Consider the following 57,671-nt stretch of genomic DNA (forward strand, 5'->3'; position numbering starts at 1 on the left):
GCTGATGCCAGTGTTGAGCCGATGGTCGACCAGATTCAGTATTACATCGGTTTTACGGAACCGAAAATCACCGACTATTGCAAGCAGCATGATATGCTGGTCGAAGCTTATTCGCCACTCGCAACTGGCGGTGTGCTGAATAATGATGCGCTCGAAACGATGGCGAAGAAGTACAACGTCAGTGTCGCCCAATTAGCGTTGCGGTTCGTTCTTCAAAATGGTGTTTTGCCATTGCCAAAGGCCGTCAACCCAGCTCATATTGCTGACAATGCTAAACTGGACTTTGAAATCAGTGCTGACGATATGAAGACATTAAATGCCATGCCGGATGCCGCACCAAGTCATTTCCATAATCCAACTCAGGGATAATAAGGTTATAATAAACATGTGGGACCTATCACCCACAAAGCAAAGTGCTGCAGCAATGCGTAGAATCCAAAAGGCACCTGATCCATTACGATCAGGTGCCTCTTTTTGTACAATTGAAAAAAATCTTAATTATGGCATAATGGATTTGTAAGAGCTTACACAAAACAGGAAGAGAGATTGACTTATGCGTATAAAACTAATTGCGGCCGATGTGGACGGGACCTTTTTTGACGATGACCACCACTATAATGTCGCCCGTTTCAATCAACAGCTCGACTGGCTGCACCGGCACCAGATTCATTTTGCGATCGCCAGCGGCAACCAGATCGGCCATTTACAGGATATTTTTGCCGGGAAATCGGACATTTCGACGTTTATTGCTGAAAACGGCTGCCTGATTCGAACACATGGCAAGACGATTTTTGAGGCTAAGGTGCCCCGTGACACATGGGTGAAAGTATTGGACTTTGTTACAAATGAATATCCAGAAGCATCCTTTGGCCTTTCAGCGGCGGAGGGGAGTTATCTGCGGCAGGATGATCCGATGCTGAATGATCCGCAGACAAAGTATTTTTATGGCAATCTGCATGTTGTCAAAGATCTCCGTGATTTTCAAGAAGGCGTCTATAAACTCAATATGCGTTGGGATGGCGTCGATACGAAACAGATTGCTCAGGAAATCAATGCCCATTTTCCGGATGTCAAGGCAACTCCCAGCGGTTTTGGCGCAATCGATATTATTCCAGCAAACATCAATAAAGGACTGGGCCTATCCAAGCTGGAGGAACATTGGCATTTAACCGCCGCCGAAATTATGGCGTTCGGCGATAATCTCAATGACCGGCAGATGCTGCAGCGGGCTAAATATGGTTATGTGATGAAAAACGGGGTAGCTCGTTTCCCGCACGATCACTTTGAAGTTACTCGCTTTGACAATAATCATGAAGGTGTGTTGGACACGATTGATGAGAAAATTATCAAGGCTTGATAAAGGGGGCGTGTGACAAAGCGATTTTTGGAACACGTTTATGAAAATAAGTTTGGATTTAAAAAGGGGCGCTGACTAATGTCACGCCCCTTTTGTCGTTTACTGATGCAAGGCTGATTTGATTGCGGCTTTGATGATTTCGCCCAATTCAACTGGATCGATCGATTCGCCGGATTCAAATGATTTGGCGACGGTATAACCGATTCCTTCTGTGATTGCAACGGCGACACCGGTATTTAATGCGGCCCCGGCGACTGAACCAAGACCAGGAATGAACTTCAATAGTTCACCGGCTAACGAACTGCCGAAGCTGGATGCAAAGGTCGTTGTGACGATTCCTTTTAAAACACCGTTCGCAATGTCTTTGTCGTAGGCTTTGTAAATAGCGGCAATCATTGTGATCTGGATTGGTGCCAATAAAACGCTGTCTGCAAACGGAATCGGTGTTAAAGCTACGCCGCCAGCGGCAACTGTGGCCGTATGAATTGCTGTTTCTGCATCTGGATCAATATCCATCATCATGTACCCCTCCATAAAAACGTTTTCTTAGGATAAGTTACCACTTTTAGGGCGCCGTTCCTAATGCAAAATGCATTAAAAAAGGCCCTTGAAATAGCTCAAGGACCAACTGTAAATCTTATTTTCTAATCATTTTCAACGTCGATATCACGGTCAATCGTCAGGTCATCGAAATCGAGGTAAACGCCGATGCAGACGGATAGAAAAATGACCGTTGCCAACCAGCCGGTCAGCGAACCAACCACAAAATCATGGGTGAATGTATGCCGGACTACCCAAGTGGCCACTCCGACCAGACAAAAGTCGAGCACATAATTGATGCCTTTTTTCGGCAGTGAATTTTGGACCATGAAAAGGTTCGCGACACGGCTCGTCAAACGTCCGCCGTTCGTTCGAATGATTCGCAACGGCCGTTCGAGCGGAATTTTGATGGCCAGCAGCCCGAACGCAGCTGTCGCCGCTGCGGCGATTGTCCGGCCCCAGCTGGCCACATGCCGCACGAGGGCATTATATAAAGTTCCTGACAAGCCTAACGCTGCAAGATAGGGAATCGTAAATAAAAAGACGAAGACCCAAAAAGCTTTCCGTTTCGACACACGCTCATCTCCCGATTCTAGTTAAATTCATTATAACGGTTCGCCTAGATTGGGGCAACTAGTTCAGCGGCAGCCAGTGGATCACATCCGGCAGCTGTTTTTTCCAGAGCGTCCAGTTGTGCGAGCCCTGATCGTCCCGCCAGGTGAAACGTTCACCAAGCCGTTTTTCAAGCACCGGCTTCAGTTTCAAGGCCTGTTTGCGCAAATAATCATGGTCGGCGGTGGCCAGATAAACATCGAGGTCGAGGACCTTATTTTTGGCCAGCCACGGGATGGCAAGCGGCCCTTTTTTTAGGTCACGCCCAGCAAAGAGCGTCTTAAAGTCAGGCAGGGCGACATTTGGAGCAGTTTTCAAGGCTTTCAAATCAAGCACCGGCGATAAAGCAGCGACAGCGGCAAATCGATTGGGCTGATTGAACGCCCATTTCAGGGCCCCATAACCACCCATCGAATCACCGGCGACAAAGTTATTTTTCCGATCGTGGGCTAATGGAAAGAGGGCACGGGCCGTCTGAAAAATCTCGGTGGTCAGATAATCCCAGTAGGGCGCACCGGGCCGATTGATGTAGAAGCTGCGGTCGGCATCAGGCATGACGACGGCCAGACCGGCCTGATCAGCCAGCGTCTCGATTTCGGTATTGCGGAGCCAGCTCGTTTCATCGCCGCCCAGCCCATGCAGCAGCCATAGCGTCGGGAAGTGCGGTTTCTTTTGCGGAATGGTCTTCAAATGGGGCAGAAGCAAGTTCAAATGCATATTTTTCTGAAGGACATTGCTGTAAAAATCGATTTGATGAAGTGACATCGAAAGACTCCTTTCTTGCAATCGGCATACTCGTTTTGATTCCTCATGGTATAGTTATCTCATAGACTTAAAGGAGATGGGCAAATTGACGACCGGACGTTTGCAGGCGTTCAGCGATGGTGTGTTTGCCATTCTGATTACGATTCTAGTCCTGGATTTCAAAATTCCGACGTACACGGCAGGACATCTACTGCCCGCTGTGCTGAAACAGTGGCCGATTCTAGCCGCTTACTTGGTGTCGTATTTTTACGTCGGCACCTTGTGGCTGTTTCACCATGATTATTTCAAAACGATTGCATTGATCAATCGGGATTTGAATGTTTTAAACTTAATTTTACTTTTCAGTGTGACTTTGCTGGCCTACCCAACCTCTTTGGTGGCGACGACGCTGCAGTCGGGCAACCTAACCGATATCAGAACGGCGCTGGTCATGTATGACCTCGTCGGGGCCTTCATCTCGCTGACCTTTGTGTGGCTGTACAATTATATGTGCAAGCACCCCGAACTGAAAGCCAAAAATGTGACCGACCAGTTTTACCAGCAGATTAAACATGACCCGTACCGGAGTGTGTCGATTTATGTTGTCGCACTCGTGGTCACCTTTTTCTCGGTGGTCGTAGGCGGCATCCTGCTGCTGGCCGGTATCTGGTTCCACTATCGGGCTTACCGTCACATGAATCAGTTATTGGAAAGCGAAAAGAAAAAGACCGTCTTAGATTAGGTCTTTTTCCATTGCATAATGGGGAATACCGGCGTCCATAAAAGTGTCTTCGGACAGAACGTGATACCCTAATTTTTCATAGAAACCGCGTGCTTGCGCCTGCGCCCCTAACTGTAACGAGGTAATATGGTGCGAACGGGCGGCTTTTTCGATAAATTCAAGGAGTTCCTGACCGAGGCCAAGGTGGCGTTTGGATTTAATGACCGCCACTCGCTGAATGTGCCAGCCGTTTTTTGCAACTGGTAAAACGCGAGCAGTCGCAACTGGCCGGCCATTATCGGCATAACCGACGAAATAACGGGCCTTGTCCTCATCGGCGTCGATCTCAAGCGTCGTCGGAACGTGCTGTTCATTGACGAAGACGGCTTCACGAATGGCCAGCGATTCATGGTAGAGCGGCGAATTGATTCCTAAAGATGTCTTAATCTGCATTGTCTGAACCTTCTTTCAAACGTAAACTTAGTTTTAGTATAGAATAAAAAAGGGAGGTGGGCCACACGTTCAAGAAATTACAGAAAGCACGGGTCCTGTATTGGTCGTTAGAAATTCTAGTCGTTTTCACTGCTATCTGGGTCCTATCCAAAATCAACTTTATTTTTGCACCGATTGGCACCTTTATTACTGTTTTATTCGGGCCGATTCTGGTGGCCGGCTTTTTATTTTATTTGTTCAATCCATTAATCGTTTTTCTGGGCAAACACTTTAAAATCAGCCGAGGTTGGGCGATTGGCTTGATTTTCCTACTCTTTTTCGGCGGATTGATTGCGATTTTAGCATGGGTAATCCCGAATTTGATTTCACAGCTGACGCAGCTGATTGTCAATCTGCCTGATTTTGTGGCCTGGCTGCAGACGATGATCGGCAAATTGAATAACCGGTATCCATGGTTCGAACAGATCAATTTTCAGAAATACTTGAAGCAGATGAATCTGCAGCCCAGCAAGATTATCGGTAATTTATGGAATAATTTATCCGGCAACATTCCGGCGGTAATCGGTTCGGTGACTGGGACCGTTGCGAGTGCGGTGGTTGTTCCAATCATGCTGTTTTATATGTTAAAAGACGGCAATCGGATCATTCCGGATGTGCAGAAGTTTTTCCCGCAGAAATACCGGACGGATGTGGCCGATTTGCTCGATAAAATGAGCGATACGATTTCATCGTACATTGCGGGGCAGGCAATTGAGTGTTTGTTTGTCGGGTGTATGATGTTTGTCGGTTATATGATTATCGGGATGCCGTATGCGTTCCTGTTCGGATTTGTATCCGGTGTGGCAACGATGATTCCGTACATTGGCTCGTTTCTGGGCTTTTTGCCGGCGTTTATTGTGGCACTGACAATTTCGGTGCCGAAAGCCATTTTTGCGATTGTCGTCGTGGTCATCGTTCAGCAATTAGACGGTAATCTGGTTTATCCGAACGTCATCGGCCGGACGCTCAATATTCATCCGTTGACAATCGTGATTCTTTTGACGGTTGCGGGCAATGCGTGGGGGCTGTTCGGCGTCATTCTGGCAATCCCAGTTTATGCCGTTTTGAAAACGGTGGTTAGCTATCTTTATGATATTTATCAATTGCGGCAGCATGCCCGTAATGGCACACCACTCAAATCGTCGCACTTGACACCGCCCGATGATAAATTAGATCACCAGGGGAAGGAGTCGTAACCATGCCTTTCTTTGTGAGCGTTTGTCTGGGATTTGTGGTACTGACGCTGTTCGATACTTGGAAGCTGCCGGCGATGACCGGTTTGCTGACAAACGTTATTTTATTTGTGGTTTTCTACCTCTTGTTGGGTGGCACGACTGTCGCAGCCAGCTGGCGGGCTCACGTGATTTTAATGGCTTTCTTCTATATTATTCTGTTAATTGTGGTCAGTTTGAGCCGTTTGCGGCGGCGTAAGTAATTTTTAATGCTTGTCACTCGGCGGCGGGATTGCTATAATGAGTTTTACGATGAACTGCGTCTGCGGTTCATTTTATTTTATTGTGAAAGTGAGTTGATTGAGAGATGAAGCCTGACCCTGAAAGTGCGTTATGGGGACAGTTGATTTTGATTGTTATTTTAACGTTGGTGAATGCCTTCTTTGCGGCGGCGGAAATTGCGGTGGTGTCCTTGAATCGGACTCAGACCGAAGCCCAAGCCAAAGAGGGCAATAAAAAAGCACAGCGTTTGATGAAAATATTGGGCAATTCGAGTCATTTCTTAGCCACAATCCAAGTGGCGATTACGTTTGCCGGATTCTTATCATCGGCGAGTGCTGCGACAACTTTGGCAGGGTATTTGGAACCCTTATTCGGCAATGCAAGTTGGGGCCATGAAGCTGCTGTAGTCATCATCACGTTGATTTTATCGTATTTTTCCTTGGTTTTTGGAGAATTATACCCCAAGCAAGTTGCTCTCCAGAAAACGGAAGCCGTCGCTAAAGCGACTGTGGTTCCCGTTCAATGGGTGGGCGTTGTGTTACGTCCTTTTGTATGGCTCCTTTCAGTATCGACTAACTTTTTAATGAAGATCACGCCAATCAAATTCACTGAACAAAAGCCGGCGATGACTCGTGATGAAATGATTACAGTCATTGAATCCGGCAAAGATGCCGGTGTCTTAGACAAGGATGAATACGAAATGTTTGAGGGAATCATTACCCTCAATAAAAAAATGGCCCGTGAAGTCATGGTGCCACGTACAGATGCGTTTATGGTCGACCTGAATACAGATGATTCAACGAATATCGATACGATTTTAGGCCAGCGGTTCTCACGTATCCCGGTTTATAAAGGCGACAAAGACCAAGTCGTCGGCATTGTCCATATCCGCAATTTGCTTAAAAAAGCTCGTGAAACCGGCTTTGATAATCTGCATCTGGCCGATGTCATGCAGGAGCCGATGTTTGTGCCGGAAACGATTTACATCGATGACCTCCTGCTGGAAATGCGGAAATCGCAGCAGCAGATGGCAATCCTGCTGGATGAATACGGTGGGATTGTCGGACTGGCCACTATTGAAGACTTGGTCGAAGAAATTGTCGGTGAAATCGATGATGAAACCGACCAGGCCGAAACGCTGGTTCAGACGGTCGCTCACAATGAATATTTAGTCGCCGGCCATATGCCGCTCGACGAATTCAATGAGCAGTTCCACACCGATTTGCAGGCTGATGAAGTCGATACGATTGCCGGTTATATGCTGGCCAAACTGAGTGTGATTCCGTCGAATGGACAGCATTTGGAAGTCAAACTCGATAACGGCATTTGCCTGACGACCGGTCAGATGGCGGGTTCGCGACTGGTTAATTTGACCGTTCACCTGCCAGAAGCAGCGCCGGTTTCGGAAGCAACGACTGCCAATGAGTCCGAAGAGGTTCATGTTTAGGTGCGGTTATGCTAAAATAATGCTAGCGAATCACCAGAAGACAGAGGTTGAGCGCCGTTACTCAGCCTCTTTTTTAGTTTTGAAATGAAAGAGGAAGTTAAATGAAGCCAACTGAATTAAAAGATGCCGTCGATAAACGCCGCACCTTTGCGATTATTTCACATCCGGATGCTGGGAAAACAACAATCACGGAGCAAATGCTGCTTTATGGGGGCGTGATTCGAGAAGCCGGAACTGTTAAAGGAAAGAAATCAGGCCATTTTGCCAAATCAGACTGGATGGAAATCGAAAAGAAACGTGGGATTTCCGTGACCAGTTCGGTAATGCAGTTCGATTTCGAAGGCAAACGGGTCAACATTTTGGATACACCTGGGCATGAGGATTTCTCCGAAGATACTTACCGGACGCTGATGGCCGTCGATGCGGCTGTCATGGTCATCGATTCGGCCAAGGGAATTGAGGAGCAGACTAAGAAATTGTTCAAGGTCTGCAAGATGCGTGGCATCCCGATCTTCACCTTTATGAATAAACTGGATCGTGATGGGCGTGAACCCCTAGATTTGATTACGGAACTGGAAGAATTGCTGAATATCGAAGGCTACCCGATGAATTGGCCGATTGGCATGGGGAAGGGTCTGAAGGGACTCTATGATATTGCCAATCAGCGTGTCGAACTTTACCATCCATACAATGGCAAGACCTACTTGCCGCTGAATCCGGAAACGGGTGAAGTTGAAGGTGACAATCCATTGGCGGATGACTCGATTTACCAGCAGACGCTGGATGATGTCCAATTGTTAATGGAGGCCGGCAACAAGTTCGATCCTGAAAAGATTGCGCATGGAGACCAGACGCCGATTTTCTTCGGCAGTGCGTTGACCAACTTTGGGGTCAAAACGTTCTTGCAATCCTTCCTGAAGATGGCACCGGCACCGGAAGCACACAAAAATGAAGTCGATGATCATGAAATCGAACCGACAAACCCAGAATTTTCCGGTTTTGTCTTCAAGATTCAGGCCAATATGAACCCGAACCATCGGGACCGAATTGCTTTTGTCCGAATCTGTTCCGGCGAATTCGACAAAGGGATGGACGTCACCTTGCATCGCACCGGCAAACAGATGCGGCTCAATAATTCGACTGAGTTCATGGCCGACAGCCGTGAACAGGTTTCGACTGCTGTGGCCGGCGATATCATCGGGCTGTACGATACTGGGAATTTCCAAATCGGCGACTCGATTTACAGTGGCAAGCAGGATGCCGAATTACCACCCTTACCGCAGTTTACGCCTGAAGTTTTTGTTCGGGTGTCACCGAAAAACGTGATGAAGCAGAAGTCGTATCACAAGGGTATCCAGCAGCTGGTCCAAGAAGGGGCCGTTCAGCTGTATACGATGTATAACAGCGGCGATTACGTCTTAGGGGCCGTCGGACAATTGCAGTTCGAAGTCTTCCAGTTCCGGATGCTCAATGAATACAATTCCGAAGTTGTCATGACGCCGATTGGCCACCGTGTCGCTCGCTGGGTCGATCCTGAGCAGCTCGATCCGAATATGTCGAGTTCTCGGAATCTGCTGGTGAAGGATATTCATGGCGATCCGATGTTCTTATTTGAAAATGATTTTGCTTTGCGGTGGTTCACTGGCAAGTATCCCGATGTGAAACTGACTGCGAAACTTTAATGACAGTGCTACAAAAAAAGTCCTGCTGAAATAAAAATTTCAGCAGGACTTTTTGCGTAATTATTTAAACAAGCGGCGGCAATTCAACCAGGCAGTGTATAAACGTGTTTGAAGCTGCGGTTGGCTGTGGTTAAGTAGTCTTAATCCTCACCTGCAATTGCTCACGCTTTATGATTTGAGATATTTTCGTTCGACCCAGATGTGGTCGCCTAATTGGGCCCAAATACTGTTGTTGTCGAGCTGGACGATTTGATGAATCCGTAAGGGTCGGGGCAGATCTTGTGCTGGGAGAACGTCGCCGTAAGGAGCTGACCACAACGTTGGCTGATTCGCGACCCAATTCGTGAACGTCGACCGTTTTTGTCGTTTTTTAACTTGGTAATGGGGTTCCGGCAGTCGCGGCTGTGTGGGCGCAGTACGGTAGCTCTGGGTGTCGGCCGATTCGATCCACATGCTGCCCAGGTCGAACCAGAGCCGGTGGTCGAACCGGCAGCTGTGATAAACCCGCCATAATGTGCCGGCGTAGACTTTGGTCGGCAGTTTTGTTTCGGGCTGGCCAGGCTGGCGGAAAACAGGACTCGTTTTACGGATTTTGACCTGATAATCGTGGACGACCTGTTCATCCGGACCGATTTGATAATAAAAGGTAATCGGCTGAACGAAATCGCTGAAGTAACCGTTGGCCGGCCGAGTGACCCGGATTTCCTGATCGGCATACTGTTTCAGCGGATTGACCTGAAAGGCATCGCCGAAGTCGCCGAATAAGTATTGCGGCTGGTCAAGGAGGTTCCCATTCTGATCACGATGGGACAGGATGACCGGTGCCGCTGGTAAACGTGTATAGAAAAGGTAGATATCCTGTGGCTGATCAGCGGAAAGCGGTTTTTCTTTTAAAGTTTTGACCCAGACGTAGTGGGCGAGTTCCGGGATTGTCAGCTCAGCGCCGGCAAACACATGCTGGGTCTGAGGGGCGGCAATCGCAGCTCCGGAACGGGCGTCAAGCAGATGGAGGGTGAAAGCAGCCGTTTGCGGAACTGGCATCATCATTGTCGGTTGCGGCGCGGCAATGGTTGTTTCGGCCGTTTTCTGAGCCTGGATACGGCGTTTTTTAAATATTTTCCAGAAATTCATCTTATTCATTCCTTTAAGGGGTTCATTAGCCTCTATTTTAGCGCAAAATAAAAAAACGCGGCGAATGTTTTTGGGCATTCACCGTATTATTTTATTGCATGGTTTCAGGAACACTAATTTCAATTTCAGCTAATTTATTCCCCTGGATCACATTCATCTCTGTGTCCTTAGGAATCTTGAGCGCTCTGAGGACACCCTTGATTTCCTGGGGACGGATATTGCGTTGATCATTTTTGAGTAGAATTTCATCGTGCGTCGCCGCCCGTGTATAAACAACGGTCGTCGAGCCGAGGGAATAAACTTTGACATAGTTTGCATCGGTGTTGGTCAACTGCTGGTTCACTAAACGTGAATAACTGTTGGTAATATCGAATAGATGCATTTCTTTTCACCTCTCTCAAAAGCCCCTCCATTTATCTACTTACAGTATACGTTTCTTTTTATGAAAAGGCTACCAAAACGCGTGAGAAAACGAAAAAAGATGCTTTTTACTAACCGAATTTTAATTTTAGGGGCCCGACAGAAAAGACAGTTTCTTTTGTTCCGTCTGCCCAGTTTGCGGCTTGAACCGACACAAAAAACGCCATGCATTTCTGCATGGCGTTATATTTAGAAATTACTTATCGGTTTTCTTAGCTGAAGCAGCTGGCTTTTCAGCCTTCGGTGCTTCAGGTGCGGTAATCGTGATTTTGCCATCGGTAATCCGGGCTTCGAGCTTCTTGGCCTTCGGATGATCGAGGTAGTAATCAGCAACACGGTCTTCAATCTGTTCCTGAATGACACGGCGTAATGGCCGAGCGCCCATCGCAGGGTTGTAGCCGAGTTCGACTAACTTCTCCTTAACGGGTTCAGTGACATGAATCGTCAAGTTCTGATCCTTGATCGTTGCGTTGACATCGTCCAGCATCAAGCTGACGATCTTCATCAAGCTGTCCTTGGAAAGGGACTTGAATTCAATAATGTCATCGAAACGGTTCAGGAATTCAGGCTTGAAGTAATTCTGCAGCTGGTTGAGAACGGAATGCGACTTGCCAGAAGCAGTTGCACCGAATCCAACGTTGGCTTCAGAATCGCCTTGGCCGGCATTGGAAGTCATGATGATGATCGTATCCTTGAAGCTGACAGTCCGGCCTTGCGAGTCGGTCAGACGGCCATCATCGAGAATCTGCAGGAACATGTTCATGACATCAGGATGGGCCTTTTCAATTTCATCCAAGAGGATCAGGCTATAAGGATGCCGACGGACTTGTTCAGTCAATTGGCCGGCTTCTTCATAACCGACATAGCCAGGCGGCGACCCGATCAGTTTCGAGACGCTGAACTTTTCCATGTACTCAGACATATCAAACCGAATCATCGAGTCTTCGCTGCCAAACAGTTGTTTAGCGAGCTGCTTGGCCAGTTCAGTTTTCCCGACACCAGTTGGTCCGACAAACAGGAATGAACCAATCGGACGACCGGACTTGTTGAAGCCGATCCGATTCCGGCGAATCGAACGAGCCACTTTATCAACGGCTTCATTTTGACCGATGACGTGTTTTTCAAGGTCAGGGGCTAAATTCTTAAGCTGCTGCTGTTCGTTGGCCTTCATATCGCCGACAGGGATGCCCGTCTTTTCCTCAACGATTTTTTCCATATCGCCTTCGGTAACGGTCGGTGTTTCTTCATCAGCTTTTTGCTGATCAGACGACTTCATACCTTTCAGCTTGTTGACCTGGTCACGGTAGTAGGCTGCTTTTTCATAGTCTTCCTGCTTCAAAGCATCCTGCTTCTGTTTTTCGCCGTCTTCGATCTTGCTATCAAGGGTAGCTGGGTCGATGGCAGTAATCGTCAAGTTCTTGCGGGAACCAGCTTCATCGAGCAAATCGATGGCTTTATCCGGTAAATAACGATCCTGGATATAACGAGCTGAGAGGTTTGCGGCTGCATCAATGGCTTCTGGCGTGTACTTGACATGATGATAGTCTTCATACTTCTTTTCGATACCCTTCAAAATCTGAATGGTTTCGTCGACAGAAGGTTCATTGACCATAATCGGCTGTAAACGACGAGCTAACGCAGCATCCTTTTCAATCTCACGATATTCTTTTGAAGTCGTGGCACCAACCAGTTGGAGTTCGCCACGAGCGAGGGCCGGCTTCAAAACGTTACCGGCGTCCATACCGCCTTCAGCATTGCCGGCGCCCACGATTTCGTGGATTTCATCAATGAAGAGGATAATGTTTTTATTTTGTTTTAATTCATCAATCAATTGCTGCATCCGTTGTTCGAACTGGCCACGAATGCCGGTTCCTTGAACGAGGGAAACAACGTCTAAACGAATGACCTGACGGTTTTGCAGTTTAGCGGGCACATCGCCGTTTGCGATTTTCTGCGCCAAACCTTCAACGACCGCCGTCTTTCCGACACCAGCTTCACCAATCAGAACAGGATTGTTCTTGGTGCGCCGGTTCAGAATTTCGATGACCCGTTTGATTTCTTTATCACGTCCGATGACAGGATCGAGCTTGCCTTGTTTTGCCAAGTCAGTCATGTTGACACCGTATTGGCTCAACAAACTGCCGCCTTGGTTGCCATTCGGTCCGCGACCGCCACCATTGCCACCAGCTTGAGTCTGGGGACCCTGACTGAAGTTCTGCTGACCTTCAGGGGAGCCACCTTGACCCATTGCTCGGAAGATATCATCCAAACTCCCAAAGCCGAATGGATCATTCGGTGTCCCAGCATCACGCGGTGTTTGACCACCGTTATTCTGCTGCTGGTTCTTCAAGAGTTGGTAGCAATCTTGACATAAATCAATTTCCTGGCGCTTTCCATCGACATTCGTGTACAGATGGATTGTTGCCGGGTTCTTATGACAGTTTTGGCATAACATAGACTTACGTCACAACCTTCCATTAAAGATTAACTAAAATTACTGTGCAAAGAAGGTCAGAATTGTTTGACCAATGTTGACCTTAGCTTGTATTATACAACATCCATTTCGGAATGCAAGCGGGTTTGACAAGTTTTTGACTTTTTTTGACCATTGACTTGCACAGTCTTTTTAATTGGCTACAATGTTAGCATAAGTCCAAATGGGAAAAGAGGCAAAAATTTTGACCAGAGATTTTAAACAAGAGATGGATGACCTCCGGCATGGAAAAATAGATGAAATTAAAGTCGGGCACGATGAATTTATGGATTTTCAAAAAGTGTGGGTCAATTATGACCAACGCAAAGAAATCGTTGGTACGGCGCGCCGTAATGGAACCGTTATCTATCATTACGCTGAAAACGGAAACGTGTAAGCGATGCCTCCTAGTGAGGACGTGAAGAAAGCGGATTGATTTTAGTTGTTAAATGAAAAAAATAATGTTAATCTGTAAAGGTACAAGATTTCAATTAAAATTTAGTTACTTTCTACTAAAAGAGAGCAACCCTAATTAAAGGAGCATGATTTATAATGGAAAAACGCGATTTTCATATTGTAGCAGAAACAGGTATCCACGCACGTCCCGCAACACTCTTGGTTCAAACAGCCAGCAAGTATAACTCAGACATCAACTTGGAATACAAGGGCAAGTCAGTTAACTTGAAGTCCATCATGGGTGTTATGTCACTCGGTGTTGGCCAAGGTGCCGATGTTACTGTTACGGCTGACGGTGCTGATGAAGCAGATGCTATCAACGCAATTGCTGACACAATGAAAAAGGAAGGTTTAACTGAATAATGTCAAAAGAGCTGAAAGGAATTGCTGCCAGTAACGGGATTGCCGTTGCCCCAGCTTATTTGCTTGTTCAGCCTGATTTGTCATTTTCCAAAACAACCGTTTCCGATGTAGACGCAGAAGTTAAGCGCCTTCAGAAGGCAATTCAAGAGTCTACGGATGAATTAACAAAGATCAAGGACATCGCAACGAAGTCCTTGGGTGCCGAAGAAGCACAGGTTTTCGAAGCACATATCATGTTCTTATCCGATCCTGAATTTACTGGGGAAATGGAAAAGAAAATCAACGACGATCAGGTCAATGCTGAAGAAGCAGTTAAAGAAGTTGAAGATCATTACGTCGCTACATTCCAAGCCATGAAGGATAATGCCTACATGCAGGAACGTGCAGCTGATGTTCAGGATGTTTCCAAGCGTCTGCTCAGCCACTTGCTGAACAAGCCGCTTCCAAATCCTGCATTGATTGATAAAGAAGTCATCATCGTTGCACATGATCTGACTCCTAGTGATACGGCACAATTAAACAAGAAGTACGTCAAGGCTTTTGTAACGGATGTCGGCGGTCGGACTGCTCATTCCGCAATCATGGCGCGTTCTTTGGAAATTCCTGCCGTAGTTGGTACGAACACAATTACACAAGATGTTCAGGCTGATCAACGCTTAGTCGTTGATGGGACTGACGGTGATGTGGTCGTTGACCCAACTGATGCACAAGTCGATGATTTTAACAAGAAACAAGCTGCCTTTGAAAAGCAGAAGGCAGAATGGGCTAAACTGAAGGATGCACAATCCGTCACAGCTGATGGCAAGAAGGTCACAATTGGCGCTAACATCGGGACACCTAAAGATGTTCAAGGTGCAGTTGACAATGGGGCCGAAGCAATCGGTTTGTTCCGTTCTGAATTCTTGTACATGGATTCGTCCGAATTACCAAGCGAAGACGACCAGTTCAAGGCATACAAAGCTGTTACCGAAGGAATGAAGGGCAAACAAGTTGTTGTCCGGACCATGGATATTGGCGGGGATAAGAAGCTTCCTTACTTACCACTTCCAAAAGAAATGAACCCATTCTTAGGCTATCGTGCGATTCGGATTAGCTTGAGTCATCAAGATATCTTCCGGACCCAGTTACGGGCTTTGCTCCGTGCTTCTGCATACGGCAAGATTGCCATCATGTTCCCAATGATTGCGACTGTCCAAGAATTCCAAGAAGCAAAAGCAATCTTGGAAGATGAAAAGGATAAGCTGATCAAAGCGGGCACCAAAGTCGATGAAAACATCGAAGTTGGGATGATGATGGAAATTCCAGCTGCTGCTGTTTTGGCCGACAAGTTAGCGAAATACGCAGACTTCTTCAGTATTGGGACCAACGATTTGATTCAATACTCAATGGCTGCTGACCGTGGCAACGATGCTGTTTCCTACTTGTATCAACCAGACAATCCTTCCATCGTGCGCTTAGTCAAGAACATCATTAACTCGGCTCATAAGGAAGGCAAGTGGGTTGGTATGTGTGGTGAAGCCGCTGCTGATCCGAACTTAGTACCGATCTTAGTTGGCTTAGGCTTGGATGAATACTCAATGAGTGCGACATCCATCTTGCCAGTTCGTTCTGAAATCAAGACACTTGATTCCAAGAAGATGGCTGACTTGGCTAACAAAGTTGTGACTGAATCTGAAACAAGCGACCAAACCATTCAAATGGTGAAAGATGCTACTAAATAATAAGCGTGCATCAAAAGGCGGTTGATTCGCCTTAAGACACACATTTAAAAAGAGCAAGTTGAGCTTGCTCTTTTTTTGTGGTCAATTTTAACCTTTTTTTGACGCGTAACGCTGCGTTTTGACCGGCTAGAATGCCTTGTAAAGATATAGGGGGGAAATGACAATGGATTTATTTACAGCGTTAAAGGGGTACCGCAATTGGTTAGAACGCAATGCACTCGCACCGAATGCCCAAGTCTTATGGTTTCACATCCTGATGGTGGCCAACGAGGCATTCTGGCCGGAACACATTTCGATCCGAAATTCGGTACTCATGACGCGAACCAACATTCAATCTGAAAAAACACTGCAGCGCAACCGTGATGTGCTCGTCAATAAAGGCCTGATTAAGTATCATTCGGGCGGCAAACGCCAAGCGGGAATCTATGAACTGATTCCGTTTCCGACGGTGCCGACTACGGAGGGTGGTCAGCTGACTAACTAGGGTAGTTAGCCAATTAACCACGATAGTTAGTTTATTGAACGGTATCCGTCAGCATGCCGTCAAAAATGACCGTCAACGTGTCGCTAAAAATGGCGCTTAAATGACGGCTGAGGTGACGGCCCTTAATAAACAAGACGAAACAGCAGCAACCAGATACTAACTGGTCTGAGTCATCCAAATAACCCCTTTGTGGGGCTGCAGCCGCCACTGAGCGTTTTTGACCCTAATGCCCGGGTCAGGCCATTAAAATGAAAGGGAAGCATAATAGTTGCTTTTTATCGTTTACGGATGTAAACTATAATCAGAAATTAAGTTTACAGATGTAAACAAAGGAGCAGATGCGCAATGACAGCACAACTTGAGATCAGCGACGCCGAATGGGAAGTCATGCGGGTCGTTTGGACACTGGGATCCGCCAGCAGCCGCACGATGATTCAGGTCTTAGATGAAAAAATGGGCTGGAAACCAGCCACCGTTAAAACGCTACTAGGCCGTTTGGTCAAAAAAGGTTTTTTGAAGACTGCCAAGCAACAGCGGGCCTTCATTTATTCGGCGACGATTACGGAACAAGATGCGATGGACCACTCCAGCCTGTCGCTGTTCGACCACTTGTGCGACATGCATAAGGGCCGGACACTGAGCTACCTGGTCGATCACACGACCTTGAGTCAGGCCGATATTGCCCATTTACAAACACAGCTTGCTGAGAAGGCGAAAACCGCCCCTGAGGAGGTCGCCTGCAACTGCCTGCCCGGCGATCAGCGCTGTTTGATGGAAGAGGGGGATGCGAATGGCAAAGCAGAACATGAATGACATGGGCCATGGCGACATGCAGAACATGCACATGGACCACGGAAAAATGGATATGACACATGATTCAGGCCAGATGTCCGATATGATGAATATGGGCGGCCACATGATGCACATGGGCAATCTCAAGAAGAAATTCTGGATTAGTCTGATTGTAACGATTCCGATGCTGTTCCTGTCGCCGATGATGGGCAGCAAACCGCTGCTCAGTTTTCCCGGTGCCGATTGGATCAATCTGATTCTGGGTACGTTCCTGTTTTTCTATGGCGGGAAGCCGTTCATTCAGGGTGCCCGAATGGAAATGAAAGACCGCAAACCAGCGATGATGAGTCTGATTACACTGGGCATTTCCGTTTCGTACCTGTACAGTATTTATGCGTTTATCGAAAATAACTTTATCAATCCCAGCGGCCACATCATGGATTATATGTGGGAATTGGCGACTCTGATTGACATTATGCTGCTGGGGCATTGGCTTGAGATGCGCTCGATTTCAAACGCCGGCAGTGCCGTCAAAAAGATTGCCGAACTGCTGCCGGATACGGCCCATGTGGTCGGGACCGATGGGAAAATCACCGATGTTCCATTGAGTCAGCTTAAGAATGGCCAGTCCGTCGTAGTGAATGCTGGTGAAAAGATTCCCGCTGATGGGACGGTTACGGCTGGCTCCAGCGCTGTCAACGAATCACTGGTAACCGGTGAATCGAAAGCCGTTCCGAAAAAAGTTGCCGACAAGGTAATCGGCGGTTCGACCAACGGCGACGGTTCCTTGACCGTCAAGGTATCGGGAACAGGCAGCGACAGTTATTTGGCGCAAGTCTCCAAACTAGTCGCTGAATCGCAGAACCAGAAGTCGGATATTCAGGGTGTTGCCGATAAAGTTGCCAGCTGGTTGTTCTACTTCGCATTGGGCGCTGGTATCATTACGTTCTTCGTCTGGCTGCCGCTTGACGGGTTTGCCTATGCCTTGCAGCGAATGGTTACGGTGCTGGTGATTGCCTGCCCGCATGCTTTGGGATTAGCGATTCCATTGGTCATTGCTCGCAGCACATCACTGGGCGCCACCCATGGTTTGCTGGTCCGCAATCGCAATGCAATCGAAGAAGCCAAACAGATTACCTATGTGCTGATGGATAAAACCGGTACTTTGACCCAAGGCAATTTCAAGGTCAATGAAGTCACTGGTTTGAATGGGACCGATAAGAAGACAGCGTTGTCGATTATGGCAGCGCTGGAAAATCATTCCAGCCATCCATTGGCGATTGGTGTTCTGAAGGAAGCCCAAGCTGAGGATGTCGACATTCCCGTTGCTGAAAACGTCAATACGCTGAAAGGAATCGGCCTGACCGGGACGGTTCATCAGCATGAATATGCAATTGTTACGGCGAATTACTTGAAGCAGCACCACATCAAGTATGATGCCGAACAATTCGAACAGCTTGCCAGTGCTGGCAATTCGGTCAGCTACTTGATCTCTGACAATGAGGTCATTGGCTTAGTTGCGCAAGGCGATCAGATTAAGCCAGGGGCCCAGAATTTGGTCAAGACTCTGAAGCAGCATGACATTACGCCAGTGATGCTGACCGGGGATAATCAGGAAACGGCCGCTGGAGTTGCTAAGACACTCGGCATCACCGATTTCCATGCCGAATTATTGCCGGATGATAAGGAAAAGATTGTTGCCCAGTATCAGAGCCAGGGTAAGCATGTCATGATGGTCGGTGATGGGGTCAACGACGCACCGGCGCTGGCGAAGGCCAACATCGGGGTTGCCATTGGGGCCGGCACGGATGTCGCCATTGATTCTGCCGACGTCGTCCTGGTCCGCAGCGATCCAGCCGATATTCTCAACTTTATGAAGCTCGCCAAACGGACGAACAAAAAGATGATTCAGAATCTCTGGTGGGGTGCTGGCTACAACATCGTCGCCATTCCGCTGGCAGCCGGTGTCTTAGCGCCAATCGGCATCATCCTGAGTCCCGCTGTTGGGGCCGTTTTGATGGGTGCTTCGACGATTATCGTCGCCGCCAATGCCCTGACACTGAATATGAAGGGCACAGAATAAGCGTACACCCCAGTGCGTTTAGCCGCACTGGGAAAAAATGACGCTTTAAATGCAAAAATTGCATTTAAAGCGTCATTTTTCGTGCAAGAGACACTTATGCCACAGCCTTGTTTTTCATGATTCTACTTTGCCGACGAAATCGCCATTTTCATCGTTATAATAACTGAGCAGCGGGAAGAAAAGGGTGACGGTGGTGCCTTGGCCTTGAGTAGAGGCAATCGTCAGCTGGTGGCCGAGTTTGCGGCTCATCTGCTGGGCGAGATAGAGCCCCAAGCCAGTCGCCCGTTCATTGGACTGCCGGCCATTGCTGCCGGTGAAGCCTTTATCGAAGACACGGGGCAGGTCCTGCGGCGGAATCCCAATGCCGGTGTCGGCAATCGTAATCCAGTTGCCACGCTGCGCATGCTTGGTCGTAATCGTGATGGTGCCGCCTTTGGGCGTGTAACGCAAGCTATTGGACAGAATTTGTTCAAGGATAAATCGCAGCCATTTCTCGTCCGTCAGCAATTCAACATCAGGGCCGTTGACTTCGACGTGGATTTGTTTTTCGAAGAAATAGTTCATATTGTCCCGAATGAGGTCATTGATAATCGGCTTGGCCGGATATTCCTGGATGAGGTAATCCTTGGCAAAGTCGTTGAGCCGTGAATAGTACAGCACCTGTTCGACGTAGAAATTGATTTTCTGCAGTTCCAATTCGAACTGGGTAAATTTTTTATCGGGCAGGTCCTCTTCGACGGATTCAATCAGCAGGCGGGTTGCCGCTAAAGGCACTTTGATTTCGTGGACCCAGCTATCGATGAACTCCCGCTGGTCCTGCTGAGCGCTGATTTCGTTTTCGAGACTCTGCTGATGGGCCCGCAATAACTGGTCGACGTAGTCCTGAATCTGCTGCTGGGCATTCGAATTGGCTTCGTTAAGCGGCCAATTCAGCGCATCGTCTTGCGCCTGCTGCCGCTCGCTGATGGCACGGTACCAAGGCAGTTCGTGCCAATACAGCAGGCCCATAAAAATAAAGAAGAAAATCGACAGCAGTCCGTCCAGATAGAGCAGCGTCGCCAAATGAATCGTGTAGCTCGGTTCGAGCCACAAAATCAGGTTGAGCAGGACCAGACTGCCGAGCCAGAAAAAGAAATGGAAGGCGTGGTCCCGCAAATATGCAAAAAAGGTCATGGAATCATGTACCCCTGACCGACCTTGGTTTCGATGTAGTTGGGCAGGCCAGCTTGCGCAATTTTTTTGCGCAGCCGGTTGATGTTGACCGTCAAGGTGTTGTCATCAACGAAGCGTTCATCTTCCCACATCGTCCGCAGCAGTTTGTCCCGGCTGACGATTTTGCCGTGCTGCCGCATCAGAATTTGAAGCAATTTGTATTCATTTTTGGATAAATCAATCAGATTGTCGCCGACTTGGGCGGAGCCGTTCTGCAAGTTGAGCAGCAGGCCGTTGTGTTCCAGTGCCTCGTTGTTTTCGGCCACGTAATTATAGGTGCGCCGCAAAAGGGCATTGATCTTCGCCACCAGCACTTCCATTGAAAACGGCTTGTTGACGAAATCATCGCCGCCCATATTCATGGCCATCACCATGTCCATGTTGGTATTCCGGCTGGAAATGAAAATGACGGGCACTTTTGAAACGGCCCGAATTTTCTGCATCCAATAGAAACCATCATAAGTGGGCAGGTTGATATCGAGGAGGATCAGGTGCGGCTTGAGTTCCAGGAATTGATTGAACACATCACTAAAATCGGTGACTTTTTCCGGCTGCAGCTGCCATTTAGTTAAATTTTCGGCAATCAAATCGGCAATTGTCGGGTCATCTTCGACGATCATTACTTTAAACATAGTGCGGCTCCTTTCGTTGTTAAATCTTCTTTATCCTACTGATTTTTACTGAAAAAGACAACCATCTTTAGTCGGAGGACAAAGCGGATTTCATTTGCTATGATTAACCTGGATAAGTGGGGTGGAAAAATGGCTTTTGTAGAAGTCAAACAAGTTTCAAAGATTTACGGCCATCGTGCTAGCTTGGTGCATGCGTTGAACCAAGTATCGTTCACGATCGACAAAGGGGAATTTGTCGGCATCATGGGGCCATCTGGCGCTGGGAAAACAACGTTATTGAATGTGATGTCGACAATCGACCAGCCGTCCAGCGGCCAAGTGCTGCTGAATGGTGAAAATGTCAGCCGGCTGCATGACCAGCAATTGGCGGAATTCCGCCGCCAGCAGCTTGGCTTCATCTTTCAGGATTTTAATTTATTAGACGCTTTAACGGTGCGTGAAAATTTAATCCTGCCGCTGTCGCTCGATAAAACGGCCTATACTGTCATTCAGACGCGTCTGCAGCACATTGCCCAGATTCTGGGGCTCGAGCAGCTGCTGGACCGCTATCCGAACGAACTGTCGATTGGTCAAAAACAGCGGGTGGCTTGTGGACGGGCGATTATCACCGCTCCGGAACTGCTGTTTGCCGATGAGCCGACGGGGAGTCTGGATTCGAAGTCGGCGACGGAACTCTTACAGTACTTGAGTCAGCTGAACGACACCGATCAAACGACAATCATGATGGTGACCCATGATGCCTTCACGGCTAGTTACTGCAAACGTATCTTGTTCATCAAGGATGGCCAGATTTTTGCGGAATTGATTCGGCAGGGCGACCGCAAACAATTTTTCAATGATATTATCAATATGCAGGCAACGATCGGAGGCGGACGGATTGCTCGGTAAGATCGCTTTGAAGAGTGCTCGGGCTCGAATCCGGGATTATTCGTTCTTCGTTTTGACGACCTCACTGTCGATCATGCTCTACTTTGTGTTTACAGCGATGATTCACAATGCGGATTTGAAACGAGTCTTTGCCAAGATTGACCATCTTTATTTTGAAAACCTGCTCGAGTTTGCCAGTTTGACGCTGCTCTTATTCATGGTCTTTTTTCTATTCTATTCAAATGCTTTGTTCATTAAAAAACGGAAACGGGAATTCGGACTGTATAACTTGTTAGGCGTTTCGAAGCGTAATATCGGCCTGTTGTTTTTCAGTGAGAGTCTGGCCCTCGGTGTGATTGCCTTGGTAATCGGTTTGACGCTGGGAGTGCTCCTTTCGAAACTCTTTGCGATGCTGGTCCTGCGGATGATGCAGGTCCATGCCAACACCAACTTTCTGTTTTCGTGGATTGCCGTCCGTAAAACGGGGTTCGTTTTTTTAGGACTCTTTGTGCTTCTTGGTTTATTAAACGGCAGCCTGATTTATCGCTATCGGTTAGTCGACCTGTTTAAACCAAGTGAGGAGCTAAAAGGAATTGCCCGTCCGACTAAAGGGACGTATTTAGGGGCCATCCTCAGCATTCTGATGATTGCTACTGGGTATCTGATTTCTTATCAGACGGGGCCGACGATTCGGTTCAGTGCCGTGATTGGGCCTAATGCTTATTTATTGGGCATGGTGCCGCTGATTCTGCTGCTAGTGGTCCTTGGCACGTATGGCTTCTTCAAATTTTTTGTCGAGATTGTTTTACATCTTGCGCAGCGCTGGCGGCGATTTTATTATCATGGCATGCGGATTGTCGGCATTTCAAATCTAGTATATCGGGTCAAGCGGAATGCAAATGCTTTATGGCTCAGTACAATCCTGAGTGCCGTTACCATCACGGCAATCGGCAGTGCGTCGATGGTGTTCACCTATAATCAGGATCTGATCAAAGGGTATGCCCCGCAGGATGTAACGGCACTCAATGGACAGTACCAGCAGCTGCAGCAGCAGGCTCAGGCTGCCGCTGTCCCGCTGAAAGATGTGCATACGACCCAATTGAAAACGATGGGGGCCTCATTCAGCCTCCGCAGCCTGTTGAACCAGCACCAGGTGAATGAATCTGGAGCGGCGACGATTGTCAGCCAAAGTGCGTATAATCGCATCAACCGCCATCTGGCCAATTTCCATCCAGTGCATTTGAAGGGCAATCAGACGGTGGCTATTTTGGACTTTATTGCGATTTTCAAAGGCGATGCGCAGCGGCCCCGTAAACGGCGGCCGATTCCCGTCCGGCTGCGGCAGGCGAATCTGCCGACACTGCAGCTGATCGGCCTCAGCAATCAATTTCCATACGGCTATGGGGCCTTCTTCGGCAATGGTCTCGTGGTCAGCGATCAGTTGTTTGCACAGCTGCAGCCTGATTTTACCGATACGATTTATTCGGCCGACCTCGGCAAGAGTCCTAATAAGAGCAAACTGCTTAGCCGGCTCAATCAGCAGTCCGACCAGGCCGACCACAAAGAATATCTTCGTTCGAACGGAGCTGCCTTTAACCAGCGGACGTATCGAGTCGTGCCGGCAACACAGCTGAAAGAAAGCGAGCGGATTGGGTATAATGACCGGAGTACGTTATTGATTCAACGGCCGTTTGCACGTGACAGTCATGCCTCATTCGGCTTTTTGATGTATATTGTCATTTTACTGAGTTTGATTTTTATGCTCGCAACTGGCAGTATTATTATGTTGAAACAATTAACGGAAGCACAAGGCGAGATTGGCCAGTATCAGACATTGAAAAAAATCGGAGTGACTACACCGGAGATTCGGCACAGTCTGTATCAGCAATTGCTGCTCGTTTTCCTGCTGCCGATTCTGGTCGGAACGCTCCATGCTTACTTTGTAATTCATATGCTCAGTTTCTATTTGGATAATCCCAGCAGCACACTGGCTTATGTCATCTGCGGCTTGTATATCGTTGTCTACAGTGGTTTTTATCTGCTGACGGCGCGAGCCTATAATCGCATTGTCAACCGGCCGATCCGGACGCATTCCGTTTACTAATTTAAAAAGGGGATCTCGTTTTTATGAAATCTGCACAGTTCCGGCTTGAAGCCAGACAGGCGCTCAGAGGCAATTGGACCGCCATGGCTTTCTTGACGGCGATCGCATTGTTCGTGCGGACCGTCGGCGATTCATTGCTTGGGCAAATTTTCGGCACCCATTCGATGTCGTATTCCATTATCGATACTTTTCTCGAATATTTTGTTTACTTTGCATTCACGTATGCATTGTATTTTGCGGCGCTGCAAGTGATTCGCAAAACGAAAGTCGATTCGAATGCGACCTTATTGGTTGCTTTCAAAAAGCCGTATTATTCGGCGCTCGTTGTCATCAATTTGGTACAGGAACTGCTTCAGATTGCCATTTCATTTGTGATTCTGCTGCCATTTTCGGGCACGTTCGGCATTCAGCGTATCTTCAGCTTCAGCTGGAATAATCTGGATGGGCTCGAATCCTACTTGATGCAGGCATCGGAAGCACAGGCGGTGACAACAACCGTTTTTATGATTGCCGTTGCGTCGTTGGTAATTGCCATTCTGCAGTTATTGCTGACCGGCTTTTTCCAAATCTGGGTCCAAGTCAAAATGGAATATCCGCAGTATTCGCTAGGCGCTACGCTGACGCTGACCTTTTTCATCATGCGTAAGCACTGGCTCAATCTGCTGTGGCTCGAATTATCCTTTATCGGCTGGGATTTTGTCGGTCTGCTGACCTTGGGAATCGGATTCCTCTGGATTACGCCGTACAATGTTGTTTCGGTCACATACTTCTATGAGACCGTCAAGAGTGAACGTGTAATCACGATGAAGAAGAACTAATCAGAAATAAAGGACTCGCAAGCAAGTTGCGAGTCCTTTTTTGAACTTGTCCGGCCGCTTCTTTTTATAATGGAAATGGAAAGAGGTCGAGCGGAGATGAATAAGGGACGGTTAGAAGCATATACGGATGCAATCGTGGCCATTGTGGTCACAATTCTGGTGCTCGATTTCAAGGCGCCAGATCGGCCGGATATTCGGCTCGTCTGGGCTGATTGGAAGTCATTTCTAGTGTATATCGTCAGTTTTATCCTGATTTTTTCAACCTGGCTCGACCATCAGTTGCTGTTTCGACTATCGGAACGGCTGACACGAGGTGTGTTCTGGGCGAATGCCCTGTGGCTCTTCTTTTTATCGCTGATTCCATATGTGACTTCGTTTTCGGGCAAGTTTCCGAATTACGGCTGGGCATCAGTTCTCTATACGGCAGTGCTGTTTTGCTGGACAATCAGTTATATTTTATTAGCCCGGGAACTGGCCCATGCCAATCCGGACCAAGCAGCATTGATCAATAAAGTCGGGTTCAGGCAGCCTCGAGATTTTGCCATTTACGAAGGCTCGTTACTGGTCACACTCGTATTGGGCTACTTTATTCCCTGGCTGATTTGGTTTGTGCTGATTGGATTGAGCGGCTGGACGATTCTCTTTAATCGCGGCCTCCAACCAGTTGACAAGTTGAAATAAAATGTGTATTTTGTTATTTATTCGCAAAAATTAAAATTGAGGTGATGACGATGGCAGCAATTTATGTACGGCAAGCAACGCTGGCTGATTTACCAGCCATTATGGAATTGATTCAGGATGCTAAGGACCATTTAAAGAGTCAGGATGTCGACCAGTGGCAGAACGGCTATCCCGATGAGGCGGCGTTCCATGACGACATTGAACACGGCTTCAATTACGTTTTGATCAGCGATGGCAAAATTGCCGGGACAGCAACCTTGTTTCCAAGCCCTGATCCGTATTATGGGCAGATTGACCATGGTGCTTGGGCCGGCGATCCTGACGAAAAGTACGTCGTCATTCACCGGATTGCGATTAGTTCGCAGTTTCGGGGCCAGCACTTGTCGAAATTATTGATTTCCAATCTGATTTCGATTGCAGTGCTGCTAGGTTACCACGATATTCGAATCGATACCCATCCGGACAATAAAGGTATGCAGCATGTCATTACGACCAATGGCTTTATTTATCGGGGCTACATTTACATGTTCGAAGACAAACAACCACGCTATGCGTATCAGTTGGAGCTTTAAAAATTTAGATTTGCTTTTAAAAAACAGTTTTCATACCCACAATCGGATAGGAAAACTGTTTTTTTGCGTCCGTCCACTGGGTTCACAACAACGATTTATTCTGCTGCTGGTCGGTGTACGGATAGAAATGCACCTTGCCATCTTGATATTCGGCTAAATAGACGTTGCGGATGTGCTTGATGTGGGCGGCATGGAGCTCGTTTTTGAGCCATTTGCGGTCCTTGTCGATCAGTTCAAGGGCATCGGGATCGACAACACCGTCCGTGATGAGCGGATAAATCAAGTTGCGCTCATTCGTGCGGATGATCGTCAGTTGGCCATTCTGCTCGATAATGGCCCGTTTGACATCCCGAAGGTCACGGACATCATTCATCCGTAGTTTGAGGACGACACTTTGCGCCGGCAGATTGGCTTTGAGACAATTGTCGACTAGCAGTTGGCCGTCTTTGACAAGCGTAATCGGGTCGCCATTCAGAAACTTTTTGAGGCGGTCGTTGTGAGCGGCCATGTAACGGGAAACGAGAATTAAGAGCGACCAAATCAGCAGCACGATCGTAAACTGGAAGAGGGTGATGTTGACGTTATAGACGACACCGCCGATGATGCTGCCGAGTACATAGTTTTGGATTTGGTCCATGGCTGAAGTTGGCGCCAAGTTATCCTTGCCAGTCAGGTTGATTGAAATGATGATGAACAGGAAACTGATTGCTAAACGGACTAAAATATTTAAATAATGCATCACGATTTTCCTTCCTCAATGTGAAAGCGGGGGTGAATGAGCGTTGTTTGGGCGAGAATAAATTTTTGTGGGTGGCTGGTGTCGCCAATCAGGAGCAGGTAGTTATCATGATGACGCCCATCATGGAGAAGCAGCTGTGAACGGGGCTCAGCGGCGCTCAGGCTGAGTTCAGTCGGCGAGCAGTGTAATTGGCGGGCGGCTTTTTGAAGCAACTGAACGGCCTGCTGCTGCCTCTGACGAGCTTGGTAACGATCATTGAGGCGGCTGACTTGGATCGCTGCTAGTAAAAGCACAATCACAACGGCGATAATGTCGAGCTGGCGGTAGCGTTCCCGGCCGTGACCATGCATTCGGTATAATAAACCGAACAGAATGAGCACCAGCGTTGCCAGCACGATGCCGACGAGCCACCAGTTCGGATGCGGCAGCTCCTGCAAGTAACGGTAGCTATATAATTTCATGAGCGTCTCCTTTCACACACACGATAGCCCTTTTTTAAAAAAAGCGAAAAAAAACACACCCGCAATGGATGTGCAAAAAGCAATTTAAGCTTCTTCAGGAGCTGGCTGATCGTATTCGGATGGTGAAACGATTCGATAAGTCGTTTCGTGGTAACCTTGTGTGTCAGCGCTGCGAGCGACAAAGTCGGCCAGCGGTGCAAATTCTTTGGATTGTTTCCAATCATAGAAATCGGCATCGTTATCCCAGCAAGTGACTACGACGAACTGAATCCGGGCATCCTGTTTCTGCATTAAGTAAGTCTGGTTTAACCCATAGATATTGGCGCAGTTGCCCAAGACCTTGTTCGCCGTTGCAAAAAAGACTTTTGTGTCGTCGGCCGACAAGTTGAAATACATAAAGTGGACCATGCCGCTGATTCCAGCACCATCATACTGGTGCAGGACCCGATAAATAAGTGGCATTGCAAAAATACCGTTTTTATCGCTGGCATCGACCAATTGATAATCAGCGGTTGGAGAGCCGGGCTGTAAGAGGGTCAAAGTACGATCAGTATGGTGTCTGATGAAGGTCACTAAGAAATCCTTAGATCCAAGAATCGTACGAACTGTTTGTGCCATAATACTTCCTCCTTATTCTGAACATCAAAATGCTTCCGCCTTCATTATACAGTCTGTTCTTTTAAAAAGCGCGCCTTGACTTTACAAAAAGCTTTCTAAAACACGATTTTCGGCTTACACTGGAGAAAATAGGAGGTCTTGACAATGAAAGTCACAGTTTTAGGTTATCTCGGCGGATATCCCGCTGATAATATCGGGACGAGTGCTTACTTATTAGAATCAGGTTCGTACCATTTACTATTGGATTGCGGAAGCGGCGCACTCCTGAATTTGCAGCACGTTTTGGATCCGCTGCAATTGGATGCCGTTATCCTGTCGCATTACCATCATGATCACACCGCTGATGTTGGTGTGCTGCAGTATTATTGGCAGCTGCGGCAGGGGGATAAAAAAGAACCAGTCCTGCCGATCTACGGCAGCAGCCAGGATCCGCTCAACTTTGCCAGTTTGACGATGCAGGGAATCACACAAGGAAAAGCCTACGATCCTGATGCGACATTGCAGCTGGGACCGTTCAAAATCAATTTCCTGCGGACGGTTCATCCGGTTCCAGCGTATGCAATGCGCATTGAGGAGCAGGAAACCGGCAAAACGCTGGTCTTCACCGCCGATACGGCTTTCTTCGACGGATTAGTCCCATTCAGCAAATATGCCGATTTGCTGATGGCCGATACCAACTTCCTGGCCGACAAACCCGGCAAAATCTGGCACATGACGTCCGCTCAGTCAGGCGAACTGGCTCGTCGGGCCCAAGTCGGCAAATTATTGCTGACCCATCTGCCGCAGCAGCTTGATTTACAAGTTTTGCTGGATCAAGCTCGGACAGCAGCTGGCAACGTACCGACAAAATTGGCGTCGTTGGGGCAAACAATCCAAGTTTAAAAATAAAAAGGGGATTATCTTCATAAATTATGGAAATTATATTTAAACTCAATATTTGCGCGCACTTTTTTTCAATATTTAAAAAATAATTTTTACGAAGTTGGTTGCTGGGGTATTTCCCGATTCGTTATAATATATTTGTAAGTTGATTGATGGCTCTCAAACAAAGCTACTAAGTTGATTTGATATTTGTAAAGGAGCGAGAAAAATGGTTACATTGTATACATCCCCCAGTTGTACATCTTGTCGTAAAGCACGTGCTTGGTTCAAAGCACATGACATTCCATTTCAGGAACGTAATATTTTTTCAGAACCGCTCACCAAAAATGAGATTAAGAATATTTTACGGATGACTGAAAATGGGACTGAAGAAATTATTTCGACACGTTCAAAGGCATTCCAAGAATTAAATGTTGACTTAGATGATCTCTCCCTCGATGATCTCTTTGATTTAATTCAGAAGACACCTGGATTGCTGCGCCGTCCCATTATTATGGATGATAAGCGTCTGCAAGTCGGCTACAATGAAGACGAAATCCGTCGGTTCTTACCACGTGAGGTTCGTGCTTTGGAGTTGCAGCAGGCTCAGTTAATGACCGGCTTTTAATGAAGCTAAACAAGCATCGAATATTTTCCGTTTGGAAATGACGGTACACCCTACTTAGGAATCGGACCCCCTCCGATTCCTTTTTTTGCTCATTTTGCCGAGCCATAGAAAAAACTTTACAAGCCGTTAATTACTAGTACAATACTACTAAGAAGCCCGTTTGAAATCTGGCTGAAATGAGGTGTCGGATAAATGGAAATGGAAAGAATCAACGACAATACTATCCGCGTGATCCTTGGCAACGAGGACCTGGCCGAACGGGGCATCACCGTCTTAGACTTGCTGGGCAACAGTAGTGAAATTGAAAGTTTCTTTTACAGCATTTTAGAAGAAGTCGATAAAGACCACATGTTTAAATCGAGTGATGCAGTCACGTTTCAGGTCATGCCGAGCCAAAGCGGCTTGGAACTTTTGATCAGCAAGAATCTGCCAGGTGCGGCGAAGAATTCGGATTCTGATTCCGCAGCAGATGACAGTCAGGATGCTGATCAGAGCCATCCGGATGGCGATGCGATTTCGGAAGCATTGCGGAAACGGTTATTGCAGACGGATGATCCGGCGACGGAAGAAAATGCTGCCGATTATGAGAATTATCTGCAGGATCCGGATACCCCGACACGGGAAGTGGTTTTGAAGCTGGCCGACTTCGAAGACGTCATTGCGTTAGCGAAGATTTTGCGTCCGGCTGGTGCCATTTCGGATCTATATCGTTATCAGAATGCCTTTTACCTGCATTTGATTTTCTTTGTGGACGAAACGCCGAAGAATGTGATTTCGGACGACCTAGCCGTTGCCTATGAATATGCGCAGAAAACGAAGGTCACGCCGGATGTACTGGCCGAACATGGTCAGATACTCATGGAAAAGACCGCTTTGGAATTGACACGTTATTATTTCAAATAAAAAAAGACTGAAATCGAAAGGTTTCAGTCTTTTTTTTGCGTAATTTTAGAGGGAGGAGGCGATTGACCATGCAATATGCTTATGATCAAGCAGGACAATTACAGATTTTGCCATTGAAAGCAGGTGTCACAGGACCGTTTTACTGTCCCGATTGTCACGGCCGCTTATCTTTGCGCAACGGCGGGGCCCGCAAACGAGCTTATTTTGCCCATCAGCAGCAATGTACCAAAGAAGGTGGCGAAAGCGACTGGCATCAAGCTGGCAAGACCTTGCTGACACAATTTTGCGGCCAAGCAGGACTGCGATGCGAACAAGAGGCGTATCTGGATGAGGTCCAGCAGCGGGCCGATGTCTTCGTTCCGAATCGGAATCTAGTGCTGGAATATCAATGCAGTCCGCTTGCAGCAGCCGAATTGCAGACCCGAACGGAAGGTTATGGGGAGATTGGCCTGGAGGTGGCCTGGTTATTGGGACCTCGTTATCGATTGGGACGGACATTGACGCCGGCTCAGCAGCAGTTTTTGCATTATCGGCCGGAATGGGGCTTTTACTTGCTGTTTCTTGAGCCAGAACAGGAATGCGTGCGTTTATACCATCATATTCGCAAGGCAGATTTTAGACGAACGTTTTATCAAATGACCAGCTGGACACTGCATCAGGAAAATCCTTGGAACGGCGGCCTTTTTGTGCGGCAAATGCCGCAGCTGACGATTGCACAGCAGGCCGGCCGCGTCGACCGGGCACTCCATTATCCGCATAACCGGCTGGTGGGCCTGCAGCAGTGGTGCTATCAGCAGGGCTATGATCTGCGCCAGGCGCCGGCCATTTGTTACGAACCGACGGCGGTTCCGCCCTGCCAGCAGGTGACTCAATTTGAGATCAATATCCGGCTGCTGATTCAGCTCAGCGAATGGCCGCAGTTTACGACCAAACAGGTTCTTCAGCTCGATCAAAGCGAATGGCACGCCGAAATGCCGCTGCTGCCGCCGAGTTACTGGCGCAACTGGCCGCTGTCCCATTTTTTGCAGCGGCTCGTGGACAGTGGCGCATTGCTGCAATCCGGCGAACATTACAAGTGGGATCGTCTGCCGGAATGGTCCGATAAAACGCCCACAAAAAAAACCGTCCTGCCGGGCGGCTGAAAAAAGGATTATTTTTATTAAAGAACTCGCAATTGAGCTGGGTTTAATTGATTGATCTCGGAGTGACGCTTTAAGATCTGGCGTGGCGAATCCGCTTGATTCAGACAAATGTCACGCATCAATGGGTAAGAATCACAGTTTTCAACCAGGAGTCCATATTCGCTTGCTGGTTTAGCATAATTGAAGACTACCGCAGATGGTGCTTGCGTAATCTTCATTTCACAGCTCAGCTGCTGGTCTTTTTCGAAGGCCTGCTTTGCTAGGTCGCTCTGCCGATCTTCCAGGAACATATCACGGTCTAATTTGACCTGCTTGGCTAATTCTTTGACTAAGGCATCGTTATAAGTTTTTCCTTGTTCGGTTAACGCTTCTTGGAGCGCCATTAAATACTGGCGTCCCTTTTTGTTGCCTTGGAATGAAGCGGCCTTGATATCGAGGATAGCGCGATACATCAGCTGGAACGTCCGATTATGCTGTTCCAGATCATGGATATCCATGCTGCGGCCGATCATATCGTTATTCACGACCTTCAAGTTTAAGGTCGGCATAAAGCGATAATGAATTTTTTCGTCTGATTCAGACACGATTTTTAATAACGTCCGTTCAGCGTCGAGACACCGGCGGCCGATCGGATCGATAAATAAGAAAATTTCTAGCACGTTGTTTCCCCCATTACGATACTAAAATTTTTGTTTTTGTAAGTTGTAAGTGATTGATTGAATGATAAAAAATAGTTATTTTCTATAAGGTCTAACATAACAGATTTTGAACTTTTTTCAAATGATTAGTTTCAGTTTTGAAAAAAATTTAACTTTTATGCTGGATGGCACGCTGGACCTTATTGATAATTGGCTGTTTGGCAATCTGAAACTTTTTCAAGATTGTTTGAAAAGCCAGTGTTTCGTTTTGAAAATCGTGTACTTCCATTTCAAGCTCATAATCGGCATCGCCGTCCGGATAATCAGTTTGGTCGAGTGTCAATAATCCTTCTGGCAAAGAACAAAGGTAGCGAGTCGTCGTTGCCTGACCGATCAGCCGCAGCTGGTGAGGCTGGACGTCGATCGTTGCTAATTTTGTGGCGACCTGGCTAGGGGCCAGGATTTGCTGCCGACGAACCAGCTGCTGCGCTTGTGGGACGGAGAGGGGATCTGTTGTTTCCAACAAAGTCCGTCCGGGTCCTGACTGGGGCGTTTTTAACGTTTGCTCGGCGTGATCCGCAAAGAGACGGATGCGCAGTCCCCAATGGTGCTGTACCAATGCCTGATTGGCCGTATCAAAATAATTATTCTGCTGTTGGAAGGGTGCCTGGAATGGATATGCCTGCCGGACTGCCTGGAATTGTGCTGCAGTGAGCAAGTTCTTAAATTCTCGTTCCGTTGATTGCATACCAATTATCGCCCCCATTCACGTTCAGCTTATCATATATTGAGAGAGGTGCAACTAGTTTGCTTGTTTGTTTTGAAAAAAAAATATGCTAAGATAAAATGCGAATGTCTTCTATAATAGAAGCATAGAATAATCGTGTATGGATCATAAAAGGAGAAGCGCAAACATGGATCTAGATTGGGAAACCTTTTTTATGCCTTATCAGCAGGCGGTCAATGAATTAAAGATCAAGCTGCGCGGCATGCGTAAGCAATACTTGCAGGCGAGCGAACATTCGCCGATCGAATTCGTGACCGGCCGGGTCAAGCCCAAAGATAGCATTATTGAAAAAATGCACCGGCGCTATATCTCACCCGAATTATTGGAACAAGATATGCAGGATATCGCCGGTCTGCGGATCATGTGTCAATTTGTGGAAGACATTTATGATGTCGTCGATCTGCTGCACCAGCGGACCGATATGAAAATTATTGAGGAACGGGATTACATCACGAATGTGAAGCCGAGCGGCTATCGTTCGTATCATGTGGTGATCGAATATCCGGTTCAAATGATCCATGGTGAAAAGAAAATCTTAGCCGAAATTCAAATCCGCACTTTGGCGATGAATTTTTGGGCAACGATTGAACATTCTTTGAATTACAAGTATCAGGGGGAATTTCCTGAGGAATTAAATGAACGTTTAAAACGGGCGGCCAAAGCTTCCTTTATGCTCGATACCGAAATGTCGGATATTCGGGAAGAAATTCAGGAAGCCCAGCATTTATTCTCGTATGGACGTGGGCAGAAGCTGACTGATGATCAGAAAAAACAGGCCGGTCAGCATCAGGATGAAACGGAACATCAAGAGGGGGATCAGCATGAGAATCGCGATCTTTAATAATGAAAGTGCTCAGTCGCAGCGAACGACTCGGTTTTTACGGCAGGAAATTCTGGATGCCGGGTTTGAAATCAATGATTTTCATCCCGATATCGTCATTACGGTTGGTGGCGACGGGACCCTTTTGAGTGCCTTTCATCGTTATTCGGCTCAATTAGATCATGTCCGCTTCATCGGGGTTCACACCGGTCACTTGGGATTCTATACCGATTGGCGGGATTACGAAATCGGCGATCTGGTCACTGCGCTTAAGCAGGATTCTGGCGAAAGCGTCAAGTATCCATTGCTGGATGTCGAAGTGACCTATGCCGATACCACCGAACACGGCCACTTTCTATCTCTAAATGAATCGACGCTGAAACGGTTGGCAGCTACTTTACGAACGGATGTCTACATTAAAGACAACTTCTTCGAAAGCTTTCGGGGCGATGGGCTGTGTATCAGCACGCCGACTGGTTCGACGGCTTACAGCAAGTCGATCGGCGGGGCCGTTTTGCATCCCAGCTTAGAGGCACTCCAACTAACGGAAATTGCGTCGATCAACAACCGGGTCTTCCGAACATTGTCGTCTCCGATTGTCATTCCCAAGACGGAATGGATTACTTTAAAACCGGCCATTGCCGATGATTATGTCATGACCGTCGATCAGTTTTCGACCAATGACCGGCCGATTGTGCAGATTCGATATCGAATTGCCGATGAAAAAATCCAATTTGCCCGTTATCGGCATACTCATTTCTGGAATCGTGTCAAAGGGGCCTTTATCAGTTCCGATACGGACGAAAAATGAAATACCAGTGGCGTTTCGAAGCCAAAGAACCGGAACCGCTGAAACGATTTTTAACCCAAAATGGGATTTCCAAGCGGCAGCTGGCACGCATGAAATTTGCCGGCGGAATGATTTTTGTCGGGCATCATCAGCGGCATGTGCAATTTATTCTGCATCGGGGCGACTTGGTGACGGTGTTCACCGCACCGGAACAAGCCGCCGTTTCAGTGCGGCCCTCAAAACAGCCGGTCACAGTTGCTTATGAAGATGATGAATATTTAGTCGTCGATAAACCGCCGTATGTGGCGTCGCTGCCAGCGGCTAATCATCCGGACGATACGATGGCCAATCGGGTCCGTTATTATTTGGAGCATGAACACGCCGAAAGCGATGCGGTGCATATTGTGACTCGTTTGGATCGGGATACAAGCGGCCTGATGCTGTTTGCTAAAAGCAGCTGGGCGCATGCACGTGTTGATAAAGAATTGCACCAGCACACAGTGCAGAAGACCTATCTGGCGATTGTCAGCCACAATTTTATCGGTCAGCCGCAGCATGGCAATATCAAAGCGCCGCTTGCGCCGTCACCAGAATTTTATATGCGGCGAGTGGTTGATCCTAACGGTAAAAAGGCGTGGACAGAGTATACCGTGCTGGAGAATTTTGCCGATGCGGCGGTCGTTGAAGTCCAGCTGCATACGGGTCGGACCCATCAGATTCGCGCACATTTTGCTTCGATCGGGCACCCGCTGCTTGGCGATTCATTATATGGCGGCCCGCTTGGTTATGGGTTAAAACGGCAAGCTTTGCATTGCTGGCGGCTGGCGTTTGAACAGCCGTTTTCGCAGACTGATTTGCGGCTTGAGAGTCCTTTGCCGGCTGATTTGAAACAAGTCTGGTCTGAGTTGCGGAGGAATGAAAATGGAATACACATGGACAAAAACAACGACGGCACCGCTTAAGGTCAAACGCTTTTTGATTGACTGCGGCTTGAGTCACCGCCTCATCTCAGCCATGAAGAAGGGGGCGGGACAGTTTCTCGTCAATGGCAAATTGGCGACAACTGCGACTGAGCTCAAGCAGGGAGATCAGGTGACGGTGCGGCTGGATGCGGAACCGGCCGATCCGGCTGTGGCCGTCAGTACAGCGCCGCTGAACATTCTGTTTGAAGATCAGAACTGGCTGGTGGTCGATAAACCAGCTGGATTGACGACGATTCCTGGGCCAACCAATTCGACCGACACGCTCGTCAACCGGGTCAAAGGCCACTTGCTCGCTGAACAGGCCGATGATTTGCGGCCGCACATTATTTTGCGGCTCGACCGGTTTACTTCGGGAGTCGTTCTGATTGCCAAAAACCGGCTCGCTCAAAGTCTGATTGCGCCAGCTGTCGAAGGGCACCAGCTGGATAAACGCTACATTGCAATTGCATCCGGTCGCGTTACGCCGCAGCATGGCAATTTTACCGGCCCAATTGGACGGGTCGGCACGACGCCGCAGCGAGAGGTTCGTGCCGATGGAAAACCGGCGCATACCGAATATTGGTGCCGTGAAACGACTGATAAATGGACACTCGCTGATGTCAAACTATATACGGGCCGGACCCATCAGATTCGGGTGCATTTTGCCGTTGCGGGGCACCCATTGCTAGGCGATGAACTTTATGGCGGCCCCATGGACTTGATTCAGCGTCAGGCGCTCCATGCTTCGTTTTTAAAATTCAGCGATCCGTTTACACATGAAAAGCTGACCTTTGAAGCACCTTTGCCAGCAGATATGCAGCACGTTTTACAACTTAAATGAAAATAGCTTCTTAAATGCAAAAATTTTGCATTTAAGAAGCTATTTTTGTGCAAAAAGGGACTTACGGCATGCCTTTTTGATTATTTCGTTAAATCGCCGACAATCTTAGTGCCATGAGCCTCAGAAACACCAAGCTCATTGGTAATGTGGGTCACATTTTCATCGGTAACTCCGCCGCCTGGCAAGATTGTAATCTTCCCGTCTGCTGCGGTGATAAATTCCTTGAGTCGCTCGACGTTTAAGGGTTCTGACAAGGGGGCGCCATGCGTCAAAATCCGGTCGACATGGTGTTCAATCAACCAGTTAATAGCACCAGCTTGTTTGTCAGCCGGAATGGCATCGAAAGCCATGTGGAAGACGACTTCCATGCCGCCAGCGGCACCAATAAATTCACGCATGGCATCTTCATCGACCAAACCATCAGGAGTCAGTGCACCGACGACGATCCCGTCAGCGCCTTGTGCCTGTGCTTCAAAAATGTCGGCTTCCATGATTTTGATTTCGGTATCATTGTAAATAAAGTTGCCGCCACGGGGCCGAATCATGACCATGACTGAGGCACCTTTTTCATGGACATAACGAGTTGTTTCGGCAATCACCCCTTTGCTGGGCGTCGTTCCGCCGACAGCAAGGTTATCGTTCAGTTCGATGCGTTGGACACCTTTAGCCAAAGCTTTCGGAACGTTGGTAAAATTTTCAACAGCTGCTTCTTTAATAATCATTTCAAAACCTCCCGTAAATAAATCTGATTAAACTTATGATACGCAAAAAAACGACCTTCCACAAGCAAATTGCAGAAGGTCGTCGCTAAATTCTATTTTCTAAACGTGGTTACACTTTTTGGGATTAGAAGAACATCATTGCCAGCACAAGAATCCCAAGGATGATTCGGTACCAGCCGAAGACTTTGAAATCGTGGTTCTGGATGTACTTCATCAAGAACTTGATGGCGATGATTGAAACAACGAAGGAAACGACCATCCCGATAATCAAAATTGAAAGCTGATCGCCGGTGAAGGTTTTCCCTTTTAAGAAATAACCGCCGATTTTGAGGATGCTGACCCCGAACATCGTCGGAATCGCCATGAAGAAGGAAAATTCTGTGGCGACATACCGTGAGCAGCCAATGATAATCGCACCTAAGATTGTGGCTCCAGAACGAGAAGTCCCTGGCACGATTGAGAGGGCCTGAAAGCAGCCGATGATGAAGGTAATTTTGATTGGTAATGTATTCAGGTCGGTATAACGAGGCGACAGTTTATCATTATGATTTTCGACGATAATGAATAAGATACCATATAAAATCAGCATGCTGGCGACCACGTAATTGTTCATCAGATGGGTATCCATCCAATCATTCAGCGGCAGTCCGATGATGACGGACGGAATGACAGCGATGATGACCTTGCCCCATAAGGACCACGTCTGCTTCTGCTGCAGCTTTGATTTGCGTGGCGAGAATGGATTTAACTTATGGAAATAGAGGACACAGACGGCCAAAATGGCGCCTAATTGAATGACGTAGTTGAACATGTCCATATAATCTTTGGATTCGGCCATGTTCAAGACGCTGCCGGCCAAGACTAAATGGCCGGTGGAACTGATCGGCAGCCATTCAGTAATCCCCTCGATGATACCTAATACAATGGCTTTGATGATATTCGCCACAAGAAAACAACCCCTTTTTGAAATGATTTCATTTCTAAGTATAGTAAATTTTCAGACAAATAGCGATAAAATAGCGATTCTTCAGAAATGTTTAAGAAAGGGGCGTATGGCGGCGGTCGGGCTGGTGCAAATTTTCAGAAAAAATGAAGCGGTATGTGCAGGGAAACTTGGGCGCAAAAAAACGCACACCCAGCGGCATGCGTTTCAAAAGCAAAATTTAGGCTAAGAAGTAGACACAAGTACCTTCCGGATCCGGAACATCTTTCTGAATCATGGTCAGCATCCCAGTTTCGGGATTACGGCGATAGAGGGTCAAATTGTCTGATTTCTGGTTGGCGGCTACGACATACTTCTCAGTTGGATCGAGATTGAAGTCACGTGGAAAGTCGCCTTCAGTACTGATGCGCTGAATTATACGGACACGCTGCCGATCGTCAGCTACTTTTAAAGTGACGATTGAATTGTGGCCCCGGTTGGAGGCATACACGAAGCAGCCGTCGCTTGAGACACGGACGGCGGCGCTGCCGTTATAAGTCGTCCAATCGTCCGGAATCAAAGAAATCGTCTGCAAGTGTGTAAAACTGGCCGTTTGCGGATCATACTTCAAAACCGATAATTGGCTGGCTAATTCACCGATGAGATAGGCGATCGATGAATCTTGCGGATTGAAGGCGATGTGGCGGGGTCCAAATCCGGGTTCGGTCTGATAAGTAGCGACTAAAGTCAGCTGACCATGGGCGTCGACGTCGTAAGTCGTGACTTCATCCATGCCTAAGTCGCAAACGACCAGGCGGTTTTCAGGCGTTAGGTCGGCATAATGAACGTGAGCCGCATCCTGTTCAGGCTTCGGGCCTTTGCCGGTGTGCTGGACAATATCGGCCAGCTTCAGACGGCCGTCGTCTTCGATTTGATAGACGAGCACTTGGCCAGTATGATAATTGGCCGCATAGACGAGCTGACGAGCTTCATCCAGACTGACATAAGCAGGCGGCGAACCGGCACCCATGACGTCATTCAAAAGACTTGGGGTTGGTTCCATCCGATAGGAAGCAACACCGCCCTGATCGCCTTTTTGAGCGATCGTGTATAGATTTTTCTGCGCTGAAACAGCTAAATAAGTAGGATTATCAACATGCACATACGGCTGCGGTTGGCTGAGCTGGCCACGCTCCGTATCCAAGCTGGCTTTGTAGATGCCTTTGCTGGTTTGGCGTGTGTAACCTCCGATCAAGAATTCTTCTTGCATCGCTCTAAAACTTCCCTTCTAAAAGTGAATCATCTGTTCGAGTATAGCAGAAAGCGGATTGAAATGTAAGCGCTAATTCCTGATATGGTACAATAGGCAATAGATCAATCGGATCACATTCAGAGGAGGAATTTGAATCATGACAGAAATTACGAGTCGGGTGACCGCTGTAGGCCCACAAGCTTTCAGCGGCGAGGCACCATTGATTATTTTATTTGACAATTCGGCCACTGCCGCTTTGAAAGAGGTCGCTGTGATTCAGCAGTTTGACGGTGATAGCGAAAAAAACGTGCAGCTGCAGGTTGGTGATCAGCTGACGTTGAAAGGGCAGGTCTATCCGATTGTTTGGATGGGTAGTTTGGTCAATGCTAACTTGGAATCAATCGGCCATGCGACCCTCGTTTTCCAAGCTGCCCCGATCGAATCCGATCAGGCGCTGCAAAACGGGATTTATTTAGGTGCCGGTCCCTTGCCAACCTTGCAAGTCGATGATAAGATCACATATACGCATCTTGACTAGGAGGGATTGCAATCGAAAAACAGTCAAAATCAAGTCCGTTTTCGTGGTTCTTCAAATGGTTTCTCAATAATAAACTGACGATCGTCCTGTTAAATACATTATTGGTACTGATTGTCTTATTTCTGATTAAAAAGGTGGCGTGGATTTTCACACCGCTGACGGATGCCGTCAATGCAGTCGAGCTGCCGGTTATTATTGCCGCTGTCCTGTATTATGTGCTCAATCCGCTGGTCGATTGGGTCGAAAAACATTGGTACTGGAAACGCTGGGTGACGATTGCCCTGATTTTCATTGCTTTGTTGGGCTTGATCGTCTGGGGATTGGCAACACTGATTCCAGCCGTTGAAAATCAGCTCCAGGAACTGGCAAAAACCTGGCCGCAGTACTGGGAGGGTATCCAGAAAAATCTCAATCAGTGGCTTGGTCATTACGATCTCGATTCATTGAAGAAACAATTCGATACGTTCACCCAAGGGACGGGGAAGACGATCACGACCCGCATCAATTCGTTTGTCGAAAGTACACTCGGCGGAATTGGGACCGCCGTCGGAGTCGTCACCAATGTGGTGATTGCTTTTGCAACGGCGCCGTTCCTCTTATTCTTTATGCTTAAGGATGGGCATCGCTTTTCACACTTCGTCGTTCATTTTCTGCCGACGAAGACGCGTTCCACGACTCATGAAATGCTGACGGAAATCAATCAGCAGATTTCACAGTACATTCGGGGACAGTTGACCGTTGCCCTGTGCGTGGCTTTGATGTTCATGTTCGGGTTCTGGGTCGTCGGGATGAAATATGCGCTGACACTGGGATTGTTAGCCGGCATCATGAATCTGATTCCTTATTTAGGCTCGTTTTTGGCGATGCTGCCGGCACTTGTGATTGCCGCTTTTATTTCGCCAATCATGCTCTTGAAGGTTATCGCTGTCTTTGCAATCGAACAGATGCTGGAGGGACAGGTCGTCTCGCCGCTGGTTTTGGGCAATTCGATGGATATGTATCCGGTGACCACGATTTTAGTCCTGCTGATTACCGGCAATATGTTCGGGATTGTCGGCATGATCCTGGGTATCCCATTGTTCGCCATTCTGAAAATCTTCTGTACGTATGGTTTTCATTGGTTCAAGCAAGTTTCCGGTTTATATGAAGAAGAAAAGACGGTCCCAACAAAACCGACTATCAAAAAAGCGGACTCGTAAGCGTCCGCTTTTTACATGGATTTAGCAATTAGATATACAAAAAAAGCGCCTTTCTAGAAAAGGCGCTTTTTGCATGTGCTGAAAACCTGACAATCAATTGACCGTCGACCAGTTTTCACACGAAAGAACGAAGTTGCAGATTTTTCTACCAGCTTGCCTTGTGAACCCCAGGAATTTGACCCTTGTGAGCCAATTCACGGAACTTCAGACGGGAAACCCCGAATTTACGCATGTATGCATGCGGACGGCCATCGATTTGGTCACGGTTGTGTGCACGAACAGGGGAAGCATTGCGTGGTAATGATTGTAAACCGGCGTAGTTATGTTCCTTCTTGTATTGGGCACGTAATGGTGCGTACTTTGCGATGGTTGCTTCGATCTTCTTTTCTTTAGCAATCTTTGACTTCTTTGCCATAAAACAGAAACGCTCCTTTGATTTTGAAATGAAAAGTCGTTGTAATGTGTTGCAAAATCTTTTCTCAGCAAGTGAAATATCTATACTAATATATCATAGATTGGCGCGTCCCGCAATTCTAAAACCAACAAAGGTCAAAATTGATCGCCATTAAAGATTGAATTTTTGACGACAACGTAATCGACTTTCCGTAATGAAGCTAAATCACGGCCGCCGGCATAGGAAATTGCCGACTGTAAATCCTGTTGCATGGCGGTTAAAGTGCCTTTAATCGGGCCCCGCATCGGAATCAGCATCTTTTTGCCTTCAACGTTATTGCGATTGCCTTTTTGAAATTCAGAAGCAGAACCAAAATATTCTTTATACGTCTGCCCATCTTTTTCGACAGTCTTGCCAGGCGATTCGAGATGACCAGCGAAAAGGGAGCCAATCATAACCATCGAAGCGCCGAAACGAATCGACTTGGCGATATCGCCATGGGTCCGGATGCCGCCATCGGCAATGATTGGTTTGCGGGCCGCCTTGGCACACCAGCGCACAGCCGCTAACTGCCAGCCGCCGGTCCCAAAACCGGTTTTGATCTTGGTGATGCAGGCTTTGCCAGGTCCGATTCCGACCTTAGTGGCATCGGCGCCGGCATTTTCGAGATCACGAACGGCGGTAGGGGTCCCGACGTTGCCAGCAATAATGAAAGTGTTCGGCAATTGATGTTTCAGGAAATGAATCATATCGATCACCGTTTGGGCATGACCATGGGCGATATCAATGGTGATATATTCGGGAATGGCATGGGCTTTGACTAATTGCCGCACAAATTCGTATTCGCCTTGCTTGACCCCGATGCTGATCGAGGCATATTGCCCGGCGGCATGCATTTTTTTGACGAAGTCGAGCCGCTTTTCGGGTTCGAAGCGATGCATGATGTAGAAATAACCATTTTGGGCCAGATGCAGGGCCAGCGGTTCATCAATGACGGTCTGCATATTAGCTGGCACAACCGGAATCTTAAAGGTACGGGGGCCGAATTTGACACTCGTATCGACTTCAGAACGACTCTTGACGATACATTTATTCGGGATTAACTGGATATCTTCATAATCAAAAATTTGCATGGCGAAACAGACTCCTTATGATCAAAATACGAACATTCATCGCAAATTCATCCGCGATGATCCGTTAATTATCATAACAAAGCATTTGTGATTCGTCAACACAAATTACGAATATTTAAGAATTTATATTTTAATATTGTTCGTGTTTTTAGAAGTATTTCTTCCGCCAGAAGTAGAAAATCAGGAAAACGGCGATGATTAACGAAATAATCAGGGTAATGATCCAACTGAGCGGATACTTGGCTAATGGCAACGCAACGTTCATGCCATAAAAACTGAACACTAACGTCGGAATCGTCAAAATGATTGAATAAGACGTCAGAAACTTCATCACACCGTTCATATTGTTATTGATGATGGACGAATAGGTATCGGCCGTTTCGTTGATAATGGAATTAGAGATTTGCGCCATTTCGGAGCCCTGCTGATTTTCGATTAAGATATCGTTGAGAAGGTCTTGGTCGTCTTTAGTCAGTTCGAGCGGCGGATTTCGTTTCAGCCCGTCCAATACGATGCGATCCGTCTGCAAGGAGAGGAGAAAATAAACTAAGCTGCGCTGAATCCCCATCAACCGGTATAATTCTTCATTTCGCAGGGACTTCTGCAAAGCCGATTCAAGACTTTCACGGGTCTTATTCAATTCACGGAGGTACTGCAGGTAGATTGAGGTGATTTGATAGAGGATGCGCAAGAGGGCAGCGGCTTGGTTATCAGGCCGAAAATCGGGAATCTGGTTGTCGCTGAAGAGGCCTAAGAAATAATGCGGCTGGCGGCTGATGGTCACAATCAGCTGCGGGGTAATGATGATTCCCAATGGGGCCGTTTGATAAACGTATTTCTGAACGGAATCATTGTTATTTTTATTGAGGACGGGCACGTCGAAAATCACAAGCACAGCCGGCAAATCGGGGTCTTTTTCGACTCGGGCACTTTCATCTTTGTCGAGTCCATAGTAGATAAAGTCTTCCGGAATCTGATGGCCTTTGAGCTGTTTGATCTCGGCGTCGGTCGGGTCGACGACATTGAGCCAGCTGCCCGGCGTGATTTTGGCTTGTGTTCTGATTTGGTGCTTGTTATCATCGTAATGATAGATTTCTAACATGATGCGCTCCTTATTGTGCGAGATTCGAATTGCTGTCTTCAGTCTACACTTTTGCAGGGAGTCACGGAATATAAAACATTTCTATAGGAGGAAAACGGTGAAAAAAATTATCGCTGCCCAGCAGTTTTTGCAGAATCATTTGGATTTATTCGAGTGTCCGTTGTGCCACGAACCGTTTGTGGCGGTCAATGAACTGGGGATTGTCTGTCCGCAGGGGCATCGGTTTGATTTGTCCCGAAAAGGCACCCTCTACTTTTTAAAGAAACACGTTAAAACAGAATACGATGCGCAGATGCTGGCGCACCGCCGCAATATCATTCAAGCCGGTTTTTTTGACCCGTTTCTGCAGGCAATCGCCGCTTCTTTGCAGCCAGCAACCAATATTCTTGATGTCGGCTGCGGCGAAGGCAGTACCACCAGCCGGCTGGCGCAGCAAGTGCCGGCCCATTATGTCGGGTTCGATATTTCTAAGCCAGGCATCAATTTAGCCACGCAGCAGCCGACCAATGTTTTTTTCTGTGTCGCCGATCTGGCTAATTTGCCGTTCAATCATGACAGTTTCGATACCTTGCTGGATATCTTTTCACCGTCGCAATACGCCGAATTCGACCGGGTGCTGAAACCGGGCGGCCAGTTACTGAAAATTGTTCCGAATCTGGATTATCTCCATGAATTACGCACTCGTTTGTATGCTGGCCAAGCGAAAGAAAATTATCAGAATAATCGTGTTGTTGATTTGTTTGCTCAGCATGTCCGCATCCGTCAGCAGCAGCGCATTCGCTACATCTTTGACCTCAATGCCACAACGTTTGAGGACTTATTGGCGATGACGCCGTTAACTTGGCAGGCGGCGCCGGATAAGCTGGCCGCTTTACGTGCCGATCCGCTGCAGCAGATCACAATCGATGTCACCTTATTGCGTGGTGAAAAGCCGCTCTCAAAGGGCGTTAATTCAAGCCCGTCAAATTAGGTTGCACAAATGACATTTCGGTGTTATATTATTTGCAAGGAATTTTTTCATTCTTTTTTATCAGATTGATTAGGTCTGTTTCTGATAAAAGACGATGATAGGAAACCTTCTTAACGTACGATCTCGCCGTGAATTGACACCGAGGCCGTGCGTTTTTTTGTGCCTTCATTTCAAGGAGAAATACGTTATACTAAAGAAAATGAAATTGAAAGAAGTGTCTGAAATGACCAATCATATTGTTTTATTTGAACCGTTGATGCCTGCCAATACCGGCAATATTGCACGAACCTGTGCTGCAACCGGCACACACCTGCATCTGATTAAACCATTAGGCTTTGAAATCGATGATAAGCATTTGAAACGGGCTGGGCTGGATTATTGGAAGAATGTCAACCTCACCGTCCACGACAACCTGCAGGAGTTTATGAACAGTCTGCCGGATATCAATGACCTCAAAATTATCACCAAGTTTTCGGAACAAGTCTACAGCGACGCCGATTTGAGCCAAACTGACCATGATTATTATTTCCTGTTCGGCAAGGAAACGACGGGCGTGCCGGAACCGTTCGAACGCAAATACCGGGACAACTGCCTGCGGATTCCAATGACCGACAAAGTCCGGGCATTGAATTTATCGAATTCGGCTGCGATTGTGATCTATGAGGCAGTGCGTCAGCAAGGCTTCGCCGGCTTGGAAAAGAGTCACACTTACGAACACGATAAATTGAAATAGAAAGGAACAACTGCATGTCCAAAACACTTGTGTTAGCTGAAAAGCCCAGCGTTGCCAAGGAATTGGCCCGGGTCCTGCAGGCTGACCAGAAAACAGCACATTATTATGAAGGCAAAAATTACATCGTTACGTGGGCACTGGGGCATCTGTTGGGACTGAAAATGCCGGAGCAGTACCATCCGCAGTGGCAGAAGTGGACCTTCGAAACACTGCCGATGCTGCCGACTAAATTTGAAATCACGCCGCTGCCGAAAACGGGCGCCCAGCTGAAGGCTATTAAACAATTAGCCCGCCGCAAAGATGTGAATCAAGCCGTGATTGCCACCGATGCTGGCCGTGAAGGCGAGCTGGTCGCCCGGTTTATTTTCGATTACATTGACTTCAAGAAACCCTTGAAGCGGCTCTGGATTTCTTCGCAAACCGATAAGGCCATCAAAGCCGGTTTTGCGGCCTTGCAGCCGGATCAGAACTACGAACACCTTTACCAGGCCGCTATGGCTCGCTCTGAGGCCGATTGGCTGATTGGTTTGAACGTCAGCCGGGCCTTGACCGTTAAATATCACGATAGCCTGTCGGCCGGTCGGGTCCAGACGCCGACACTGGCGTTTGTGGCCGAACGTGAGCAGGCTATCAACCATTTTAAACCGCAGACTTATCAAACGCTGCAGCTGCAGACCCCTTATGGGACGGCAGCTTTGCAGCCGAATAAGCACTTATCGGCGGATGCGGCCCAAAAGATGGCGGCCCAGGTCAATCGTACCGACTTTAAAGTCACTGCAATCGATGTCAAAACGAAACATGAAAAAGCACCGCTGCCTTACGATTTAACGGCATTACAGCAGGTGGCCAATGAACGGTATCATTTTTCTGCCAAAGAAACGCTGAATCTATTGCAGCGTTTATATGAACGGTATAAGTTAGTCACTTATCCCCGTACGGATTCACGTTACTTGACGACGGATTTGAAGGCAACGATGACTGAACGGTTGAATGCCATCAGCGGTTATTCGCCTGAAGCTAAAAAATGGGCGGCTCAAAAGCAGCCGGTCATTCAGACACAAGTTTTCAATAATAGTAAAGTCGGCGATCATTATGGCTTGATTCCGACCGAAGAACGGGGCCAGCTGAATCAGCTTGATAACGACGAGCTGAAGATTTATCGCTTGATTGTCGACCAGTTCCTGCTGCTCTTTAAAGAAGACCATGTCGAAAAACGGAGCAAGGTCACGCTTCAGGGTGGCCAGTTTACTTTTACGTTCACTTATCATCAGGTGCTCGAACCGGGATTTAAAGACGACCAGAAAACGGCGCCGCTGACTTTGAAACAGGGGGCTTCAGTCAAGGGCCAAGCCGTTTTGAAGCAACAGACAACTAAGCCGCCGAAGCGTCTGACGGAAGCCACTTTGCTGGCCCAGATGGAAAAATACGGGCTGGGAACGCCGGCAACACGTGCTGATATTCTCGAAAAATTAGTGTCCTCCGGCCTGATGAAACGCCAATCGAATGAATTAAGTGTCACGCCGAAGGGCACCCAGCTGCTGGATTTGGTCAATCCCAGTCTAGTCAGTCCGAAACTGACGGCGCAGTGGGAAGCCGACCTCAAGTCGATTGAACAGGGCGATTTGGCGCCCAAGACCTTTATTGCGACGATGCGGGATAACACGGTTCGGCTAGTCAAGGAAATTAAAGGCAGCAAGAAGACTTACAAGGATCCCAACTTGACGCAGAAAAAATGTCCGCAATGCGGGAGCCGGCTTCGGGAAAAACAGACCCGGCAAGGCACGTTTTACGTCTGCAGCAATCCTGATTGTGATTATCGCCGCCGCAAAGATCCAAAAGTGACGAACCATCGCTGTCCGCAGTGCCATCACAAAATGGTATTATTAAAGGGTGCGAACGGCGAGTACTTCAAGTGCCAGCACTGTGGCTTTACTGAGAAACCGCAGGATAAGAAGCATTCGAAACGCATGAATAAACATGAAGAGAAAAAACTTTTGCAGAAGTACAGTCCCGATGCACAGGAAGCGGCTGAGGAGAGTCCGTTAGCGGCTGCTCTGAAGGCTGCAATGCATCAAGATCAATAACGGAGGGCATTTATTATGGAAACAAAAAAATATCCCATCATCGTCGAACAATTTCATTTTGATATGGTCGACCCGAAGACAGACACGAATCAAAATGTGCAAGTCGCCATGCGCCAAGTCGAACCCAGCGATCCGGCTCGCAAAGACGAATTGAAGAGCGGCAACATGTTCGAAATTATGGTGCCGTTTGACGTCATTCCACCACAGGCCGGATTCCGTGTTTCTGGCAAGATCACACGTGTTGTTCAGACGCTGGATTATTTTGGCCAGGCCAATGAAATCAGTCCTGATGATTTGGAAAAATTATCCCGTCCGCTGATCGAATACATTGAAACTTTGACGTATCAAGTTACAGCCGTTGCCCTCGACAAGGGGTACCAGCTGGAATTTGAAGCTTCCGGCAATCAAAAAGACAATCAATAATTTAGACTGATCTGAAGGAAGGCCGTTTCCGTAGGAAACGGCCTTTTTGTGTGGGAATTGTAAGCCTCCGGCGTCAAACCATCTTTTCTCACACTCTGGTCTAAATGTGTTCAAAAAGATTGCCGCCGTCGTTTAGTGACCTGTTCCTTGAAGCCTAAAGAGCCAGGCTTCGCCGTCACAGGCCGACTAAGCCTCCGACGTCAAACCATCTTTTCTCACACTCTGGTCTTAAAAAGGAACATTCGTTTGTGTATAATAAGGCTATGAATTAAAGGAGGGCTTTGCATGGCACAACGACGTGCGTCGAAACGCAAATCCACCCGTAGAAAGAAACAATCCGATCTGACTTTAAATGTGATTGGGCTCGTCTTTGTAGTGGCGAGCGTGCTGGCTTTATTTCACCTTGGCTTTTTAGGGATGATGTTTGCCAACTTGTTTCGGGTATTTGTTGGGGATACCTATTTGATCCTCGTTATTTTATTTGGGTTATTAGGTTTTTATTTATTGATTGAGGGGGATGCCCCTGAATTAAATTGGCAGCGAGCTGGTGGTTTTGCGCTCGCCTATTTTGGCTTGCTGATTTTAATTGATGCCATTCATTTTAATAGTCTGAATATTCACGCTAACTTTGTGGCGATCACTTGGCGAACCTTGCTGGCTGATTTTCAAAGGGCGAATGTCGCTAGTTCAGTCGGCGGCGGCTTAATCGGAGCATTGGGCTACAGTTTCAGCTATTTCTTGCTGGCGCCGCTGGGAACCGATCTGCTGGCGCTTGCGATTATGATCAGCGGTGGCTTGGTTTTTGCCAACGTTCCATTTGCAACGGTGATTGCATTTTTGAATCGCTGCGCACAAGGCATACGGCATTTTTTCCGCATGCTTGTTGCCTTTTTCAAAGCAGTGGCGGCATGGAGCACAGTCCAAGTCAAACGTTTTTGGGCGGCCCTGCAGGCGGATGATGATGACGAAGATCCGTTTGAAGAACAATTGCGGGCCCAATCTGAGGCAGCGCAAGCGGCAAAACAGGCCGCTCAGGAAGCGTCGGAAGCACCAAGTGAGACGACCAGTGCTGCACCAGCTGATAGCGACGCCTTTGAGATTCATCATACGCAGGCAGAAACGACAGCACCGACGAATCCGCCGCAACAAGCGAATATTCCGGATCCGATTGAAGCAACTGAAGAGCCGCCGACTAAAACGGTGCCGCCGGTCAATCCTAATTACAAGCTGCCAAGCGTCGATCTGTTAACGGCCGTTCCACCAGTCGATCAAAGCGACGAATACCAGGCCATTGACAAGAATCGTAAAATCTTAAAACAGACTTTTGATAGTTTTGGTGTTGATGTCAAGGTGAAAAGTGCCAGCTTGGGGCCGACGGTGACACGTTATGAAATTCAGCCGGCGGTCGGAGTCAAAGTCAGCAAGATCGTCCATTTATCGGATGATTTAGCCTTAGCATTGGCCGCCAAAGATATCCGTATCGAAGCACCGATTCCTGGCAAATCGCTGATTGGAATCGAAGTGCCGAACAAACAAGTCTCGACGGTTTCATTTCGGGATGTGATCGAACATGAACCGGATCATCAAGGTAAATTGTTATCAGTGCCGCTGGGCAAAGACATTTCCGGCAAAGTAATCATGTGCAATCTGGCTAAGATGCCGCATCTGCTGATTGCCGGATCGACGGGGAGTGGGAAATCCGTTGCTATTAACGGAATCATCACGAGTCTGCTGATGCAGGCTCGGCCGGATCAAGTTAAACTGATGCTGATCGATCCGAAAATGGTCGAACTGAGTATTTATAACGGCGTGCCACATTTGCTGACACCGGTTGTCACTGAGTCGAAAAAAGCGGCGAGTGCGCTGAACAAAGTTGTTCAGGAAATGGAGCGGCGTTACAAACGGTTTGCGGCGTCAAGCACCCGCAACATGGCGGAATATAATCAAAAGGTTGACGAAAATAACGCCGATCCGAATAACGCCGCTATGGAAAAAATGCCCTACATTGTCGTCGTTGTCGATGAATTATCTGATTTGATGATGGTCGCCGGCAATGAAGTGGAAGCAGCAATTGTGCGTTTAGCACAGATGGCGCGTGCCGCTGGAATTCATATGATTGTCGCGACACAGCGGCCCTCTGTTGATGTTGTTACGGGGCTGATTAAAGCCAATATTCCGTCACGGATTGCCTTTGCGGTCTCCAGCGGGATCGATTCACGGACGATTATCGACCAAGTCGGGGCGGAAAAACTGCTCGGTCGGGGCGATATGCTCTATCGGCCGATGGGCATGAATAGCCCTGAACGAATTCAAGGGGCGTATATCTCCGCCGAAGATGTCGAACGAGTCGTCAGCTACGTTCAGCAGGAACAGCCAGCGCAATATGATGATGAGATGCTGCCAAGTGACAATGACGAGGCCACTGGTGACGACGATAACGGCGCTGCCGATGAGGACGAATATTATCAAGATGCCGTCGAATGGGTCGCTGAACAGCAGAAGGCCAGTGTGTCGATGCTGCAGCGGCGCTTCCGAATCGGTTATAATCGGGCTGCACGACTGGTTGATGAGATGGAGAATCGCGGCGTTGTGGGACCGGCAAACGGCAGCAAACCTCGTCAGGTGTTTGTCCATCCCAAACAGAATGACGATCAGAATCCGCCGGACGACATGTAATTTAACGAAAGACGAAATCAGCTTGTGGTTTCGTCTTTTTATGTAAATTTTAATTAAAGCAGCAGGAGCGCCAAAAAGGGTTTGCTTGAGATTTATGCCGTTCAAGTCATTATGACTGCTTTTGTCTACTTGCCTTTTCTGGTATGATACTTATTGTGTAACGATTTTTACAATTGACATTTTCGGAAATATTAAATAGAAAAACAAACTTTGAAATGAGAAATGATTGGGGGGCCTTTTTGTGCGAAAAACATTGGCCGATGGAATCTATTTAAATCTGATTCCGACAAAACAATTCAAAACGATTCGGGTTGTGATTCGCTTCATTGCACCTTTGGAACGAGCAACTGCGACACAGCGGTCGCTGCTGGCCAGTATTTTGGAAGCCAATAGTGCCGATTACCCGACTCAAGCCGATTTAGCGGCTAAATTACAAGAAATGTACGGCGCATCGTTTAATATCGGTGCGTTTAAAGAAGGCAATGCGCACATTTTGTCGGTCGAATTAAATTTGGTTAATGACCGCTACTTGCATGGCGAACCGCATTTACTGAAAACTGGGATCGACTTTTTACGCCGCATCCTGTTCCATCCGCATGCACTCGAAGGGGCCTTTGATGCCACGACGTTTAACCGTGAACGGGACAATATGGCGAATTACTTGCGTTCGATTGTCGATGATAAACAAAGCTATGCTGCTATTCAACTCGATAAACTTTACTTTGATGCGGATTCGGATCAGCAGGTTACCGGCTACGGGTCGCTGGATGATCTGGCGCAAATCGATCCGGCTAGTTTATGGGATTATTACCAGCACCTCTTGGCACACGATCGAATCGAAATCAGCGTCTTAGGCGACATCGATGAAGCTGAAGTTGTGCCGGATTTCGCCGCTTTTCCATTGGAAGCACGGCCATTGCCGGATGTGAAATTGTTTTATCAGCAGCCGCTGGTTCCGGACGTTCAGGAACAAACGAAAAAGCAGGAAATTGTCCAGAGCAAACTCGATTTGGCCTATCAAATTGAGGACTATTTCTATGGCCCGCATTATTATGAATTATTGGTCACAAATGGGATGTTCGGCGGCAATCCGTTGTCGCTGTTATTTGCCAATGTTCGTGAAAAGGCCAGTCTGGCTTATTATGCATCCAGCAACATTGATGCCTTTCGGGGGTTGATGACCGTTCAGTGCGGTATTGATGCCCAGAATAAAGAGCAGGTTTTGGCAATCATCAAGGACCAACTGCATGATTTGCAGACGGGCCACTTTGCGGCTGCTTTGTTGCAGCAGACGCAAGCCGACTTGATCAATCATTATAATTCGGCGTTGGATAGTCCCCGTTATTTGACATCACAGGCTTTTTACAAGACATTGGTGCCTGAAGCGGTAATCGATGCGCATACATTTGAAAAAGGAATTTTACAAGTGACGGCCCAGCAAGTCCAGGAACGCGCCCAGACGATCCGTTTGCAAGCCATTTACTTCTTGGAAGGCGAGGCCAACTAACATGGAGAAACAAATTTATGCCCGACTGGGTGAAACCCTGTATTCGGAAACTTTAGCGAACGGGCTGCAGGTCCATTTGCTGCCACGCAAGGGGTATCACAAAACTTATGCCATGTTTACGACTCATTATGGTTCGATCGATAATGAATTCGTTCCGATCGGCACAGATAAACCAGTTCACGTTCCGGATGGGATTGCTCATTTTCTCGAACACAAAATGTTTGACCAGAAGGATCATGATGTCTTTGAAACCTTTGGCAAGTATGGCGCCGATTCGAACGCATTTACCAGTTATACCCGCACCAGTTATTTATTTTCATGTACCGACCATGTCAAACAGAATTTAGAGACGCTGCTCGACTTCGTTCAGGAACCGTACTTCACGGAGCAGTCGGTCAATAAGGAAAAGGGCATCATCGCTCAAGAAATCCAGATGTATGAGGATGATCCCAATTGGCAGTTGTTCTCAGGCATTTTAGCCAATTTATATCCGCAGCATCCAGTGCGGCTGGATATTGCCGGGACCGTCGACTCGATTCAGGCCATCACGCCTGATGAGCTCTATACGGCTTATAATACTTTTTACAATCCCAGCAACATGGATTTATTTGTGACTGGCAAATTGGTTCCAGATGAAATGATGGGGTGGATTCGTGCCAATCAGGAAGCTAAAGAATTTCCGCAGGCAGCACCAATTCAGCGTTTTTATCCGACTGAAGCAGAAGACGGCAGCGATATTCTGCCATATCGCGTCTTGGAAATGTCTGTGCAGCGGCCGAAGAGTATTGTCGGTTTGAAAGGGCTGCATCGCTTTCCGGAAGATGAAAACGGACTGAAGGATGAATTGGCGTTGAACCTGTTATTCCAGATGCTGTTTGGATCATCATCGAAGAATTACACGCGCCTGTATGATGCCGGTACGATTGACGATTCATTCGGTTATGAAATTGATGTCGACCGGTCCTTCAATTTTGCGACAATCAGCGGCGATGCCAATAATGCGCAAGAATTTTCAGATGCAATCATTGATATTCTGGAACATTATCCGGATAGTCCTGAACTGACTAATTCGCATCTGCAGCATGTCGAACGGGGCACGATTGGCAAATATTTGCAATCGTGGAATTCGCTTGAAGCAGTGGCCAATCAGTTTACGGACACCAATTTTGGCGATGCCAATTTATTTGAGGTGCTTCCGATTTTGGACAGTCTGACATTGGATGATATCAAGCACACTGCGGCTCATTATATCGACCTCGATGCGCTGAGCGTCTTTCATATTCTTCCAAAGGATACGACGACAGCATGATTGGAACAGCTTTGATTATCGGAGCATCCGGTGATATCGGAACAGCGACGGCCAAGGAATTGGCGGCGGCCGGCTGGTCGCTCGATCTCCATTACAACCATAACCAGCAGCGGATTCAGGCATTAAGTACGGATTTACATGCGCAATATCCGGACCAGGATTTTCTGCCAGTCCAGGCTGATTTAACCGATGAAGCAAGTGTGGCGCAACTGCAGACCCAGTTATTCAGTGTCGATGCAGTCGTTTTTGCGGCCGGCATCACTTTCTACGGTTTGTTTCAGGAATTGTCAGCCGAACAGCTGGAACAGTTGTGGCAGATTCATGTCAAATCGCCCTTACTGCTAGTGCAGGGCCTGCAGGAGAAACTAGCTCGCAGCCACCATGGCCGAATTGTTTTTGTCGGTTCGGTTTACGGCGGACGAGGCAGTGCAATGGAAGTAGCGTATAGCACTGTCAAAGGGGCCCAAACGGCTTTTGCCAATGCCTATGCCCAAGAGGTGGCTTCATTAGGCATCACTGTCAATGTGATTGCACCAGGTGCTGTAGCAACACAGATGAATGCTCAGTTTGATGGGGCGGCCCAAGCGGCTATTCAGGCCACAATTCCGGCCGGCCACTTTGCGGCGCCGCAGGAAATTGCTTACTGGGTACTGGCACTGCTGGATCCACGTGCGAGTTATTTAACAGGACAAACTTTATATGTCGATGGCGGATGGTTGAAATAATAGGAACGTGGTAGGTGAACGAAAAAATGAGTAATATCGGGGAAGAACTCCGTGATGCCCGCATTAAAAAGGGCTACACCTTGGATGATCTCCAACAGATCACCAAGATTCAAAAACGTTATTTGATTGCGATCGAAGAAGAAAAATTCGATGAACTGCCAGGCGATTTTTATGTCCGGGCTTTCATCAAACAATACGCCGATACGGTCGGATTAGACGGCAATGAATTATTAGAGCAATATCAGGAAAACGTCCCCCAGACGGATCCGCAAAAATACGTTGATCAGTCGGTCAGCGAGCAAACACGTACTTCGAAGGCAACGACCAATACGTGGTGGTTCCGGCTCGAGCAGCGTTTGCCGCAGATCATCATTGTCTTTTTAGTGGTCGTTTTAATTGGGGCCATCTATGCTTTTATGCTGCACAAACGGTCCGAAAACAAGCCGACGATTCCGGATAACGGGGCCAAAGTGACTGTGTCGACCAATGCTAGTGCTAAAAAACGGGAATCTATCTCACGTGCCAAGGCCAGTTCCAGCAAAATGGCGGCATCGGCCAAAAAGAAATCGTCTACTTCAACGAAGAAACTAGCCGTCAAGCAGACTGCCAAAAGCGGTAATACACAAGCTTATACAATCACGAATCTGCCAACGGATAAGGACAGCCAGTTAGTGATCTCTGCCAAGAATAATGGCTCAGCTTGGATCACGGTGACACTGGACGACGCCACCTCAGCCACCTATACTGGGGAAGTAACGACGAGTGCCTCGCATACGGTGACGATTCCAAAAGCAACTAAGAAGATTGTGCTGACCAGCGGCAATTTAGCCAATACCGGCCTGAAGCTGAATGAGACCGATGTGGCCTTAACCGCAGACAGTACGGCCAATTCAAGCGAAAAAACGACCATTACCTTTAGTGTGAAGTAAAAAAGTAGTCAAAGGAGAAACAAATTTATGAATTTACCCAACAAATTAACCATGTTTCGGATCATTCTGATCCCAATCTTTACCTTAGTTCTAGCACTTGGGATTCCAGGCGGCAGCATTACGGTTGCCGGCACCGTGATTCCATGGGCCAATCTGGTCGCAACTGTGATTTTTATCGTGGCTTCGCTGACCGATTTAGCCGATGGAAAAATTGCACGTTCGCAGCACCTGGTCACTAATTTTGGGAAATTTGCCGATCCTTTGGCTGACAAAATTCTGGTGCTGACGGCGTTTGTTTTTCTGACCTCGTTTGGTATCGTGCCGGCATGGGTTACATCAATCATTGTCTGGCGTGAACTGGCGGTGACTGGGCTCCGTCTGCTTTTGAGCGAAGGCGGCGAAGTGATGGCGGCTGCAATGCCAGGCAAGATTAAGACAACATCGCAGATGATTGCAATCATCTTGTTATTATTGAACAACGTCTTCTTCAATAACATTCATTTGCCGTTAGGACAGATTATGCTGTACGTTGCTTTATTCTTTACAATTTACTCCGGTGCCGATTACTTTATTAAAAATCGTGGCGTCTTTTCAGATTCATTCACACATTAGTTGCGTAATGGTAAGGTAGGAGGACAAAATGCAGGCAGAAATTATTGCAGTTGGAACGGAAATGTTATTGGGCCAGATCGTGGACACGAATGGCCCTTTTATGGCCCGGCAACTAGCCGACCTAGGAATCAATTTATATACGGAAACGATTGTCGGCGACAATCCTGAACGGCTGGAAGAAGCCATTCAGCTTGCCGATTCACGAAGTCAGTTGACGATTCTGATCGGCGGCTTAGGACCGACTAAGGATGATCTGACCAAGCAGACGGTGGCGAAACATCTTGGCGTCGATCTGATGCTTGATGAAACCGCCATGAAACAAATCGCGGCGCATTTTAAGCAGGCCCAGCGTGAGATGACACCCAATAACTGGGTTCAGGCGCAAGTGCCAGCAGGGGCAACTGTCTTGCCGAATACAATCGGGTTGGCTGTCGGCGGATTCAGCGAGAAAAATGGGCATGGTTATTTGATTCTGCCAGGTCCGCCCCGTGAATTCGAACCGATGGTGACGCAATTTGTACGACCGTTACTCGCAAAAACGTACCATCCCGATGAAGAAATTATTTCACGAGTGCTCCGGTTCTACGGCATCGGCGAATCTCGTTTAGCTACTGAACTAGCCGATTTAATCGACCAGCAGCAGAATCCGACGATTGCACCTTACATCAAGGCGGATGAAGTGACGTTGCGGCTGACGGCTCGGGCCCATACGGACGCGGAAGCCAAAAAGTTGCTGGATCAAACGGAACAGCAGATTCAGGCCCGAATCGGTCAGTATTTCTATGGCTATGGCGATGATAATTCATTGGCACAGGTTGTTGTGACGGCCTTAAAAGCACAACATGTGTCGATTACCGCCGCCGAAAGTTTGACGGCAGGTCTGTTTCAGGCCACGATTGGCAGTATTCCCGGTGCTTCGGAGATTTTCAATGGCGGTTTTGTGACGTATGCATTAGCGGCCAAAGCCAGTTTGCTGGATATTCCGACGGCCCAGCTTGAACATGACGGGGTCGTCAGCGCCGAAACAGCTATTGCGATGGCTCGGCAGAGTAAAGCTAAAATGAATAGCGACATTGGAATTTCCTTTACTGGCGTCGCTGGACCTGATGAATTGGAAGGTCATCCGGCGGGGACGGTTTATATTGGTTTGGCTTTTAAAAATCAGGAACCAGTCGCACAGCTGTATCACTTTTCAGGCGGCCGTAATGATGTCCGGCGCCGTTCAGTAATGAGCGGCTTAAGCTTGATTTTACGGGCTTTACAGGCAGAAAATAAATAGGAACATTTGTTCGATTTTTGCTTGCTTTTCTGCAACTGAACCAGTAAAATAAGAGGTACACAAGAGTTGAAACGACCTTTGAGGAGGTAACAGATTGGCTAAAGATGAACGTCAAGCAGCTTTAGATTCTGCTTTGAAGAAAATTGAAAAAGACTTTGGGAAAGGTTCCATCATGCGGATGGGCGATAAGGCTGATTCCAAAATCTCAACCGTCTCGACCGGATCACTGGCGCTTGATGATGCATTAGGCGTTGGCGGTTTCCCACGGGGACGGATTATTGAAGTTTACGGCCCAGAAAGTTCTGGGAAAACGACCTTAGCATTGCAGGCTGTTGCCGAAGTGCAGAAGCAAGGTGGTACAGCTGCGTATATCGATGCTGAAAACGCAATGGACCCTGAATATGCCAAGGCATTAGGGGTCAATATTGATGATTTATTGATTTCACAACCAGATACTGGCGAACAAGGCTTGGAAATCATGGATGCCTTAGTTTCTTCCGGTGCAATCGACATTGTTGTTGTCGATTCAGTAGCGGCTTTAGTGCCCCGTGCCGAAATCGAAGGTGAAATGGGTGATGCCCATGTCGGCTTGCAGGCCCGTTTGATGTCCCAAGCATTGCGGAAATTATCCGGTTCGATCAATAAGACTAAGACAATCGCAATCTTCATCAACCAGATTCGTGAAAAAGTCGGCGTCATGTTCGGAAACCCTGAAACGACTCCTGGCGGCCGGGCTTTGAAGTTCTATGCGACGATCCGTCTGGAAATCCGCCGTGCTGAACAAATTAAAAACGGCACCGAAGTCGTCGGAAACCGGACCAAGATTAAAGTGGTCAAGAACAAGGTTGCACCGCCATTCCGGCGCGCTGAAGTCGATATTATGTATGGCAAGGGGATTTCTCAAACCGGCGAAATTATCGACATGGCCGTTGAAAAGGATATCGTTAATAAGAGTGGTTCGTGGTACTCTTACGGCGATGAACGAATCGGCCAGGGCCGTGAAAATGCCAAGCAGTATTTGGAAGATCATCCAGATGTTGAAGACGAACTGCGCCAGAAAGTGCGGACAGCTTACGGCATGGATGGTGAAGGCGAAGCAGATGCAGAAGCAAAT

Annotated in this window: 61 protein-coding genes (2 of these 61 running past the window's edge); 40 read left to right on the plus strand and 21 right to left on the minus strand. The window is 47.7% G+C overall.

The features are described from left to right. Both IV40_RS05425 and IV40_RS05430 read left to right on the plus strand, forming a co-directional pair. Positions 1-369: the final stretch of an aldo/keto reductase gene (locus IV40_RS05425; RefSeq protein ID WP_057769366.1), read on the plus strand. 480 nt of this gene lie to the left of the window's left edge; only the last 369 of its 849 coding nucleotides appear in the window; the start codon falls outside the window, past its left edge; the stop codon is at positions 367-369. A 184-nt stretch (positions 370-553) separates the two neighbouring features. Then, positions 554-1,357 (plus strand): HAD-IIB family hydrolase, encoded by an 804-nt coding sequence (locus IV40_RS05430; RefSeq protein ID WP_057769367.1) that lies wholly within the window; start codon positions 554-556, stop codon positions 1,355-1,357. Between the two features lie 99 nt (positions 1,358-1,456). Here the strand turns inward: IV40_RS05430 and IV40_RS05435 are convergent, their stop codons facing one another. From IV40_RS05435 to IV40_RS05445, 3 genes are all read right to left on the minus strand, one after another. Beyond that, positions 1,457-1,876, minus strand: coding sequence for a YcjF family protein (locus tag IV40_RS05435; protein ID WP_236698027.1), 420 nt, complete (start codon positions 1,874-1,876; stop codon positions 1,457-1,459). A gap of 125 nt (positions 1,877-2,001) precedes the next feature. Beyond that, positions 2,002-2,472 carry a hypothetical protein gene (locus IV40_RS05440; protein WP_057769368.1) on the minus strand — a complete coding sequence of 157 codons (471 nt, stop codon included), beginning with the start codon at positions 2,470-2,472 and terminating at the stop codon, positions 2,002-2,004. Positions 2,473-2,530: 58 nt separating this feature from the next. Continuing rightward, positions 2,531-3,274, minus strand: coding sequence for an alpha/beta hydrolase (locus IV40_RS05445; protein ID WP_057769369.1), 744 nt, complete (start codon positions 3,272-3,274; stop codon positions 2,531-2,533). Between the two features lie 85 nt (positions 3,275-3,359). On the opposite strand from IV40_RS05445, the gene IV40_RS05450 reads away from it, so the two are divergent. Beyond that, the gene (locus tag IV40_RS05450) at positions 3,360-3,995 is read left to right on the plus strand and encodes a TMEM175 family protein (protein ID WP_156404240.1); all 636 of its coding nucleotides are present in this window, start codon (positions 3,360-3,362) and stop codon (positions 3,993-3,995) included. On the opposite strand, the gene IV40_RS05455 is transcribed toward IV40_RS05450, so the two are convergent. Next, positions 3,987-4,427: a GNAT family N-acetyltransferase gene (locus tag IV40_RS05455; RefSeq protein WP_057769371.1), complete on the minus strand. Its 441-nt coding sequence runs from the start codon at positions 4,425-4,427 to the stop codon at positions 3,987-3,989. The genes IV40_RS05450 and IV40_RS05455 overlap by 9 nt on opposite strands. A gap of 56 nt (positions 4,428-4,483) precedes the next feature. Between IV40_RS05455 and IV40_RS05460 the strand changes: the two genes are divergently transcribed. The 4 genes from IV40_RS05460 (at position 4,484) to IV40_RS05475 (ending at position 9,049) form a co-directional block, all read left to right on the plus strand. Then, positions 4,484-5,662, plus strand: a complete 1,179-nt coding sequence (locus tag IV40_RS05460; RefSeq protein WP_057769372.1) for an AI-2E family transporter — start codon at positions 4,484-4,486, stop codon at positions 5,660-5,662. A gap of 2 nt (positions 5,663-5,664) precedes the next feature. Further along, on the plus strand, positions 5,665-5,901 hold the full coding sequence (locus IV40_RS05465; protein ID WP_057769373.1) for a hypothetical protein: 237 nt from the start codon (positions 5,665-5,667) through the stop codon (positions 5,899-5,901). 104 nt (positions 5,902-6,005) lie between these two features. Continuing rightward, entirely contained in the window at positions 6,006-7,367 is a 1,362-nt protein-coding gene (locus IV40_RS05470; protein WP_057769374.1) for a hemolysin family protein, read from the plus strand. Between the two features lie 101 nt (positions 7,368-7,468). Then, the gene (locus IV40_RS05475; RefSeq protein ID WP_057769375.1) at positions 7,469-9,049 is read left to right on the plus strand and encodes a peptide chain release factor 3; all 1,581 of its coding nucleotides are present in this window, start codon (positions 7,469-7,471) and stop codon (positions 9,047-9,049) included. Between the two features lie 168 nt (positions 9,050-9,217). Here IV40_RS05475 and IV40_RS05480 read toward each other — a convergent pair whose 3' ends face one another. The 3 genes from IV40_RS05480 to IV40_RS05490 all read right to left on the minus strand — a co-directional run bounded on the left by IV40_RS05480 (position 9,218) and on the right by IV40_RS05490 (position 13,055). After that, entirely contained in the window at positions 9,218-10,180 is a 963-nt protein-coding gene (locus tag IV40_RS05480; RefSeq protein WP_057769376.1) for a MucBP domain-containing protein, read from the minus strand. 91 nt (positions 10,181-10,271) lie between these two features. Beyond that, a complete protein-coding gene (locus IV40_RS05485; RefSeq protein WP_057769377.1) occupies positions 10,272-10,562 on the minus strand; it encodes a DUF1827 family protein in 291 nt (96 codons plus the stop codon). A gap of 234 nt (positions 10,563-10,796) precedes the next feature. Then, on the minus strand, positions 10,797-13,055 hold the full coding sequence (locus tag IV40_RS05490) for an ATP-dependent Clp protease ATP-binding subunit (protein ID WP_057769378.1): 2,259 nt from the start codon (positions 13,053-13,055) through the stop codon (positions 10,797-10,799). A gap of 223 nt (positions 13,056-13,278) precedes the next feature. On the opposite strand from IV40_RS05490, the gene IV40_RS05495 reads away from it, so the two are divergent. The 4 genes from IV40_RS05495 to IV40_RS05510 all read left to right on the plus strand — a co-directional run bounded on the left by IV40_RS05495 (position 13,279) and on the right by IV40_RS05510 (position 16,097). After that, a complete protein-coding gene (locus IV40_RS05495; protein WP_057769379.1) occupies positions 13,279-13,470 on the plus strand; it encodes a hypothetical protein in 192 nt (63 codons plus the stop codon). 155 nt (positions 13,471-13,625) lie between these two features. Next, positions 13,626-13,892, plus strand: coding sequence for a phosphocarrier protein HPr (locus IV40_RS05500; RefSeq protein WP_057769380.1), 267 nt, complete (start codon positions 13,626-13,628; stop codon positions 13,890-13,892). Then, positions 13,892-15,613, plus strand: a complete 1,722-nt coding sequence (gene ptsP / locus IV40_RS05505; RefSeq protein ID WP_057769381.1) for a phosphoenolpyruvate--protein phosphotransferase — start codon at positions 13,892-13,894, stop codon at positions 15,611-15,613. Before IV40_RS05500 ends, ptsP begins: the two co-directional genes overlap by 1 nt. A 163-nt stretch (positions 15,614-15,776) precedes the next feature. Beyond that, complete coding sequence (locus tag IV40_RS05510) at positions 15,777-16,097, plus strand: hypothetical protein (protein WP_057769382.1); 321 nt, start codon at positions 15,777-15,779, stop codon at positions 16,095-16,097. A gap of 31 nt (positions 16,098-16,128) precedes the next feature. Here IV40_RS05510 and IV40_RS10735 read toward each other — a convergent pair whose 3' ends face one another. Then, entirely contained in the window at positions 16,129-16,305 is a 177-nt protein-coding gene (locus IV40_RS10735; RefSeq protein ID WP_156404241.1) for a hypothetical protein, read from the minus strand. Positions 16,306-16,442: 137 nt separating this feature from the next. Between IV40_RS10735 and IV40_RS05515 the strand changes: the two genes are divergently transcribed. Both IV40_RS05515 and IV40_RS05520 read left to right on the plus strand, forming a co-directional pair. Next, a complete protein-coding gene (locus IV40_RS05515; RefSeq protein ID WP_057769383.1) occupies positions 16,443-16,910 on the plus strand; it encodes a CopY/TcrY family copper transport repressor in 468 nt (155 codons plus the stop codon). Beyond that, a complete protein-coding gene (locus IV40_RS05520) occupies positions 16,888-18,972 on the plus strand; it encodes a heavy metal translocating P-type ATPase (RefSeq protein ID WP_236698029.1) in 2,085 nt (694 codons plus the stop codon). Before IV40_RS05515 ends, IV40_RS05520 begins: the two co-directional genes overlap by 23 nt. Positions 18,973-19,086: 114 nt before the next feature. On the opposite strand, the gene IV40_RS05525 is transcribed toward IV40_RS05520, so the two are convergent. Beyond that, the gene (locus tag IV40_RS05525) at positions 19,087-20,145 is read right to left on the minus strand and encodes a sensor histidine kinase (protein WP_057769384.1); all 1,059 of its coding nucleotides are present in this window, start codon (positions 20,143-20,145) and stop codon (positions 19,087-19,089) included. Further along, the gene (locus IV40_RS05530; RefSeq protein WP_057769385.1) at positions 20,142-20,816 is read right to left on the minus strand and encodes a response regulator transcription factor; all 675 of its coding nucleotides are present in this window, start codon (positions 20,814-20,816) and stop codon (positions 20,142-20,144) included. The genes IV40_RS05525 and IV40_RS05530 overlap by 4 nt, the downstream gene beginning before the upstream one ends. A gap of 129 nt (positions 20,817-20,945) precedes the next feature. Between IV40_RS05530 and IV40_RS05535 the strand changes: the two genes are divergently transcribed. From IV40_RS05535 to IV40_RS05555, 5 genes are all read left to right on the plus strand, one after another. Further along, positions 20,946-21,704 carry an ABC transporter ATP-binding protein gene (locus IV40_RS05535; protein WP_057769483.1) on the plus strand — a complete coding sequence of 253 codons (759 nt, stop codon included), beginning with the start codon at positions 20,946-20,948 and terminating at the stop codon, positions 21,702-21,704. Next, positions 21,694-23,787, plus strand: a complete 2,094-nt coding sequence (locus tag IV40_RS05540; RefSeq protein WP_057769386.1) for an FtsX-like permease family protein — start codon at positions 21,694-21,696, stop codon at positions 23,785-23,787. The genes IV40_RS05535 and IV40_RS05540 overlap by 11 nt, the downstream gene beginning before the upstream one ends. A 23-nt stretch (positions 23,788-23,810) precedes the next feature. Next, positions 23,811-24,605 carry a DUF975 family protein gene (locus tag IV40_RS05545; protein WP_057769387.1) on the plus strand — a complete coding sequence of 265 codons (795 nt, stop codon included), beginning with the start codon at positions 23,811-23,813 and terminating at the stop codon, positions 24,603-24,605. Positions 24,606-24,701: 96 nt separating this feature from the next. Further along, the gene (locus tag IV40_RS05550) at positions 24,702-25,286 is read left to right on the plus strand and encodes a TMEM175 family protein (protein WP_057769388.1); all 585 of its coding nucleotides are present in this window, start codon (positions 24,702-24,704) and stop codon (positions 25,284-25,286) included. A 50-nt stretch (positions 25,287-25,336) separates the two neighbouring features. Next, positions 25,337-25,858, plus strand: a complete 522-nt coding sequence (locus tag IV40_RS05555; protein ID WP_057769389.1) for a GNAT family N-acetyltransferase — start codon at positions 25,337-25,339, stop codon at positions 25,856-25,858. A gap of 82 nt (positions 25,859-25,940) precedes the next feature. On the opposite strand, the gene IV40_RS05560 is transcribed toward IV40_RS05555, so the two are convergent. The 3 genes from IV40_RS05560 to IV40_RS05570 all read right to left on the minus strand — a co-directional run bounded on the left by IV40_RS05560 (position 25,941) and on the right by IV40_RS05570 (position 27,676). Then, the gene (locus IV40_RS05560; protein ID WP_057769390.1) at positions 25,941-26,597 is read right to left on the minus strand and encodes a DUF421 domain-containing protein; all 657 of its coding nucleotides are present in this window, start codon (positions 26,595-26,597) and stop codon (positions 25,941-25,943) included. Further along, complete coding sequence (locus tag IV40_RS05565) at positions 26,597-27,058, minus strand: DUF3290 family protein (protein WP_057769391.1); 462 nt, start codon at positions 27,056-27,058, stop codon at positions 26,597-26,599. The genes IV40_RS05560 and IV40_RS05565 overlap by 1 nt, the downstream gene beginning before the upstream one ends. An 84-nt stretch (positions 27,059-27,142) precedes the next feature. After that, positions 27,143-27,676, minus strand: coding sequence for a hypothetical protein (locus IV40_RS05570; RefSeq protein WP_057769392.1), 534 nt, complete (start codon positions 27,674-27,676; stop codon positions 27,143-27,145). Between the two features lie 144 nt (positions 27,677-27,820). Between IV40_RS05570 and IV40_RS05575 the strand changes: the two genes are divergently transcribed. From IV40_RS05575 to IV40_RS05590, 4 genes are all read left to right on the plus strand, one after another. Continuing rightward, positions 27,821-28,558 carry an MBL fold metallo-hydrolase gene (locus tag IV40_RS05575; protein WP_057769393.1) on the plus strand — a complete coding sequence of 246 codons (738 nt, stop codon included), beginning with the start codon at positions 27,821-27,823 and terminating at the stop codon, positions 28,556-28,558. A 208-nt stretch (positions 28,559-28,766) separates the two neighbouring features. Then, a complete protein-coding gene (gene spxA, locus IV40_RS05580) occupies positions 28,767-29,165 on the plus strand; it encodes a transcriptional regulator SpxA (RefSeq protein WP_057769394.1) in 399 nt (132 codons plus the stop codon). 192 nt (positions 29,166-29,357) lie between these two features. Further along, complete coding sequence (locus tag IV40_RS05585; protein ID WP_057769395.1) at positions 29,358-30,068, plus strand: adaptor protein MecA; 711 nt, start codon at positions 29,358-29,360, stop codon at positions 30,066-30,068. Positions 30,069-30,136: 68 nt separating this feature from the next. Then, the gene (locus IV40_RS05590; RefSeq protein WP_057769396.1) at positions 30,137-31,210 is read left to right on the plus strand and encodes a competence protein CoiA; all 1,074 of its coding nucleotides are present in this window, start codon (positions 30,137-30,139) and stop codon (positions 31,208-31,210) included. Between the two features lie 17 nt (positions 31,211-31,227). Here IV40_RS05590 and IV40_RS05595 read toward each other — a convergent pair whose 3' ends face one another. Continuing rightward, positions 31,228-31,869 carry a DsbA family protein gene (locus IV40_RS05595; RefSeq protein WP_057769397.1) on the minus strand — a complete coding sequence of 214 codons (642 nt, stop codon included), beginning with the start codon at positions 31,867-31,869 and terminating at the stop codon, positions 31,228-31,230. Positions 31,870-32,017: 148 nt separating this feature from the next. Next, the gene (locus tag IV40_RS05600; protein WP_057769398.1) at positions 32,018-32,596 is read right to left on the minus strand and encodes a CYTH domain-containing protein; all 579 of its coding nucleotides are present in this window, start codon (positions 32,594-32,596) and stop codon (positions 32,018-32,020) included. A 166-nt stretch (positions 32,597-32,762) separates the two neighbouring features. On the opposite strand from IV40_RS05600, the gene yjbM reads away from it, so the two are divergent. Genes yjbM through IV40_RS05620 form a run of 4 tightly spaced genes read left to right on the plus strand, consistent with a single transcriptional unit; the run spans position 32,763 to position 36,048 of the window. Then, positions 32,763-33,476 carry a GTP diphosphokinase gene (gene yjbM / locus IV40_RS05605; protein WP_057769399.1) on the plus strand — a complete coding sequence of 238 codons (714 nt, stop codon included), beginning with the start codon at positions 32,763-32,765 and terminating at the stop codon, positions 33,474-33,476. Beyond that, positions 33,457-34,266, plus strand: coding sequence for an NAD kinase (locus IV40_RS05610; protein ID WP_057769400.1), 810 nt, complete (start codon positions 33,457-33,459; stop codon positions 34,264-34,266). The genes yjbM and IV40_RS05610 overlap by 20 nt, the downstream gene beginning before the upstream one ends. After that, positions 34,263-35,207: an RluA family pseudouridine synthase gene (locus IV40_RS05615; RefSeq protein ID WP_082617926.1), complete on the plus strand. Its 945-nt coding sequence runs from the start codon at positions 34,263-34,265 to the stop codon at positions 35,205-35,207. The genes IV40_RS05610 and IV40_RS05615 overlap by 4 nt, the downstream gene beginning before the upstream one ends. Continuing rightward, a complete protein-coding gene (locus tag IV40_RS05620; RefSeq protein ID WP_057769401.1) occupies positions 35,167-36,048 on the plus strand; it encodes an RluA family pseudouridine synthase in 882 nt (293 codons plus the stop codon). Before IV40_RS05615 ends, IV40_RS05620 begins: the two co-directional genes overlap by 41 nt. 80 nt (positions 36,049-36,128) lie before the next feature. Here the strand turns inward: IV40_RS05620 and IV40_RS05625 are convergent, their stop codons facing one another. From IV40_RS05625 to IV40_RS05640, 3 genes are all read right to left on the minus strand, one after another. Continuing rightward, positions 36,129-36,767, minus strand: coding sequence for a copper homeostasis protein CutC (locus tag IV40_RS05625; protein ID WP_082617929.1), 639 nt, complete (start codon positions 36,765-36,767; stop codon positions 36,129-36,131). Between the two features lie 127 nt (positions 36,768-36,894). Next, positions 36,895-37,716, minus strand: a complete 822-nt coding sequence (locus tag IV40_RS05630; protein ID WP_057769403.1) for an undecaprenyl-diphosphate phosphatase — start codon at positions 37,714-37,716, stop codon at positions 36,895-36,897. 217 nt (positions 37,717-37,933) lie between these two features. After that, complete coding sequence (locus tag IV40_RS05640) at positions 37,934-38,962, minus strand: lactonase family protein (RefSeq protein ID WP_057769405.1); 1,029 nt, start codon at positions 38,960-38,962, stop codon at positions 37,934-37,936. A gap of 139 nt (positions 38,963-39,101) precedes the next feature. Between IV40_RS05640 and IV40_RS05645 the strand changes: the two genes are divergently transcribed. Continuing rightward, on the plus strand, positions 39,102-39,482 hold the full coding sequence (locus IV40_RS05645) for a PTS glucitol/sorbitol transporter subunit IIA (protein WP_057769406.1): 381 nt from the start codon (positions 39,102-39,104) through the stop codon (positions 39,480-39,482). Positions 39,483-39,493: 11 nt separating this feature from the next. After that, complete coding sequence (locus IV40_RS05650) at positions 39,494-40,681, plus strand: AI-2E family transporter (protein WP_269082195.1); 1,188 nt, start codon at positions 39,494-39,496, stop codon at positions 40,679-40,681. Between the two features lie 145 nt (positions 40,682-40,826). Here IV40_RS05650 and rpsN read toward each other — a convergent pair whose 3' ends face one another. The 3 genes from rpsN to IV40_RS05665 form a co-directional block, all read right to left on the minus strand. Continuing rightward, complete coding sequence (rpsN, locus tag IV40_RS05655; RefSeq protein ID WP_057769408.1) at positions 40,827-41,096, minus strand: 30S ribosomal protein S14; 270 nt, start codon at positions 41,094-41,096, stop codon at positions 40,827-40,829. Positions 41,097-41,230: 134 nt separating this feature from the next. Beyond that, a complete protein-coding gene (gene guaC / locus IV40_RS05660; RefSeq protein WP_057769409.1) occupies positions 41,231-42,208 on the minus strand; it encodes a GMP reductase in 978 nt (325 codons plus the stop codon). Between the two features lie 148 nt (positions 42,209-42,356). After that, positions 42,357-43,310 carry a magnesium transporter CorA family protein gene (locus IV40_RS05665; protein WP_057769410.1) on the minus strand — a complete coding sequence of 318 codons (954 nt, stop codon included), beginning with the start codon at positions 43,308-43,310 and terminating at the stop codon, positions 42,357-42,359. Between the two features lie 97 nt (positions 43,311-43,407). Here IV40_RS05665 and IV40_RS05670 point away from each other — a divergent pair, with 97 nt between their 5' ends. The 12 genes from IV40_RS05670 to recA form a co-directional block, all read left to right on the plus strand. Continuing rightward, positions 43,408-44,280, plus strand: coding sequence for a methyltransferase domain-containing protein (locus IV40_RS05670; protein WP_057769411.1), 873 nt, complete (start codon positions 43,408-43,410; stop codon positions 44,278-44,280). Between the two features lie 223 nt (positions 44,281-44,503). Next, complete coding sequence (gene trmL, locus IV40_RS05675) at positions 44,504-45,013, plus strand: tRNA (uridine(34)/cytosine(34)/5-carboxymethylaminomethyluridine(34)-2'-O)-methyltransferase TrmL (RefSeq protein ID WP_057769484.1); 510 nt, start codon at positions 44,504-44,506, stop codon at positions 45,011-45,013. A gap of 14 nt (positions 45,014-45,027) precedes the next feature. After that, positions 45,028-47,097: a DNA topoisomerase 3 gene (locus IV40_RS05680; RefSeq protein WP_057769412.1), complete on the plus strand. Its 2,070-nt coding sequence runs from the start codon at positions 45,028-45,030 to the stop codon at positions 47,095-47,097. A gap of 15 nt (positions 47,098-47,112) precedes the next feature. After that, positions 47,113-47,520, plus strand: a complete 408-nt coding sequence (locus tag IV40_RS05685) for a DUF1149 family protein (protein WP_057769413.1) — start codon at positions 47,113-47,115, stop codon at positions 47,518-47,520. 285 nt (positions 47,521-47,805) lie between these two features. Beyond that, the gene (locus tag IV40_RS05690; RefSeq protein ID WP_057769414.1) at positions 47,806-50,196 is read left to right on the plus strand and encodes a DNA translocase FtsK; all 2,391 of its coding nucleotides are present in this window, start codon (positions 47,806-47,808) and stop codon (positions 50,194-50,196) included. A gap of 241 nt (positions 50,197-50,437) precedes the next feature. Next, on the plus strand, positions 50,438-51,703 hold the full coding sequence (yfmF, locus tag IV40_RS05695; protein WP_057769415.1) for an EF-P 5-aminopentanol modification-associated protein YfmF: 1,266 nt from the start codon (positions 50,438-50,440) through the stop codon (positions 51,701-51,703). 1 nt (position 51,704) lies between these two features. Then, positions 51,705-53,012: an EF-P 5-aminopentanol modification-associated protein YfmH gene (gene yfmH / locus IV40_RS05700; RefSeq protein ID WP_057769416.1), complete on the plus strand. Its 1,308-nt coding sequence runs from the start codon at positions 51,705-51,707 to the stop codon at positions 53,010-53,012. Beyond that, complete coding sequence (ymfI, locus tag IV40_RS05705; RefSeq protein ID WP_057769417.1) at positions 53,009-53,737, plus strand: elongation factor P 5-aminopentanone reductase; 729 nt, start codon at positions 53,009-53,011, stop codon at positions 53,735-53,737. The genes yfmH and ymfI overlap by 4 nt, the downstream gene beginning before the upstream one ends. Positions 53,738-53,763: 26 nt before the next feature. Further along, the gene (locus IV40_RS05710) at positions 53,764-54,666 is read left to right on the plus strand and encodes a helix-turn-helix domain-containing protein (protein WP_156404244.1); all 903 of its coding nucleotides are present in this window, start codon (positions 53,764-53,766) and stop codon (positions 54,664-54,666) included. Between the two features lie 27 nt (positions 54,667-54,693). Then, entirely contained in the window at positions 54,694-55,278 is a 585-nt protein-coding gene (pgsA, locus tag IV40_RS05715) for a CDP-diacylglycerol--glycerol-3-phosphate 3-phosphatidyltransferase (protein WP_057769419.1), read from the plus strand. Positions 55,279-55,306: 28 nt separating this feature from the next. Beyond that, a complete protein-coding gene (locus IV40_RS05720) occupies positions 55,307-56,557 on the plus strand; it encodes a competence/damage-inducible protein A (RefSeq protein ID WP_057769420.1) in 1,251 nt (416 codons plus the stop codon). A gap of 94 nt (positions 56,558-56,651) precedes the next feature. Then, on the plus strand, positions 56,652-57,671 hold the 5' portion of the coding sequence (recA, locus tag IV40_RS05725) for a recombinase RecA (protein ID WP_057769421.1). Its footprint extends 105 nt past the window's final position; only the first 1,020 of its 1,125 coding nucleotides appear in the window; its start codon is at positions 56,652-56,654; its stop codon lies off the right edge, out of view.

Origin of the sequence: Lactobacillus selangorensis, from assembly GCF_001437205.1 — a bacterium.
GTDB classification, from domain to species: Bacteria; Bacillota; Bacilli; order Lactobacillales; family Lactobacillaceae; genus Paralactobacillus; species Paralactobacillus selangorensis.

Bases quoted from the DNA above. Each gene is read 5' to 3' on its own strand.
- IV40_RS05430 (WP_057769367.1), top strand. From the start codon at position 554: ATGCGTATAAAACTAATTGCGGCCGATGTGGACGGGACCTTTTTTGAC.
- IV40_RS05435 (WP_236698027.1), bottom strand. From the start codon at position 1,876: ATGATGGATATTGATCCAGATGCAGAAACAGCAATTCATACGGCCACA.
- IV40_RS05445 (WP_057769369.1), bottom strand. From the start codon at position 3,274: ATGTCACTTCATCAAATCGATTTTTACAGCAATGTCCTTCAGAAAAAT.
- IV40_RS05455 (WP_057769371.1), bottom strand. From the start codon at position 4,427: ATGCAGATTAAGACATCTTTAGGAATCAATTCGCCGCTCTACCATGAA.
- IV40_RS05465 (WP_057769373.1), top strand. From the start codon at position 5,665: ATGCCTTTCTTTGTGAGCGTTTGTCTGGGATTTGTGGTACTGACGCTG.
- IV40_RS05470 (WP_057769374.1), top strand. From the start codon at position 6,006: ATGAAGCCTGACCCTGAAAGTGCGTTATGGGGACAGTTGATTTTGATT.
- IV40_RS05475 (WP_057769375.1), top strand. From the start codon at position 7,469: ATGAAGCCAACTGAATTAAAAGATGCCGTCGATAAACGCCGCACCTTT.
- IV40_RS05480 (WP_057769376.1), bottom strand. From the start codon at position 10,180: ATGAATTTCTGGAAAATATTTAAAAAACGCCGTATCCAGGCTCAGAAA.
- IV40_RS05485 (WP_057769377.1), bottom strand. From the start codon at position 10,562: ATGCATCTATTCGATATTACCAACAGTTATTCACGTTTAGTGAACCAG.
- IV40_RS05490 (WP_057769378.1), bottom strand. From the start codon at position 13,055: ATGTTATGCCAAAACTGTCATAAGAACCCGGCAACAATCCATCTGTAC.
- IV40_RS05500 (WP_057769380.1), top strand. From the start codon at position 13,626: ATGGAAAAACGCGATTTTCATATTGTAGCAGAAACAGGTATCCACGCA.
- ptsP (WP_057769381.1), top strand. From the start codon at position 13,892: ATGTCAAAAGAGCTGAAAGGAATTGCTGCCAGTAACGGGATTGCCGTT.
- IV40_RS05510 (WP_057769382.1), top strand. From the start codon at position 15,777: ATGGATTTATTTACAGCGTTAAAGGGGTACCGCAATTGGTTAGAACGC.
- IV40_RS05515 (WP_057769383.1), top strand. From the start codon at position 16,443: ATGACAGCACAACTTGAGATCAGCGACGCCGAATGGGAAGTCATGCGG.
- IV40_RS05520 (WP_236698029.1), top strand. From the start codon at position 16,888: ATGGCAAAGCAGAACATGAATGACATGGGCCATGGCGACATGCAGAAC.
- IV40_RS05525 (WP_057769384.1), bottom strand. From the start codon at position 20,145: ATGACCTTTTTTGCATATTTGCGGGACCACGCCTTCCATTTCTTTTTC.
- IV40_RS05530 (WP_057769385.1), bottom strand. From the start codon at position 20,816: ATGTTTAAAGTAATGATCGTCGAAGATGACCCGACAATTGCCGATTTG.
- IV40_RS05535 (WP_057769483.1), top strand. From the start codon at position 20,946: ATGGCTTTTGTAGAAGTCAAACAAGTTTCAAAGATTTACGGCCATCGT.
- IV40_RS05545 (WP_057769387.1), top strand. From the start codon at position 23,811: ATGAAATCTGCACAGTTCCGGCTTGAAGCCAGACAGGCGCTCAGAGGC.
- IV40_RS05550 (WP_057769388.1), top strand. From the start codon at position 24,702: ATGAATAAGGGACGGTTAGAAGCATATACGGATGCAATCGTGGCCATT.
- IV40_RS05555 (WP_057769389.1), top strand. From the start codon at position 25,337: ATGGCAGCAATTTATGTACGGCAAGCAACGCTGGCTGATTTACCAGCC.
- IV40_RS05560 (WP_057769390.1), bottom strand. From the start codon at position 26,597: ATGCATTATTTAAATATTTTAGTCCGTTTAGCAATCAGTTTCCTGTTC.
- IV40_RS05565 (WP_057769391.1), bottom strand. From the start codon at position 27,058: ATGAAATTATATAGCTACCGTTACTTGCAGGAGCTGCCGCATCCGAAC.
- IV40_RS05570 (WP_057769392.1), bottom strand. From the start codon at position 27,676: ATGGCACAAACAGTTCGTACGATTCTTGGATCTAAGGATTTCTTAGTG.
- IV40_RS05575 (WP_057769393.1), top strand. From the start codon at position 27,821: ATGAAAGTCACAGTTTTAGGTTATCTCGGCGGATATCCCGCTGATAAT.
- spxA (WP_057769394.1), top strand. From the start codon at position 28,767: ATGGTTACATTGTATACATCCCCCAGTTGTACATCTTGTCGTAAAGCA.
- IV40_RS05585 (WP_057769395.1), top strand. From the start codon at position 29,358: ATGGAAATGGAAAGAATCAACGACAATACTATCCGCGTGATCCTTGGC.
- IV40_RS05590 (WP_057769396.1), top strand. From the start codon at position 30,137: ATGCAATATGCTTATGATCAAGCAGGACAATTACAGATTTTGCCATTG.
- IV40_RS05600 (WP_057769398.1), bottom strand. From the start codon at position 32,596: ATGCAATCAACGGAACGAGAATTTAAGAACTTGCTCACTGCAGCACAA.
- yjbM (WP_057769399.1), top strand. From the start codon at position 32,763: ATGGATCTAGATTGGGAAACCTTTTTTATGCCTTATCAGCAGGCGGTC.
- IV40_RS05610 (WP_057769400.1), top strand. From the start codon at position 33,457: ATGAGAATCGCGATCTTTAATAATGAAAGTGCTCAGTCGCAGCGAACG.
- IV40_RS05615 (WP_082617926.1), top strand. From the start codon at position 34,263: ATGAAATACCAGTGGCGTTTCGAAGCCAAAGAACCGGAACCGCTGAAA.
- IV40_RS05620 (WP_057769401.1), top strand. From the start codon at position 35,167: ATGGAATACACATGGACAAAAACAACGACGGCACCGCTTAAGGTCAAA.
- IV40_RS05640 (WP_057769405.1), bottom strand. From the start codon at position 38,962: ATGCAAGAAGAATTCTTGATCGGAGGTTACACACGCCAAACCAGCAAA.
- IV40_RS05645 (WP_057769406.1), top strand. From the start codon at position 39,102: ATGACAGAAATTACGAGTCGGGTGACCGCTGTAGGCCCACAAGCTTTC.
- rpsN (WP_057769408.1), bottom strand. From the start codon at position 41,096: ATGGCAAAGAAGTCAAAGATTGCTAAAGAAAAGAAGATCGAAGCAACC.
- guaC (WP_057769409.1), bottom strand. From the start codon at position 42,208: ATGCAAATTTTTGATTATGAAGATATCCAGTTAATCCCGAATAAATGT.
- IV40_RS05665 (WP_057769410.1), bottom strand. From the start codon at position 43,310: ATGTTAGAAATCTATCATTACGATGATAACAAGCACCAAATCAGAACA.
- trmL (WP_057769484.1), top strand. From the start codon at position 44,504: ATGACCAATCATATTGTTTTATTTGAACCGTTGATGCCTGCCAATACC.
- IV40_RS05680 (WP_057769412.1), top strand. From the start codon at position 45,028: ATGTCCAAAACACTTGTGTTAGCTGAAAAGCCCAGCGTTGCCAAGGAA.
- IV40_RS05685 (WP_057769413.1), top strand. From the start codon at position 47,113: ATGGAAACAAAAAAATATCCCATCATCGTCGAACAATTTCATTTTGAT.
- IV40_RS05690 (WP_057769414.1), top strand. From the start codon at position 47,806: ATGGCACAACGACGTGCGTCGAAACGCAAATCCACCCGTAGAAAGAAA.
- yfmH (WP_057769416.1), top strand. From the start codon at position 51,705: ATGGAGAAACAAATTTATGCCCGACTGGGTGAAACCCTGTATTCGGAA.
- ymfI (WP_057769417.1), top strand. From the start codon at position 53,009: ATGATTGGAACAGCTTTGATTATCGGAGCATCCGGTGATATCGGAACA.
- IV40_RS05710 (WP_156404244.1), top strand. From the start codon at position 53,764: ATGAGTAATATCGGGGAAGAACTCCGTGATGCCCGCATTAAAAAGGGC.
- pgsA (WP_057769419.1), top strand. From the start codon at position 54,694: ATGAATTTACCCAACAAATTAACCATGTTTCGGATCATTCTGATCCCA.
- IV40_RS05720 (WP_057769420.1), top strand. From the start codon at position 55,307: ATGCAGGCAGAAATTATTGCAGTTGGAACGGAAATGTTATTGGGCCAG.